Genomic DNA, 40,902 nt, shown 5'->3' on the forward strand with positions numbered 1-40,902 from the left:
CTAACGAAAGAATTAGGGATAGGAGCGAGCTTACTAGGAATTATTATTAATAAGTGAGAGATGGTGCGGCGAACTTTTTCGAGCTAAAACCATGAAAAGCTTATGCTATATGGATTTCAGCCTTCTTGTCCCCCTGTCAGGAATTAGACAATGATCATTAATACCAAATCAATACAAAATAAACTACCATGAAACAACTAATCGTACACATTCGTGACCAAGAAAAAGCAGAAACACTCTCTAAAATTTTAACTGCTTTAGATTTTGTTGACTCCGTAGAAATCATCGAAGATCAAACAACATTATCTGATAACGAGCAAGACTTCTTTGCCCTGGCAGGATTGTGGGAAAACAGAAATATCACCCCTGAATCTATCCGTCAAGCAGCATGGCGAGAAGAAAAACGATGATTTTATTAAAAGTTTAGAACGCTATGAGCCGTCGAATGAATGACCCATCCACATTTCATTGGCGATCGCATTCCTCCCCATCTTTCCACACTCCCTACGCAATCGCAAAAATCCGATAAAATAGTGAATAAGTGACATCCATCAATACAATTTATTACAAAAAATAATTTCTAAGTAATAAAATCATGGATCAATTACAAACCCTAATGCCTATACTACAAGAATTTCGCCAAGAATTAGCAAAGTTTTATGGAAAACGGTTAGTAAAACTGATCCTTTTTGGTTCACAAGCGCGGGGTAACGCTAATGAGGACTCAGATATTGATATTATGGTCGTATTAAAGGGGCCCATTTCCCTTAGAAGCGGCCACCCTATTACCTGAAAAAAATTATTATCTCAAATGGAATGCTCCCACTCTAGCAAACAGGGTAAGCGCATCCTAACAGTCCTTGACAAAATGAACTTTATCTGGGTTGCCTACCCAGAGGGCAATTCAGGCATATTTGAGTAGAATTTGCCATCTCAATTGTTAAGCAACAATCTACCAAATAGGTCGAGTTCGTAACTATTCTGATTGACTGGTATCACTTGAAATGCCCACGCGGATCACAAAATTGGCCAATTGTCAATAGCTTTTGAGATGCCCTTTATAACAGGAGGTTTCCCGACTCATATTCGATCATCAGAACTATAAACAGGTAAAATTATCTGTATATTTAATCACTTAATCAGAAGCATTTACCTTTGAAATAGCAGTTTTTAAATAGGAAACCACCTCATTAATTGCTACTTCTGACGCTTTTTTACTGGCTCTTTCGACTAATTCCACCTTACCCGATTTGAGAGATTTACCCGTGACAATGCGATAGGGAATCCCAATTAAATCCGCATCTTTGAACTTAACACCTGCACGTTCATTCCGGTCATCTAAAAGGGTTTCAATGCCCGCTTGATTTAACTCATTGTATAAACTTTCGGCGGTTTTTACCTGCTCGGCATCGGCTAAATTAGGAATAACCACAATCGCTTGATAGGGGGCAATAGCTACGGGCCAAATAATGCCATCTTTATCGTAGGATTGTTCTACGGCTGCCTGGGCTAAACGCGATACTCCTATACCATAACAACCCATACAAATGGGGGTAGATTCGCCCGCTTCATTAGTATAAAAAGCATTCATAGCTTGAGAATATTTATAGCCCAATTGGAAGATATGACCGACTTCAATTCCTCTGGCACTTTGCAAGGTTTGATTAGGATCATGAATAGCTCGATCGCCTACCCGGGCTTTGCGTAGATCGACGATTAATTCCGGTAAGATAAAATCCTTACCCCAATTGGCCCCCACTACATGAAACCCGGTTTCATTAGCACCAGTGATAAAGTTTTCTAAGTCTGTCACCGTGTTGTCTGCTATGCGTAAAAACTGAGGAGCTATATCGCTGGATTTTTTGAGTAAATTATCTTCTAAGTCGGGAGCAATATAACCTAAAGGTAAAGGTTTAGTGGCCCATTTCTGTTGAGCGGCAGCATCGGGTATTTTTAAAGCCAAAATTGTTTTAGCATTGTAACGGCCTGCCTGTCTAACTAATTCATTTTGTAGTTTAACTTCGTTAACTTCTTGATCGCCGCGAATATGCAGTAAAACTAAAACAGTTATGCCGCTATCATAAACCACTTCGTAGAGAACATTTTTGACGATAGCAGTGGCAGAACAATCAAGAAATTTAGCTAAACTTTCGATAGTGTTGGTGTTAGGAGTCTCTTTTTTAGCCAACTTTTTAAAGGGAGAAGCCACTTTATCTGCTGGCAAAGAAACGGCTTTTTCCACATTAGCCGCATACTTTTCATCGGCGGTAAATAAAACCTCATCTTCTCCGGCATCAGCTAAGACCATAAATTCTTGAGATGCGGAACCGCCAATCGCTCCAGAATCGGCTTCTACTGCCCGAAAAGCTAACCCACAACGGCGGAAAATATTGCGGTAAGCTATATCCATCGCTTGATAGGTTTTCTTTAAACATTCCTCGTCGAGATTGAAAGAATAGGCATCTTTCATAATAAATTCTCGCCCCCGCATTAAACCAAAACGAGGGCGAATTTCATCGCGAAATTTAGTTTGAATCTGATATAAATTAACCGGTAATTGTCGATAGGAACGAATTAAATCACGAGCGACGGCAGTAATTACTTCTTCGTGAGTTGGTCCTAATCCTAACTCCCGGTTTTGCCGGTCCGTCAGGGCAAACATAATCCCTTCTGCTTTTGTGTAGGTGTCCCAACGGCCTGATTCTTGCCAGAGTTCCGCCGGTTGCAGTTGGGGAAGTAAACATTCTTGGGCGCTGGCTTTGTTCATTTCTTCCCGGACTATCTGGGAGACTTTCTGCAAAACCCGCCACATCAGGGGTAAATAGGCGTAAATACCGCTGCCAATGCGACGAATGTAACCGGCACGGACTAAGCATTTATGACTAGGGATTTCCGCCTCGGCCGGGTCTTCCCGGAGGGTGACAAAAAGCTGTTGAGAGAGTCGCATCCTATCGATATCCTTTTGAACAGAAGACTTTCTATTATCTCATCAAAGGAGAGCGACTGCAATTATCAATTACTTGTGTTGACAAACAATAACAGCGATCAGTTTACCGATTCTCAGGTATTTCCCCTCACAACTTGAGACTGGTTGGAGAAGCATTGAACTCTAGTTCCAATTGCCTAACTCCCTTGTTCTCTACTTTAGGAAATATGAGTGTTCAGGTCGATCGCTGTTATCGCCGTTATCGAGACAGAATGTAACTTTAACAGGGTTTACTCCTTTGTGAACTTGACCTTATAACCTTGCCAGTTGATCTGTCAGGGAAGCTTTTTTCTTTAGCTTCAATTATTAATATAACATCGGATCGGAGCTAGAAGTCTTTCTCTTAATCAAAGTTTACATTACTGGGATCAAGGAAAAGCCTAGATGTTTTGACGCTTGACCGATGATAATTAACCTCAGTTCGGTATCAGAAAAGGAGGGGGAGTTAACCTGAAAGAATACAAACGATTCAGCACCCCCGTTCTACTTTAGCCGAGTCCCGCCCTCTCGAACCGGTCATCGAGTTTTTGGCAGTGCCTTCGGCATCGCAATCAACTGATGATGCGGGGTCAGACTGAAGGTGATGTTAGTCCAAAATTATTTATTTTGAATTACCATTGTTGCACAAGTAATTATATTTTCTAGATTGTTATACTCGGCTCTTTGTTTTTCAATATAATGATCAAATAAATATTTTTTGTCTGGATATTGTACCGCTAATTCTTGGCATCTTTGCCTAAGATAATTAAACTGCATTTCATACTCATCATTTTGATTTATTTCAGTTTCTGTATATTCTTTTATTAATTTCATGCCAGCTTTTTCTATCTGGTTTAACAGCATACTTTTTTTGATTATAAAGTCATGCTTATAGGGTTGATCATCTTCAAAATATCCATCGTCTAAAATAATTAGACCATCTTTTGTCAGATTTTTTTTTAAGATAGTCATAGTTTGAAAATAATTTCCAAATACAGAACTGATCGAGCCGAGAATAATCACATTGAATTGGTTTAATGTATTGATTATTTCTCGTGCGTCTCCTGAAATAAATTTACACCTTGAAGTAATTGCTTCTTCTCTAGCTTTTTTATTAGCGATTTCAATAAATTCTGGTATTGCATCGATTCCAAGACAGTAGCAATCCAGTTCAATTGACAATTTTATCGAGACTGCACCTTTGCCGCAGCCTAGATCCAGTACATTTAATTCAGAATAATTATTTGTATGTGCTTTGACAATTTTAAGAATAGAATTTGCAGAAGAGCCTATTTCCCAGAAGTCCTGTAAAATATATGGAAGAAAAGGTAAGATTGACTTATCTTGGCAATCCATAGCCTGTGCAATAGTTTCTTCTAAGGTCTTCATTCTCTCTAAAAATTTCTGGACTAACCATCAATCATATCGCTCCCTGCGGTTCCACACCCTCCTCTATCCCACTTCCATCAGTTAAACACCCCCTCAATTTGGGCATAATTACCGCATTTCTACAGCCAAAAGACTATTGGTCTGTCAATCTTGAAATTGTGGATAGGGGAATCGGGCCAAATTATTCGCCCCCAATCCCTCAAAATCATCTTAACAGACCCATAGAATCGCCCTTAATTTTTGTCAATTGTCGGCCCCTAACTATATTCCTCCCCGACACTGAGATTAAAGAGCATTTGCAGGGATTGTAAACAGCGCTTACGCGCTTCGATATCCTGTTGGGCCCGCAGTTGTACCATGGGTTCGTGAAGGATTTTATTGACGATACCGCGGGTCATTGCTTCGATAACTTCTTGGTGTTTTTCGGCGAATTCCGTCCCCAGACGGGAGAGGGCCTTTTCTAATTCCTGTTCGCGAATATCTTCAATTTTGCTTCTTAAACAGCTAATTGTCGGTACAGTGTCCAAAGAACGCCACCAAAGCTCGAAAGCTTCCACTTCCTGCTCTAGGAGTGCCTCTGCTTCCCTGGCCATCTGACGGCGACTTTCCTGATTGGCGGCAACCACCGCTTTAAGATCATCGACGTTAAAAGCTTGCACTTGTGCCAATTCCTTCACGTCGGTGTGAACGTTGCGGGGAACAGAAATATCGATTAACATCAGCGAGTTAGCAGTAATCGTCACTTCTGTCAATAAATTTTTAGTTAAAATTGGTTCCGTGGCTCCGGTACTGGTAAAGACGATATCCGATGCCGCTACCGTAGTCATCATCTCTTCTAAGCCATATAGTTGGATTGGTACGTTAGGAAATTCACAGGCCAACTCCTGGGCCCGTCTTTGGGAGCGATTGACGATCGCAATTTGCTGAGAACCCTTAGCCAGAAGGTGAGTAACTAATAATCGGGACATTTTCCCTGCCCCGATAATAGCGATTTTCTTGCCGCTGAGGTCTGCCACCTTAGCATGGGCTAACTCCACCGCCGCCGAACTGATCGATACGGCTCCCGTGCCGATGCTGGTTTCCGTGCGGACGCGCTTACCGGCAGTCATCGCTTGTTTAAACAGGCGATCGAGTAATTGGCTAATAGTATTGTACTTTTGAGCTAATTTATGGGTATTTTTAACTTGAGCGAGAATTTGCCCTTCCCCGAGGACAAGACTTTCTAAACCGGCCGACACCCGGAGCAGATGACGCACAGCATCCTGATGCAGTAGGGTAAACAGATAACGACGCAGGACATTAAGGGGAATATGTCCGATTTCAGCGAGAAACTGGGTAATTTCCACCACGCCCTTTTCCGTATCCGTAACCACGGCGTAGATTTCCAAACGGTTACAGGTACTGATAATCGCCACCTCTTGGATGTGGGGATAACCCTTGAGGTGGGTAAGAGCGGACTCGATTTTCGCTTCCGGGATACTCAATTTTTCACGAATTTCCACAGGGGCTGTCTTGTGACTCAAGCCCACTACAGCAATATTCATTTATGTTCTCCTACAAATGTTGCTCAGGCTACAAAAATTATTGATAAAGATCAGTGCGTTATGTCTCTAATTGTTGCAATTTAGTCCCAATCGGGATGCAAATAAAAGATGTTTGAAAAAAAACTTTATATATTTTTACCAATGGGGGCGAGGTGAGCCATACCCACCCCACCGCCTCAGAGAATTATCTCAGTTGAATGTATTTGGGTTGGTCGAACAGGTGAACGGTATCGACAAAGCGAGCGGTTTTCGATTGGGTGGAGATAACCAAGCTTTGGGTACGAGCGCCACCATGGAAGAAGCGTACCCCTTCCATCAGGGTGCCGGGGGTGATACCACAGGCGGCAAAGAGGACGGTTTCGCCACTGGCTAATTCTTCGCAACCGTAAACGCGATCGGGATTAGTGATGCCCATTTCTTGCAGACGAGCGAGATTACCCTCGCGGCTTTCGCCGATTAAACCGGTTTTGACCACTTCGGGATCATAGATTAATTGTCCCTGGAAGTGACCGCCTAGACAACGCATAGCCGCTGCCGAGATTACCCCTTCTGGAGCGGCACCGATACCCATGAGAGCATGAATATTAGTTCCCGAAAAAGCGCAGGAAATAGCGGCCGATACGTCACCATCGCTGATCAGACGAACTCTGGCCCCGGCGTTGCGGATTTCTTGGATTAATTCCTTGTGACGGGGACGATCCATCACCACTACCACCAGTTCTTCGATCGAACGATTGAGACAATCGGAAAGAACTTTCAGGTTTTCCGTCGCCGATTTATTAATATCCACATGACCTTTAGCTGCTGGGGGAGCGGCTAATTTTTTCATATAAAAGTCAGGAGCGGCGAATAATCCACCTTTTTCGGAGATCGCTAACACGGCCATGGAACCATTTTGACCGTAGGCAACCAAGTTAGTGCCTTCGCAGGGATCGACGGCGATATCGATTTCGACTAATTCGTCGGGATTACAATATTGTTTGGCATCAACTTGGGTACAGATACCCACTTCTTCGCCAATATAGAGCATGGGAGCTTCGTCTCTTTCCCCTTCTCCAATAACGATGCGACCACGCATATGGATTTTATTCATCCGTTCGCGCATCGCTTCTACAGCGACGTGATCAGCGATATTTTTTTCGCCTTTACCCATCCACTTGGAGGAGGCAATGGCAGCCTGTTCGACCACTTCGATAATTTCTAACCCTAGCGTACTTTCCACTCGATGATCCTCCCTACAGCTGATCTATGATTTATCTAGTGAGTTTGTTTCCTTAACAGTCAAAAGTCTATCACCAGACGGGGATCATTCTTAAGTTTTTATGTAGATCATCTGGAGGAGAGCGGTATGGCTAGGGAGTTTTTGCCGGCACTGTCGCCTCCATCTCAGTTATGGAGAGCTTGATCGCTGATTGCGGCTGGCGATCGCAGAAAGGTATGTTCTTCCCCCTGTTGTGAATGCTAGACAAGGGCAGCTTTGTCGATACTAAACATCTGGTCAGGTTTTGCCGAGCAAAATTATCCACCCTATTCCGTTAATCCTTCAGTGTGTTTAACCGATGCTAGAATGCAGCAAGAGACTCGGTTATTCTAGACAAGCTAAAACCCACTTTTCTTGGCAATTGAGTTAAAACGTCATCGGGTAAGGTTTTAAACTGTTGCCTGATCTCAACAAGCAATTTAAATGCGCGGGCAGCTTAACTGCCATAAATCGGTTTGTTAACGAAGCCAATAAACTATAGCGGTAATAATACTCAGAATTACCACGGTCTTACGCAGATAACTAGGAGAGATAATTCTAGCTAGTTTTCCCCCCAATAAACCCCCAATTAAAGAGCCAATTGCTACCACTATCGCTGCCGACCAATATACGTGATTAGAAAAGAGAAAAAACCAAGATGCAGCCACATTAACCACCAAAGAAAGCAACTGTTTTAAAGCATTTAATCTCGTGAGATTATCCTTGAGAAATAAGCCCAAAATTGCCAACTTAATCACCCCTAAACCCGCTCCAAAATAACCACCATAAATTGAAGCGAGAGCGATGGGTAAAACCGACAAAATTTCTGGGATATGACCATTTTCGTCCCCCTTTCGCCGCTGCAACCAAGAGCGTAAAGTATCTTGAAAAGCCAATAAAGCCGCCGCTAAAAGAATCAAAAAAGGAATCAGGCGCTCAAATACTTTATCACTACTATTTAACAGCAAAATACCACCGATAATGCCGCCAATAACTGCCGATGGTAGTAATAACCGAATCCGTTTTTGTTGCCCGTGCAGGTCTTTTTTTTGGGCGAGGGTTGCCCCCAGATGACCGGGGCATAAAGCGACGGTATTAGTCACATTTGCCATCACCGGTGGGATACCCACCGCCATCAGCGTCGGAAAAGTAATCAGACTACCGCCACCGGCAAGAGCATTAATTAAGCCGGCAGCCACGGCAGCGATTGCCAAGAAGCCATACTGAATAGGCGTGAGCATTTAGGGGTTAGGGATAGTAATTAGGGCTAAATCAATTTTTTCCTCGTCAACTTGCTTAATTTCGGCTCTAATTCCTGGTCCAAAGTATCTTTCGATTTTTTCTTGTTTTGCCAGCCACTTTTCTAGGGGTAAAAGGGGCGATTCAAATTCTAGGGTGAAACAATAGGCGGAATCAACAGCAGTTTCACGAATTGCCACTAAAGTCGGTCTTTCCTCGTCCGTGGGGCTTAATCCCAGCTTTTCTAGGGCTTCATCCAGATGCACTTCCTGTCCGTAGCGATAGCGGGTGACATCGTTGCGAAGTTTGGTTTGGGTGACAGTAGCCTGTTGTTGGCGCAATTGCAAGATTTCGGGGCTAGTGGGTTGACTGAAGGGTATCGGTTTGATTTCTGAAGCTTTTAGGGCTAAACCTCCCAATAATAACGGTAATCCGTAGAAAAAGCCCGCTAAATTGACCGTGGCGTTACCTTGGGCATAACCGATGATCCCGATAACCGTTAAAATACTGCCTAAAATTAAGCCAAAGTATGATAGTCTAATTTTTCTGAGCATGAAATAATTTTTTTCTTGAGTACGCTAATCCTTTAGAGATTATACAACTCAAGAGAATCTTTTTTGCAGAGGGGCAGTGGGGAGATTTTTGAGCTATCAGTAAACAGTCATCAGTCATCAGTGAAAAGAAAGCGGCAAACTTGACACTTAATAAGTAAGTAATCTGAATTAACTGTTAGATAGTGGCACAGGCTTCTGGTTCTTTGTATTTTATCTTTGATTGTAACCAGCTACTTAGTTGATGATAGGTGGTGCGTCAGGAATTTTTGCCGTCTAACGCACCCTACGTTTTACTATTGCCGATGTACTCGCAATTTTTCAATTAATTGAGATAATTTCTGGTCAGAAGCGGCAGTAATAAAGTCTAATTTAAACTTTTGTCCCTGGCTGAGATATTCTGCATAACTAGACAGAAGAAAAGGACGAAACTTGTCATTATCAGCAATATAAACTTCAAAAAAAGCCACCAATAAAGCCCCCGCATAATCCTCGATTAAATTTTGATTGGGTAAAGTGATATCGACCACAGACTCTAGGGTTTTTTGCATTCCTGCATCCAATTCCGTAAAATTTACATGAGCTTGTCCCTCCACCATGGCCAGATATTTATCCGGCGTTTTTAACCAAGTAAAAGGAATGGCCTGTTCAAAAATCGGATTAGCTGCCGGGTCATAACTTCCAGAACCCAAGAGGACAGGAATCGAGATTTTACTTAAACCTTTTTCCCCAAAAATACTGCGGTTAACGGGATTAGCTGCAAAGACAGCCGCCACTCGTTCATCACGAAAATTATAGACCTGTCTAGGCAATTCCAGGGCGCGACATTCCAGTACAATGGCGATATTAATACCGGAGTAAGGAAGATTACAATCTTGGGCGAGATTATCAAAATCAATTTGTGCGCCGGCAACAGCTAGAGATGTATAACCTCCAAAGGAATGACCCGCTACTCCCACATTAGTGAGGTCAAGTTGACCTTGAAATTGACTAGGATTACGTCTTGCTAATTCATCGATGACAAAGCTAATATCTTTGGGTCGATTAATAAACTCATTGCCATCAAAAATATTGCGATAATACCCCCCTAACATTCCTTGCAGGTACTGGGTATCACTGCCGGGGTGTTGCGGTGCCGCTACTAAAAATCCGTAGGAAGCTAGATGTTCAATTGCTTGGGCATAATCTTCCGGCCGCGAGGCTAATCCGTGGGAAAAAATAATTACAGGTGTTTTGCCTTCTCGGAAAGTTTGCGGGATATAAACATTCACATATAAACTGCGATTGCGACTGCTATCTATTAGGTTCCAAACTTCTTTTTTTACCTGAAAGCTACCGCGCTGACGCAAATCGGGTAAACTGGCATAATTAATCGCTGGTTTAACGGCAGCGGCTTCCTCGGCTGTCCAGAGGCGCATATCTTTAATAAATATTTCCGCCACATAAACTGCATAATCGATGGTTTTAGCTAATCCGAGGATTTCTTCCCCCTGTAACTGTATATTATTGGGGAATTTTTTCAGGACATTTAAAAGGGTTAATCCTCCTGGATCGAAAGCGGCACTAACAATCGCACCCCGCAGGGCATATTTACCATTAATTCCCCCTTCAATGGTGATGCCTTTGCCCAAACGGGAGAGCATATCAGCACCCATCACACTATTAAAAAAACGAGATAGTAAAATAGGATCGATGTCAATCTTTGTTAATAAAGCCTCACGAAACTTCTCTCTTGCTTCGGGAGTTGTTCTGGCAAGAAATCTTTTTAAATTAGCATCAATTTTTCCTTCTTTAGCAAAATTTTCTAGGGATGCTACCGATACAGAAAAGACGAGGGGAGTATAGACAAATTCAATTTCTTCAGCGGCTTTTAGGGGTAAAGCGGTCATACCCACAGCGAAAAGACCTAGGAGGAAAGCTCGCAGCCGACGGGTGGAATTATTTCTGGGAAACCGATTTTGTAAACGCGGGATAATCATGAGATTTTTAGTTAGGGTAGATGACAACAATTAAAAGGTAAAAGTGGGACTACGAGTGATGTCCATAAGGCAAATTTAAGGCTAGGGCAAGCGATAAAGTGCCAAAGATTAATCTGGGAGATTTTGATTCTAGATTATTGAGTATTTCTGAGTATAACATCTAAGGTAGATATTATATTAAAGTTGTTTTTATGTCAAGATATAAGCCATTAATAAAAAACAATAAATACATAAATTTAATAAGTGAAAGTGATATATTTGGCGATGAAAATAATCAGATAGGGTTTTTGACTGGGATAAATTGCTAATTATTACGAATATGAATATCTTGTTGCGGGAAGGGAATCTCGATACCCTGTTGAGTAAACCGATCAAGAATAGCACAATTAATATCACTAATGACTCGCTTTTTCCTGTTAACATCATCCAACCAGAACTTTAATTCAAAGTTTAAACTAGAATGATCAAAATTAAGAAAAAAGGCTACTGGTTGCGGGTTTTTAAGTATGTGAGGATGTTGATCGGCAATGTCTAGCAATAAATTCATCACCTGTTGGGCGTTAGAATTATAACCAACTCCGATAACAATTGAACAATAAATCAAGTTATCACTACCCGTGTAGGTGGTGACATTCTCAGTAAAAAACTTTTGATTGGGAATAATTTTTTCGGAATTGTCTGTAAGAATTTGCACTGTTGTCGCTCGGATACCTAGCTTTTTTACCTGAGAAGTCTGTCCTTCAATATTAATTATATCACCAGGTTTGAGAACTTTTTCAAATAATAGTAAAATACCGCTAATGAAATTACTTACCACTTGCTGCATACCGAAACCAATACCCACCGATAAACCGCCAGTAATTGCCGCTATTGCTGTTGCATTAACTCCCACATAACCCAAGATGATAATAAAACCTAAGACAATGAAAAAATAACGTCCTAACAGTAAAGTTGCTTCAATTTCACCGCGACTCGCTTGCTGATTTAAATTAGTAATGCTCAGAATTATACTCTCTATAAGAATAACAATAATTACCAGAAAATAGGGAGCTATTATCAAAATAAATATGCTTCTCAATGTGATCGGACTATTGAATAAATTGAAGGGAGATACTTGGGCAATTTCTTGAATATTATTGTAAACACCAATAATATTTCTCAGGAGGAATAATACCAATAAAGGTGCTAAAAGCCGACCATGATAATATTTAATTGTATTGACGGAAAACCTAGCATATAATCCAGCTAATAAACAACGATAAATCAAATAAAAAAATATTAATTGTATGGATAAATTAATCATTCCTCTTGTCCAGTTTTGACTGAAAAAAATTAGATACTTTAAGTCAAGTAAAATTAGACTAATAACTGGAAAATTAAGAAACTGTATCAGGATAGCAAAATATTGACGGAGGGTTAAATTTTTATCACTATGGATAAAACTGGTGACGGGAGGAAATCTTTTGTCTAAGTAAGACCATAACCATTTTGATAATAACCAAGCAAGAATTAAAGACAGAAAAATGATCGCTAATTGACTTTGAACATTTCTGCGTCCTAAAAATAATAATTGGTTAGCAATTATTTCCGAAAGAGAGGGGATATTGTTGTTCATATTAATTTATTTTCCCGACTTCCTGATCGAGATCTAATTGAATATAAAGTGTCAGTTTTTGGGCTGCTGCTGAGGAAGATATTTCACCAGCGATTGCTCTTTCATACCAAAATTCTCCTTTTTCTAAAATTTTATTCAACTTTTCCCAATCATCCAGAGGAACTGCCACGGCATTTTGAGATTGTTGTAATAATACCGATTCAATCGGTAGTAAATTTCCTTCGATCTGCACCCGTCGATTAGTGGGAATAAAACTTTCTGTTTGGATGATTGCTTGCAATTGTTGTTCGGGATTAGAGAGAAATTTTCCTAAAGCTAATCCCAAACTATTTTCATTATCACTATTATTACGATTAAATACCATCACCCGTGTATAGAGAATTGGTGCTGCTTTACCTTGAGTGTCTTGGGGAAGTAAAGCAACTCTGAGATCATCTTTTAGGCTGTTTTTTAAATCGGCAATTTCAATAGAATTACACACATAATAGGTTAAGCGGCCTTTAGCAAAGGCATCATGGAGTAATTCCCGTTGACGATTGAGGATAAAATTAGGCTGTGACGAGGCAAATTTTAGCCATTCTAGCCATTTTGCCCAACCATCCAAGCGAGGTTGCAGCCGACCCTGATCATCCCACAAATAGCCGCCAAAAATTGCCATTCCCCAAAAAGTATCTTCAAAAGAGGACACCATCCCCACAGAATAACCTTTGCGCGCACGTTCCACTAATCCCTCTAAACTGGTAGGAGGTTGCTTCAGCACCGGATCGGGACTAACTTGTAATTTTTTTTGATTATAACACAGTACATTAGTACGAGAACCTAAAGGAATGCCATAGATTTTTCCTTGATAGCTAACTTGTTTCAGCGTCGGGGGATAATAAATAGATAAATCTAGATTTTTCTGGTCAATTTCCTTCAGTACTCCTTGGGATACTAATCTGGGTATATTTCTCGAAAAAATTAGAATAACACTCGCACCCAATCCGCTTTGAGATTGTTTAAAAAAACGTTCTGGTATCTCATCGATAGGAATAGCTTGTTCGAGAATTGTCACCTGGGGATTTAATTTTTCAAACTCTTGCAAACCCAAACCTAGTACTTCAGTTAAATTGCCCTCTTCTGGATACCAAACCAAGAGGGTTCCTTGCAGTTGCTCCGATGATTGAGTAGGAAGATCACTAAAACAGGCATAAAGAAAAATTGGCATCAAGATAAAAAGCAATAGGAGCGATATAATTCCCCTTATTTTTTTACTTCTCCAAGCAGTTTTAACTCTGAGCCTTAGAAATTGCATCGCTTGTGATCCTTCAAAAATCTTGCCATATATTCATAGTACATGAAAAGGTGAATAATATTATCGCGCCAATGGTAGGGGCGCACCGTGGTCAGTGAGTTTAGCGAGTTTCATAGTTTATTTTCTAACACTCTAATACCCAGTTTAAATGGGCAACAGCTTCAGGAAACTGTGCTTAGTATGAGTAAAATTCCTGTTATTAATAATTATGTCATGGCGAGGGTGTGACACCCGCCTTAACTTTACTGTATCAACCAAGACCCCACCGAAGCAATTTTTACTGTATGATTAGAGTTTAAAAGGCGAGGTACTTTATGAAACTATTTACAGCAATTATCGAAAGAGATCTAGAGACTAATCTCTATGTTGGTTATGTTCCTGGATTTGTGGGAGCGCATTCCCAAGGAGAAACCTTAGATGAGTTGCGAGAAAATTTACAAGAGGTGATTGAAATGTTATTAGAGGATGAAGATCTTTCTCTGGAAACTGAGTTTATTGGTACACAACAAATTGCCGTTGCTTAGTATGAGTAAAATTCCAGTCCTGAAAGCATCAGAGGTAATTCGCCTGTTGGAAAAGCGGGGATTTGTCCAAGTCCGTCAGCGTGGTTCCCACAAACAATTTCGCCATGAAGATGGTCGCAGTACGACGGTTCCCTTTCATAAAGGACGGGATATTTCACCGACTTTATTAAGGGTCATTGCTAGTGATATTGGGTTAACAGTAGAGCAATTATTACAAGGGATAGAGTAACAATGTAAACGCTTATCGCCTTCCTCTCAGTCAGAAACGATAACCCCGAAATAAATGATGAAAACGTCAGCCAAGAAGCAATTTTTGCTTTATTATAAGAGTAATACCCCAAACCCTTAGATGCGTAAGCCTTACGCCTAAAACTTACTAGCAAGGAGTTGTATCATGTAACTTTTGACGCTATTGGCTACAGGAGTCACGATTATTTTGGGGGGAGCATTGACCCGTGTGGGGGAGATTGTCTTAGATGGTTCGCTTGAAAAACTGAAAAATTTAATCGCAGCTAAGTCTCCTGATACTTTAAAAAAGTTGGAATCGGCTAATCAAAATCCTGCTTTGTTACCTGAAACCATTGAGGTAATGGCGACTTTACTGGAAGATACAGAAATACAAAAGGTTGCAGAACAAGCGGTTAAGGAAAATCAATCTAATCCTTACGTTATTAATCAGTTTCCTGCCTTAGAAAAAATTCTTAATTTTGCTAATCGGGATACTAATATTGGTAAACAAATTAATGATTTTTGACTACAGCCGCCTGTAGGGGAGCAAGTTAAACAAAACCCTGCTAACTTAGATACAACGAGTGAGAGTCCTAAGTCTATTTCGACTTCTCTTTCTAATCTTGATTACGCCATTGGAAGTCTATGTAAATTGAAATCAACTTTCCACCAACTTAGGGGAAAAGCACGTCAACAGGGGGACAAAGTTAATATAACATTTAAAGAATTAGCAGATGTTGAAAATTGGCCTCAACCGCGAGGAATTGATGCCTATCTAGAAGCTTTGCGAGATTCGGAAGAAGAAACATTTTTTCTGACTCATATTCCACTGGAGCAAGTCTTAGTTAAATCTTAGTTTTATCAAGAAACAATGAACGACAAACTTAAGCAAACTGCAATTAGGAGAAAATCACCCTAACACTGAAAAAGTAGGGGCGAAGCATTCGGGCAATAACCTATCGCTGAAACTGTAGATTTTCTATCCGAATGCTTCGCCTCTACAGGACGCGATCGCCGATCAAGATGCAAGGTTTTTGAGACACTAGCTTTAAAATCTTGCACCTGATTCGCCAAACAGGCCCCCAAACCCCTTACCTTGTACATATTTCACATTTATTCAGCAAAACCTAGTTAAATAATCTTTGCAGAAAAGTGCTTCGATCCCGCAGGAAAACCTGAGCGCAATTGCGCCCCGGCATTCCCGAAATTGAGCCGCCGGGGTGAGTTCCTGCCCCAGTTAAATAAAGGTTTTTAATGGGGGTTTTGTAGTTAGCTATTTCCGGCAAAGGACGCAGGAAAATCATCTGATCTAAGGTCATATCAAGATGATAGTAATTACCTTTATAGGAACCCAAACGATTAGCTAATTCGGCCGGACTTTCCACCCGACAGGCAATAATGGCGGATTTGAGATTTGGGGCATAATCGGCCAGTTTATCAAGAACTCGATCGGCCACACGATTTTTTAATTCTTCCGTCCATCCCGTGCCGTTTAATCCCGTTCCCTCGGCCCCGGCAATCTGATAGGGGGCAAAAAATTCGATCCAGAGGGTATGCTTGCCCTGGGGCGCCATGGAGGGATCGAGAATAGTGGGGACATCTAGGTACATCGAGGGATTTTCGTCGGGAATCTGCCCCAAAATCGTTAAAGCGTGGGCTTGTTCAACGTGACGCACGGAATCGGCGATGAGAATCGTTCCCTGTAAATACTCCTCTTTGTGATCGTAAGCCTCGAACCTTGGCGCTTCCGCGAGGGCGCAATCAATTTTAAGAATTGTTTCATTGTTATTGACAATTCGCCGTTCTACCCTTTCTCGCAATTCCGGATCGGCGGCATCCACATCGGCGGGGGCGACTAACTGTAAAAAGACTCGTCTAGCGTCAATATTAGAGATAACACCCGCTTTTGCCAGATATTCTTGTCCAGAGTCCACCCTAACCCCGATCGCTTGTCCTTCCTCGATTAGAATCTGTTTAACTTTCTGCTCGGTTAAAATTACCCCACCGAGACTAACAACACATTTCACCAGAGCCTCCGTTAGTGCGCCCGTACCACCACGAGGGCGAGCCACCCCGGGGGAATGACGCATCGCCATCATCATCATCCCGGAGGTAATGCCTTTTTGAGAGGGAGGAGCGCCAATTTCTGCCGCTAGACGAGCCAGGGGTGCTTTGACAAATTCGCTCTCAAACCACTCATTGAGGACATCTTCGGGGGAAGTAATCATCGTGCGGATGAAGTCGAGCAGTTTCTTTTTCGAGCCGATCGCTTTCCAGACACTAGCTAAGGCACTAGAGTTATAATTGCGGGCGATTCTGAGCAAATCTTGGGGCGGAGCGTTAAACCAAGGCCCGATCGCATTCATCAACTGCGCCCAATAGTCGATAAACTGAAGGTAGCGATCGGCATCTCGCGGAGAAAACTGGGCAATTGCGGCGTGAGTTTTTTCCAGAGAGCGATAGGAAAGAAAATATTGGCCAGAGGGATGGGGACAGAAAACGGTAGGATCGAAGAATAAATACTCTAATCCGTGGCGTTTTAGCTCTAATTCCTCAATTACTGGTCCTAAAAAGATAAATTCGTGATCGATCGCACAGAGATTAAACTTAAAATCGGGGGCCAGATCTGGGATAACCGCTTCTGTGGTAGCCGCTCCTCCTGGTACGCTACGCTGTTCCAGAAGGAGGACGCGATAACCGGCTTTGAGGAGATAGGCGGCACAAACTAAACCATTATGCCCCGCACCGATGAGGATGACATCGTAACTTTCCATGCAGTTTCAAAAATTCCTATTTTTAATTTTGCGCTTTTCTTGACCCTAATATGTTAAAAATAGTTAAAGATTGGCTGATGTCAGCAGATTTCAGCGAGCAGTTATCAGTGAGCAGGTAGAAAACCTTTAATTTTTCCTTTTTTTTATGAGTTCTGCAATTAAAGTTATTCAACCATCCGGTATTTTAGATGCCAACCAAGCCAGCGAATTTCGCCAAGAAATTGCCGAAGCCGTACAGGGAGGTTCAGAGGTTATTATCGTTGATTTCCAGAATGTCACCTTTATGGATAGTTCTGGTTTAGGGGCGCTAGTTTTATCCTTAAAAACCGTGCGTTCTGCGGGGGGTAAACTATTGATATGCTCGATTAATGAGCAGATAAAAATGTTATTTGAATTGACTGATATGGATCGAGTTTTTGAAATTTTTAATAACCGAGAAGAATTAGAACAAAAAATTTTAGGAAGTTAAGTCAGCGAAAATCTACCTGCATAATCGAAAGATCATCCCTAAAATTGCCATCAAATTGTAAAGCTTGAATTTTTTCAATAAAATTATCGAGATTTTTAGCATAATTACCGTGATAATTTCGCAAAGATTGAATAAAGTTCTCCAGTCCCCACATCCTACCATCAACACAATCGATCTCGTAAATTCCATCGCTAAAAAGATAAAGGCTACTGGGGAAATTCAGGCATTTAACCTGATTAATATATTCCGCTTCCGGAAACATTCCGATGGGAAACCCGGGGGCTTTCAGTCTGGTTTCAATCATCTGGCCAAAAGGTTTGTGCGTCAGGAGAACTGCCGGGGGATGACCAGCGCTGGCATAGGTTAACTGTTGTTGTTTCCGATCATAAATTCCGTACCAGATAGTAAAATATTTATCATTCTTAGGACTGATTTGATAAACTTGATTTAACCCATGTAAAACCTGATTAGGTTGATAGTAATTCACCTGACTTAAACCACGGGAACGGAGTAAATTAATCACCGAAAGGGAAGGTAAAGCCGCTCGCAAACCATGGCCAGCCACATCTAAAAGATATAACATTAAATGATCCTTATCTAACCAATAATAATCAAAGCCATCACCCCCCAATCGACGAGAAGGAAGAAAGCGAAAATCGATAGCAAGTTTTCGAGAAATAAAAGGTTCTGGTAACAGCGATCGCACATAGTCCGCCGCCTCCGCCAACTCCATTTCTAGTAATTGTTTTTGCGCTTGCAGATCATGACTTAATTGATGCAAACGCATTCCCGCCCGCACGCGCGCTTTTAACTCATTAATCTCGATCGGTTTGCATAAAAAATCATCTGCCCCCGCATCCAATCCCTTCACCCGATCCTCCACTGATCCCAAAGAAGTTAAGAGGATAAAAAAAGTCGTTGACAGTTGGGGATTGAGCTTAATTTGCCGGCAAACTTCCAACCCATCGATCCCCGGCATCATCCAATCACAAATAATCATCGCTGGTTTTAGTTGCCCCGCTTGCTTTAATCCTTCTTCCCCATCACTGGCAACAAAAACCTCGTATTCCTTCTGCAAAGCTCGTCTTAGGAACGTTTGAATTAGTCCATCATCATCAATTACTAGAATTCGTACCATCTTTTTTATGACTTGACTATCTCAATCTTACTGCTTACCCCCGACCCCCTAACAGATGACTTTGCTTATACCTCAAGAGAAGATTAAATCCAGAATCGAGCTAACACATCAGTCATAGTTTGGGAAAAATGGTATAACTTCTAGCGTAAGGCATTGCAGAGGTAAGCCGGGGGTGAAGATTTCTTTTCAGGTAGATAGCGATCTCAGGTCCTTAGATACCGTTTTAAAATATTTTGAGCAACTTGAACGGGCGGGCATTCCCCAAAAAGCCTGGCTCCAGTGTCAGCTTGCTCTTGCCGAAGGTTTTACCAATGCAGTCCGTCACGCTCACCGACACCTCCCCCCCGAAATTCCGATCGAGATCGAGATTGAGATTACCCCTCACCAGATGGAAATTCGCATCTGGGATCGGGGTTCCGTCTTCGATTTAGAGGACTTTATCGAGAAAAACGCCTATCATGACTATAGTTTCTCTGGTCATGGGCAAGGACTGCCGATCCTCCAAAAAATCGCCGATCAACTCAGTTATACTCGCAGCGAAGATCAGCGCAACTGTCTGTTAATTATTAAACAATTTTCCCGCCATGAATCCGATCGCGCCCCTCGTTTCTCCTAGTTGGTTAGTTAACAATCTCGATCGCCCCGATCTGATGGTTATTGACTGTCGTTTTCAATTAAATGATCCCGATCTCGGTTATCAACAGTATTTAGCCAATCACATGGAAAATGCCTTCTATTTACACCTCGATCGCGATTTATCGGCTCCCGTTGCCCGTCATGGCGGCCGTCATCCTTTGCCGAATCCGCCGACGATCGCCGCTAAATTAAGCTCGTTAGGGGTGATTTCTGGTCAAACCCATGTTATCGCCTACGATGCCTCCCGTTTTGCCTTTGCCAGTCGTCTCTGGTGGTTATTACGTTATCTGGGCCATGAACGAGTCAGCATTCTCGATGGTGGTTGGCAAAATTGGTTAAATGCGGGTTATCCCGTCTCCAATCAGATACCTGTGCCGAAAACCGGCGCTTTTCTCCCCCAAGTTCAAGAGGATTGGGTAGTGACGATCGAGGAGGTAAAAAGGCAAAAAGAGCAAGCGGGAGTGGTGTTAATTGATGCCAGGGAAAGCGATCGCTATCGGGGCGAAAGGGAACCGATCGATCCGATCGCCGGCCACATCGAGGGGGCGCTGAATTATCCCTGGTTAGAAGTCACCGATAGTCAGGGTTTTTCTCAACCCCTGGCCCAGCAAAAACAACGTTGGCAAGAGCGGCAAGGCGATCGAGAAATTATCCTCTACTGTGGTTCAGGAGTGACAGCCTGTGTTAATATCTTTTCCCTGACCCTAGCCGGATACGAGAATGTTAAGCTATATTCTGGAGGTTGGAGTGATTGGTGTTCCTACCTGATCTAACCAGCCTTGTTGATACCCATCTATCGAGAAAGATTATCAAAATGACCTAATTACTGTACAATCCCCCTATTATCACTTTTAATTATTCCGAAACTATTATCTAATTTGTCTCCCAGACAAAAAAGCTAATTTTTATTTTAGTTGCTATCCTTTTGCTCTCAAATCACCGCTATTCCCCAAAGAATAGTCGTTTTCCCCCGTAAAATTACTAAAAAGTAATTTTATAGTTAAACTGTATAAAAAATTAGGTATGTATTTTGTATGACAGAAGCCGGTCTTTGTCATTGTAATGGTGGCACCCGTCCGAAAGATCGCCTTTCGATTTTTGTGGATGGCAATAATATGTTTTATGCTCAACAAAAAAATGGTTGGTTTTTTGACCCGCGCAAGGTGTTAAATTACTTCACCAACGACCCGAATATTATGTTAATTAATGCCTTTTGGTACACGGGTTTAAAAGATTCCCAAGATCAAAGAGGTTTTCGCGATGCTTTAATTAGTTTGGGTTATACGGTGAGAACAAAAATTTTGAAAGAATATTATGATGATAGTTCCGGTCGTTTTTCCCAGAAAGCTAATTTAGACATCGAAATTGTCGTCGATATGTTTAATACCGTCGATCAATACGATCGAGTGATTTTATTTAGCGGTGATGGCGATTTTGAACGAGCGATCGAACTATTGCGCTCTAAAAATACTCATATTACCGTAGTTTCTACGGAAGGAATGATCGCTAGGGAATTACGCAACGCTACCGATCGCTATATTGACCTGAATGATATTCGCAAAGATATCGAAAAAAGTGATTATTAATCGGCTGTTTTGTCTTTAAACTGGCTATTTATCCCATTTTTCTTTATTGGTAGTCCTCACCCCAATCCTTCTCCCAGAAGGGGATAGGTGAGGCAATTAACCATCTCTTGTTTATTTTTCCTTGAGTCGAAATAGTAAAAACTGATTGACCTGATTCGGATTAAAATTATCATCACTGACTAAAATCAAAGAGCGACTGCCATCCGGTAATCTTGGACCGAGAGTCATTGCTTCCAAATTATCTAAATCAATCCCCAAAGTCCCTAAATCTAGTAATAATTTTTTCCGCAAGGGTTGCACCTGTAAAGCTTCTAATTCTCCCGGTATCCGAGCAATTTTCGAGGTATCAGTGGCACTCCCATTAACTACCTGAAAGAGTTTCGCTCCAAAACCTTCTAAACCAAAAGTTCGCTCTAAACTGAGAAAATAACCCTCTTTTTCTAAAGCTAATAATTCCGTTAAACCGTAGTATCTCGCAGCACTGGGTGGCTCATCTAACACATACAATTGTTCTGATACTAACACAGGCGCACCAATCGGATCAATAACATAATGAAGAAGTCGCACTCTGAGATTTTCTGCTCTTTTTCCCGTGGGACTATCTTGAATTAAAGCGTTTTCTGTGGCAGTAAACAAACGAAAAGGATCGTCTTTGAGGGTGCTGGTAATCCCTAAAGTTAAGGATTCAAACCCTAAATTATCCTCTATTCCTTTTTGATTGCTATCATCTGGTAAAAAGCGATTAGGAATTAACAAAGACTCCTTTAATTGTCCCTGCAAATCAAATTCAGCAATAAAAGGAGCAATTCCCTCTTTAACCGCACCTTCACTGGAAATAAACAAAGTTTGTCGGGGCGAAAAAGCGATACCTTCTGGGTCGATCGATCCCTTTTTAAAAGTTTCTCCCTTGCCATCTTTTAGAAACGTGACTGCCTCTAAATTCACTTTTTCGATTTTTTCATCATTTATCTGCAAACTAGCCCGATAAAAGCGGGCCGGAGCTTTTTGAGAACGATCATCACTGAGGAGATAAAAGCGGTTATTGGTGCGATCATAGGTAATTGCCGATAATCCCCCCACCCTTGTCTCTTGATAATCCGCTTGTGGTAATTGATATTCTCCCAAAAACTCGACCGAGAGGGGTAGAAACATTCGTTGTTCTGCCAAAACTTGCGGGGAGACACCACAGGCAGCCAGACTAAAGGTTACAATCAAACTAGCAATTAAACCCAAAATTGGCAAACGGCAATTTTCGGCAGTCAGTCTCTTATAGAATCGATCGATCACAAAATATCACCCTCTATTACGCTCTTATCAATCTATTATGCTACGTTTTTCTCTCGGTTTATGGCTCTGTTTGATCGGTACTTCCCTTCCTCTCCTAGCACAAACAGAAACCCCTGCACCCAATCCCCTCGAAACTCCCCTACAAAGTCCTTTATTACCCGCAATCGATCGCCCTTTAACTCCCTTGGAGCGTAGTCAACTGTTATTATACATCGATCAACGCGATGCTGAAGCTCAAGCTAAATACGATGCGGGATTAAATGAGGAAGCTTTTCCTATTTGGTATGAAGTGATTAAATTAAATCGTTATTTAGGGGCAAAAGAAGAAGTCAAATCTTTGGGAAAAGTGGGGTTAGCAGCTTGGAATCGAGATCGAACAGAGGATGTTAAATTAATTACTGCTCGTTTAAAAACTGTGCAACAAACCGCAGAAACTAACCAGACAATGGACGGGGAACTATTAGCATTATTAGGTACATCCTATCAACAGGTACGAGCTTTTAATGAGGCGATAATCATCTATGATAAAATCCTAGCTAATGCCAGACAATCTGGCGATAATCTGGCAGTAGAAGCAAACTTAAATCAACTTGGTCAAATTCATTTATCCCGTTTTGATTATCAAAAAGCCGCCCCAGTCTATGAGGAATTATTAACTATTTCTAAGGCACAGAATAATTCTTTAACTCAAGGGATATATCTGCAAAGATTAGCAGAAATTTATCGAGAATCTCTGCAACCAGCTAACGCAGTAAAAATTAAAGAAGAAATAGCTGAAACCCAGATCAGAAATCAGCAAATACAGTTAATTCCCGCTCTAAAAATTCAAATTGGTTTAGATTATCAAGCTTTAAAAGACGCAAATAAAGCCAGCCAAAACTTTCAAGAAGCCTATTCTCTCGCTTTTGCTTTACAACAGTACGGCACCGCAGGAGAAGCTTTAAGTAAGTTAGCCGAACTTTATAAAAGTTATCAACAGGTAGATTATGCTTTACAAATCTATCAAGAATTAATTAAAGTCCATGAATTGGGTTATAATTACTACGGTTTAATGAACACCTACGATCAAATCGGCCAAATTTATCTAGAGAGAAAAAATTATCCCCAAGCTTTGCTCGCTTTCCAAAAAGGTGCGGAATTAGCCCAAGCTATCCGTTATCGTGAACAATATTTTCAAACCAAAATCACCCAAGTTAATCAAGCAATAAATAATCCTGAATAGTTTTGTGGTACTTCTAAATATACTGGACTGCCTAATATTTCTGTCTGATTGATTCTGTCCAAGATTTGATGGCAATTCGGCTATTCAATTGTTTCATTTTAAAGAGCGAGCTTTAGGAAAATTATCTGACCAATTTTTTGATAATTGACCACTGTTACATTTGGTAAATCGAGGAGTTGATCAAAATTTATCCCCATAAACTACCTCCTGTTCTGTGTTACCATTATACCATGCTCACACAGAACCTAGAAGAGCCAAAAACTTTTCCAAGAGATTCCCCCTGACCAAAGAAAAACCTTTACTTGTGACAAGGTAAAATAATTTTGTGGACATCAAGAGTTGAGTCAGAAACTAGAAGTAGATTTTTATTTTGCTACTCCTTACCATTCTTGGGAGAGGGGATTAAACGAGCATACCAATGGACTATTGAGACAATTTTTTTCCCAAGGGAACGAATTTGAAAATCCCTAAGCCAGAGGAGGTAGAAAGAGCCGTAAACTTAATTAACAATCGTCCTCGAAAATGTCTTGACTATCGTACCCCGAATGAGGTATTCTATAAAGGTAGATTAGACAGTGATGCAATTCAAGTCTGAATTGGTCAATTTTTTGCCAAATATAATCTTTTCAAGTTAGGAAATTTGAAAAGATTTGATGCCTTTTCACAACTCATTTAGGTTTGCTATATTATGACAAAAAATGCTAGTTTTTCTGATAATTACCAGTAGTTTTTGCTGAAATCATCACAAATTACTGGCAAGTTTAATTATTAAAAGAGGGTGAGCGCCCATGGTCAAATCCGAAACCTAGCTGCTAAGAACCGAAAAAGTTGAGTTAGTATGAGGGGATATTACCCTCTGAGGAGTTGCACTAATTATATGGACATCAAATTAATCTTGTTGGCATTGACGGCTGTATTCACCGTCTCTTGTCTCTTTTTCGGCACCCGCAACGGTTTTTATGATAGCGATAACTACGATGGCAACGGTTCCGCTCACTAACCAGTCATCATGATCAGGGTTGCCATGGTTCAACGCTCTACTGCCGTCTGGGGGTCAAAATCCCTTTTATCCTGTTTACCTTTTGGTGTCGGTCACGCATCAGAAGGGGTTTGTCTCCTACTGAAAATCGGTCCCTATCGCATACTTTTAGACTGCGGTTTGGCCGATCTGCAACCCCTCACCCAAAACAAAAAACCACCCGTAGATCTGGTGTTCTGTAGTCATGCCCACAGCGATCACATCCGTGGGTTAATGACTCTCCATCAGACCTATCCCCAATTGCCAGTTTATGCCAGTGAGGTGACAGTACAACTGCTGCCCCTACAATGGCCGGATTCTGCCGAGGAAATCGGCAGTTTCTGTCAGGGTTGGCCATGGCGATCACCGATTGCACTCTTTGATGATCTCACCGTCGAGATTTTTCCGGCCGGCCACCTACCCGGGGCTGCCGTGGTCCTATTCACCTACAAAACCCCCAAACGCACCTATAAAGTCCTCTATACCGGCGATTTTTCCCTGTCTAATTTTCAACTGGTGGAAGGATTATCGATCGATCTGCTGCGGGGAGTATCCCCCGATGTGCTGATTATTGAAGGCAGTTACGGCACAGAACGCCATCCCCACCGACGACAGCAGGAAAAACAGTTGATGAATCGCATCTATCATGCGATCGCCGAGGGTCAAAATGTCCTACTACCCGTCCCCGCTTTGGGATTGGGTCAAGAAATTTTAAAATTACTGCGATCGCATCATCAATTCACGGGTCGCGATATTGACATCTGGGTTGGGGGTAAGATCGCTAAAGCTTGCGATGCCTACCTGGAAATTTTACCACAATTTCCCGCATCTGTCCAGAATTTTGCCAAACATCAGCCCTTATTTTGGGATGAGCGCATCTGTCCCCGGTTGCGAAGGTTGCCAGAAAAACCGACACCTCTAGAGGGAACCACTCCGATCATTTTACTAATCGATCGCCTAGAGGAGGTGAGTAAATATCTGCAAGGGGATAAACCTTGGTTAATGTTAGTTCCCCAACACCTGCACGATATCAACCTAGAGAATCCCCGATTAAAAGCGGCACAGCGTTCGCGATTAATTAGCCAAGAAACCTATCTACTGGCTGAACATAGCGATAGTCGCAACACCACCCAACTAATCCATAACCTGCGACCGCAGCATATCATGTTCGTCCATGGCTCCCCCCTATATCTAGCGGATTTGACCAGTTTAGAAGAATTACAAAGCCGTTATCAACTCCATTCCCCGGCCGTGGGAACCCTGGTGGAATTGCCTATTGGCGATCGCTTTATGCAACCGACACCCCCGGCCCCCAGTCACTATGAGGGAGAATTAAATGAATCGGATTCGATCGTCACTATCACCTTACCAGAGTCGATCACCCGGGATCCCCGGTGGAGTAATTTCGCCGATACGGGACTGGTAGAAGCACGCTGGCAAGGGGAAGAATTATTATTGCGGGGAGTCTCCCAACGGGAATTATTAAGCGAGAGTCCTAATCGCATCACCAAAGCTTTAGAGGAGATGGATTGCTGTCGTGTCTGTGTCCACTACAAAAGTCAGCGCTGTTGGAATCCCGCTTCTCCCCTCTACGGTTTTAAAGTGGTTGCCGAAGGCTATTGTCCCGTTTTTGAAGCCAATATATAATTAGGGTCTGCTGAAAAAGTTGGTAGCTGGGGTTAGGAGTCGGTTTTTAGGAGTCACTATTCTGGGACTTCCTCCCTACAGAAATACTAAAAAATTAACAAAACCCTTAGATTTTAACTAAGAGGATGTTTAAAAAGGGTCACAGGTAGCCTAGTTGTCTAGGCAAGCCGCCTCAACATGAGTCGAATCATGCCCAGATAAATAAACGCCTCGAACTGTTCAACGTAGCTCAGGGAAAGAGTTTCGTGTCAATCCTCGTAGTCTTTGCTTAATCGTCGCCAATAGACCTCTTGCATAATTTTTTTATGGTAAAACAGACGGTTTGGTTTTTTTATTGATTTTTAGATAGAAGTCAAAAAAAGAATATAGTCATTTCAGATAAGTCTGATACAGTCTAGACCGACAAAATCCTTATGAACTCTCGGATTGATATTCTCAATCTTAATTGAAATGACTAGAACATATCTTCACATTTCTTAAAAGTTGCCAAACATTAATCCAGTGAAGGAGAATTGTAATTAATCAGGAGAATTTATTCTCAATTATAAAAATTAAGATAGTTTGTGCCGCTCAAATAAAGAGGTTTTGATAACCAAATTAAAGCATATCTAAAGAGTTTTGAGTTAAAAGTAAAACTTCAAGTTTTTATTTAAAACAAACGTACTGTTTAACTAATTTTTTGGGGAAAATTAGTTAAACCACCACTATAACATATAATTAATTTACAATAATTCTACTGATAACTGATAACTGATAACTGATTAAAGCCCACCCTAAAATACCATCTAAGCGATTAAAGATTTAACTTTACTAATGATACCAACTGGGTCAATACCTTGGTGGGGGAATTGTTCCCATAAACCGCCACAACCTTCATGGTGAGTACCAATGTAGGCGTATTTAGGAGTTAAACCGCGTTCGAGTAACCAAGAACCATAACGGCTACCTAAACCCGTGCGACGGTTAAATGCTTCTACCACTAAAACAAAGGGAGAATTACCAACTTTAGCGATAATTTCTTCATCCACTACATTGAGAGTAGATTTATTAATTAAACCCACGTCGATCCCTTCTTGTTTTAAGCGTTCCACTGCATCTAAAGCGCGGTATAAACCATCGCCAAAGCTGATGATATAACCGGCAGTGCCTTCCCGAATTACTTCATCTTTTCCGGGGACAAAGGTGTAACCATCGCCAAAGAAATTATGGCCGTTAGTATCAAGAATATTGGGAGTTTTAGAACGAGTCGAGAAGATAAAACGTAAACCGGGTTGATGGAAAGTTGCCTCGACACAAGCGGTCATTTGTGCCGCATCGGCTGGGAAATAAAGACGGGTTTCGTAACCGTCATCTAGTCCATTATCGGCAAAGAAATTATTCAAACCAAAGTGACAGGTATTATCCGCCATGTCATCGATACCGGAATGGGAAAAATGACATAAAAGATTAGAATAATTCAAGCGGGCCATGGTGATTTCAGAAATACACATTTCTAGAAAAGCGGCAAAGGTGGCGAAAATTCCCTGTTTACCTTTTTCCATACCAAAACCAGCGGCTGCCGAAAGATTGCCCCGTTCCATAATACCGGAAGGAATAAACACTTCGGGATGTTTATCGTGGATAATTTTCAGACCGCAGGAACCCTCTAAATCGCTATCTACTACTAATACCTTAGCCTTGCGTTCTTCCTCGCTCATTTTGCCTAAAAGACTGACCACCGCTTCACCGAAAACGTTGCGGTTAGAACCCCATTTATCCCCAGAACCGAGGAATTTATAGTCATTAGAAGGCTTCTTAATACTGTTGAGATATTCCACGGCGGCACTGTGTCCTTTTGCCTCTAAATATTTCAAAGCCAAGGGTACAGAAATCACATCATGACCGTGGTTAGACCCTTCTAAACCTTCAATCCCCGGACACATGGGACGTTTATTAATAATCGCAATCGGGCCAGGAGTATTAATTGCTTCACAGATATTGCGATACAAACTATCGATATCTTCCCCATCTCCCACTAACACTTTTACGCCATGGCCGGCGAGAGTTTTAGCCACATCATAACCGGGTAAATATTTGGAAGGATTACCGGCAATGGTAACATCATTATCATCAATAATCAGCTTAACATTGATGTGTTGAGCCACGGCTAAACGGGCAGCTTCTGCGTCATTGCCTTCCTGTTGAGAACCATCGGAACCTAAACAAAAAACGGTTTTTCCGGGGTTAGCTAAAGCGACACCGTTAACGTAGGGCCACATATGTCCTAAACGGCCAGAACTAAATTTTACGCCGGGGGTTAATCCTAATTCCGGGTGTCCGGGGAGTTTAGAATTAGCCTCGCGGTAGTGCATTAATTGTTCTGGGGGTAAAGAACCTTCTAACGCGGACATGAGATATTGAGTACCGACGCGGTGTCCCGCTTCATCGAAGAAAATTGGTACAAATTGACTAGGTTGACTGCGGAAAAGAGCATCGAGAATCACCACTTCCGGGACGGTATCGTAGGGGCCGCCGGTGTGACCACCCACACCCCGGGCCGCACCCGTGGCAGTAAAAAAGATGATAGCATCGCGACAGAGTTGGATATTGGCTTTTAGGGCGCTTCTTTGCTCGTCGGTGAGGGTGGGTTTACTGGGGTCGAGACTGATGGGTTTATAGGCGCTCAAATCGATGGGAAAGGCTGTCATTGTCTATTTTCCTTAATGTAGAGAAATAACTATAGTCAGGGAAATCATAGCCTAGAATGTCACCCGATCGATTGATTGAATAATTTCTTATCATTGGTGTAGTCCCTAATACAAAAGTTTTACTCTTGCTGGGATAGTGTCCACGGTCCGGGACAGGGGAAATCTTAAAAAAGATACGGGAAAAAAAGCTGTTCTTGAGGGCAATAGTCCAGAATGGCAGGTAAGACCGAGTAAAAAGGGGAAAGGGGAAAGGAAAAAGTAAAAAGGATAACCTTTGACTGGATAGCGTTTCTTAGACGGATGAAGTATGACCTGATTCTCGGTTACTCTTACTGCAATCTCTAGCCCAAAAATCAGCCCATAATTAACAAAAACTAGATTTTTTAAGGTAAAAACTATGTGTTTAGGCATACCGGGACAAATTACGGCAATTATTGATGAAAACCATAATCTCGCTCTCGTCGATGTGGGGGGGGTCAAAAGAGAAGTAAATATTACTTGCATTGTTGATGAAGACCATCCCACTAATACTTGTGTAGGGGATTGGGTATTAGTTCATGTGGGTTTTGCCATGAATCGAATTGATGAAGATGAGGCGCAAGAAACATTAAATTTATTAACACAATTATTGGAATTAGAGTAAGAATTTAATTATAATTAATGTTCTTACAGTATTCACACATAAATTGATTTTGTTGTCTATCTTAGGAAATATAAATCACGGCAATTATTACCGACGACCGACAGCTAAAAATTATAATTAAAGGAGATAAACAATGAAATACGTTGATGAATTTCGTGATCCAGTTAAAGCGGCAGGATTAATTCAACAAATAGAACAATTATCGATAAGAATCTCTGAAAAGCGGGAAAAAGTTACTAAAATTATGGAGGTTTGTGGAGGTCATACCCACTCAATTTTTAGATACGGTATCGAGGCAATACTTCCCGAAACTATCGAATTAATTCATGGTCCCGGATGTCCCGTTTGTGTGATGCCGCGAGGTCGTTTAGATGATGCCATTTTTCTCGCACAACAACCGAACGTAATTCTGACAACTTTTGGCGATACTATGCGTGTCCCCGGTTCCCATTTGAGTCTGCTGCAAGCGCGAGCAAAAGGTGATGATATTCGCATGGTTTATTCTCCTCGCGATGCCTTAAAAATTGCCAGAGAAAATCTCGATAAAGAAGTAATATTTTTAGCCTTAGGTTTTGAAACAACCGTTCCTAGCACAGCTTTAACCGTTTTAGAAGCGCAAAGAGATGGCATCACTAATTTTAGTTTATTTTCTAATCATGTGGTGATTATTCCCGCTCTGAAAGCTTTGTTAGATAACCCAGATTTACAGTTAGACGGTTTTGTTGGGCCCGGTCATGTTAGCATGGTAATTGGCACAGAACCCTATCAAGTTATTGCCCAAGAATATCATAAACCTGTGGTAGTTTCTGGGTTTGAACCTTTGGATATTCTCCAATCAATTTGGATGGTATTAAAACAATTAGATGAGCAGAGATGTGAGATCGAAAATCAGTATGATCGAGTGGTACAAAATCAAGGAAATAGAGTCGCTTTATCGGCAATCAAGCAAGTTTTTGAACTGCGGGATCAGTTTGAATGGCGAGGTTTAGGAGAAATTGCTCAAGGAGGGTTAAAACTGCGAGATGAGTACAGTAATTTTGATGCGGAGAAAAAATTTACCCTACCCAATCAGCGTGTTAAAGATCACAAAGCTTGTCAGTGTGGCGAAATTCTTAAAGGTGTTTTAAAACCCTGGGAATGTAAAGTATTTGGGACTGCTTGTACTCCCGAACATCCCATCGGCACTTGTATGGTTTCTAGTGAAGGTGCTTGTGCCGCTTATTATAAGTATGGTAGAAATCAGTAAATTTTTTTTACTGATTAGGGTAGGTTCCTTTCTGGTGAGAAAACGCTAGAATTCTCACCAGAAAAAATTAACAGTCTCTCGGTGATAAAAAAAAATGAAGATCAAAAATAATCTGGGTTTATTTGGCTTAACTACCTCTCTACTGCTAATTATCGCTTCCGAAATCGTTCTTGCTTCCCAAGAACAAACCCTAGAACTGCAACCAAGTCAACCCCCCAGCTCCGATTTTTTCAAACCCGTCACCAATCTAATTAAAGATTTAAACCATCAGGGAGTAACTATCACCGATCCCAATGATCCCATGGCGGTGCGCTACCGAGTCAATACCCCCTGTCGCGGTTGTTCGGTTTATCTAGGCACGGGAGTTGCCAATCCTCGCACCCAGACTAATAATAATGGCATGGGAATCAATTTTGGTCTTGGTTTCACCATGCCCTTTTCACCCTAAATGCCGATGACATATTTACGCCATTCGTGATTGTGATTCCCCCTAGTGTGCTTTAATAGCTCAAAGTGGAGACTGCTGTAGGGACGACGCGGCTGGGCGTGCAGGGACATATTGGCCTCTTTTGGTGTACGATTGCCCTTATGCACATTACAACGCACACAAGCCGCCACTAAATTCTCCCAGGTATCACCCCCTCCGCGAGAACGGGGAATCACATGATCGATGGTTAATTGTTCACCTCGGTAGAGACAGTATTGACAGGTGTGATGATCTCGTTCGAGAATATTACGACGGGTTAAAGGAATTTCCTTGTAGGGAACACGGACGTATTGCCTCAGACGGATAACAGAAGGTAGGGGTAAGTCACGACAAACCACTTTTCCGTTATGTTCTAGGGATTCAGCTTTTCCTTTCAACAATAAAACGATCGCGCGCCGCCAACTGGTGATATTTAGCGGTTCGTAGGAGGCATTCAACACGAGAACCTTGCTCATAGGTGTCTGGAGATCGCTTGAATTTACCCCGCATGGTAGCACAGATCACTGGGATTGGAACCTATTATTCAGTGTTGGGGAAGTGGGGAGCTTTTTTCAGTGCGATCGCCGATCAGGTAATCTGCTACTGGACTGTTTCAGCTAAAATAGGGCATTAGATTCTGCAAAGCCAGAAAGTTGTTTTCTTGAACAAGATAATAGTCATGGTCGAAAAATATCCAGAAAAATAGAAGTTTTTAAAGTGAGGAAAAATGAAAGACAAGGGTTTGAAAATCTGCGAAGACTTATTAAAGTAGAAAGAAAGGGTAGTCGCGGGGATAAAACTTATGAAGAAACAGCTTACTATATCAGTAGCTTAACCGAATCCGCCCAAGTATTTGCTAAAATTATTCGAGGACATTGGAAAATAGAAAATCAGTTACATTGGGTAAAAGATGTAATTTTTGAGGAAGATAAAAGCCAGATAAGTGATTTTCAAGCGGCAAGCAATTGGTCAATTCTCACAACTATAGGATTGAATCTTTTCAGAAGTTTAGGTTTTCTCTCAATAACAGAGGGACAGAGGTGGTTAGCTGAACGTTGGGAAAAACTGATAGTTTTATCGACGTAAGAAGCAGAAAAATTAGCTAAATTAACAGGATGTACTCTCAGACAATTTCAAGAGAGATAGGCTTTTAGTGCCTTGAGAACAAGCTTTATCAATCTATTTATAATAAATATTGGCAGAAGATTAAAGATTAATTATTGTGACTAACTCTTTTGGTTAGAGAAAGATAAAATTGAGAATCTTAAGTCAAATTTATTGACTCAAAATCAGCTGTACTTAATTTAAATGAATCAACCCTAGGGGTTTGGGGGGTTCTACCCCCCAAAAGCTTGGATTGAGTAATAAAATCAAAAGTAAAGCCCAATTTTAAAAGAGAGTTTCCCCGTAAAAATCCCAACTTGCTAGATTGACAAAATTGTATCGGTAGAATTACTGAATAGCTGATAGCTGGTAGCTGAGGGTTTATAACTTGCGTTCATAACTTAACAACGTATTTTTTAATAACATTGCCACCGTCATCGGACCGACACCACCGGGGACAGGAGTAAGATAACTAGCTACTTCTAAAACCCCAGCATAGTCCACATCTCCCACCAAACGGTCAGCCACACGATTAATCCCCACATCCACCACCACCGCACCAGGTTTGACCATATCTTTAGTGATTAAATTCGCTTTACCGACCGCAGGTACTAAAATATCAGCACTTCTGGTTATTTCTGCGAGATTTTCCGTGCGCGAGTGAGCAATAGTTATCGTAGCGTTTTCCTCCAATAACATTAAAGCTAAAGGTTTCCCCACTAGAATACTGCGACCCACCACCACCGCGTGCTTACCAGCTATGGGAATATTATATTCTTTCAGCAGTGCCATGACCCCCGCAGGAGTACAACTGCGAATACAGTCCTCACCTCGCACTAAACCGCCTAAATTGAGAGGATGTAAACCATCAGCATCTTTTTTCGGGTCAATTTGGTAGAGAAGGGAAACCGCATCTAAATGCTTAGGTAAGGGTAATTGAATTAAAATCCCGTCCACCCGCTCATCTTGATTGAGACGGACAATTTCCGCTAAAATTTCTAGTTCACTTGTATCGGTAGGAAAATGACGACCAAAAGAGGCCATGCCGATTTTAGTACAAGCTTTCTCCTTATTGCGTACATAAACGGCACTAGCAGGATTATCCCCCACCATCAACACCGCTAACCCCGGAGGTCGTCCCATTTGAGATTGTAGCGTCTGGATGCGCTCTCCTAGACCAAGCTGGATTTTTTGAGCTAAGGCTTTCCCGTCGAGAATTTGGCAAGTAGTTACGGACATTCTATGATAATACCGAGAACAAAAATCTTTCGGATCTATTCTATGGTCAAAAAGATTGGCTAATCGCACTCGTTAAGGTTAAAGCAAGAATGTCTATTCAGACTCGTGTAGGGCGCATCGGCAGTTTATTATTATTGCTAGGGTTATTCGGTTGTAGTACCCTTGCTGACCTCGGTATTGCCGTTCCCTACATCGGTGATCCTCCCCTAACAGCGATCGAGCAATTACAGGAAAAACCAAAAGGTGCTTTAGTTTATCTTAGGGGAACTGTCAGCAATTATGCCCCTTTTTTAGCGGGAGGAGCCTATCTTTTGCAGGATGGGTCCGGTAAGATTTGGATTCGCACCAATAGCAATAAATTACCCCGTCAAGGCGAAGAAATCGTCATTAAGGGCAAAATTGACTTTGAGGCTATTCCCCAAGGTTCCCAAACCGTCAACGAAGTGTATGTGGTGGAATTAGAACAGATGGATGCAGTAGCAGTTAATTCGGTTCCTACTCCTTCCCCGTCCCCGGAAATTAAACCTTCCCCCACCTCGGAAGTTAAACCCCCAGAAAATAATTCTCCCCCAGTCTCCACTAAACCCCTCGAAAATCCCCGACAGGTGACAATTCCCAGCGCAGCTGAAACGAAACCCCCAGAAACTCCCGTCCTTACCCCCATTAAACCCAATCCCCCCGCACAACCCGTCGCAGAAGCGATTCCCCCCAAACCCCCCGCAGTGGTTAAACCCGTCCCAGACCTCCTTGATGCTTTCTTTTTACCCCATAAACAAAGCGAGAAATAGCTAGGGTTAGGTGTGGGAATTATGAATTATGAATTATGAAGTGGGAAGTGGGAAGTGGGAAGTGGGGAGAAAATACAAATAATCTCCTGTCTCCCGTCTCCTGACTCCTGATAACTGATAACCGATAACTGATAACTGATGATATTCGTTGCTTTGGCGATTTTGGAACAGGACGGTCGATTTTTAATGCAGTTGCGCGACGACATACCGACGATTCTCTATCCGGGGGTGTGGGGTTTATTTGGTGGTCACTTAGAAGCGGGTGAAAGTCCAGAAATAGGGTTAAAACGAGAGTTAAAAGAAGAAATTAACTACGAAGCCCCTAGTTTACGCTATTTTCGCTCTTATAACGATGATAATCTCTCCCGTTATCTTTATCATGTACCCCTGACCCTGGGATTAGAAAAATTAGTGCAAACAGAAGGGCAAGATTTAGCATTATTACCTCCGGCTGCCATCCGTCAAGGGGAATACTATTCCCAGAAGATTAATCAGACTCGTTCTTTAGGAAAAATTCATCGCCAGATATTGCTCGATTTTATAGAACTAGAACTATAGTGGATACTAGAGCCAGACAAGGAACTCCCTTATCTATACGAAAGTCGTAGTTAACACTGCTCCTCACCTCCCTCGAAGGCAAAATGCTCCCGCTTTTTGAATGGCTTTATTGAAACGTCAATCTTATTTTGGCTTTGTCTTTATGAACCAGTCGCGTCCCTCGTTCCTTTCCGTGCAGAAACTCCTATCCGGAGGTGCGATCGCTACCCTAGCAGTTAGTTCCCTGATGGTCCTTACCCCCGCAGCCAAAGGGGAAAAACCCTTAGAAGATAACCCGAAAGCGGTCATCGACCAGGTTTGGCAAATTGTTAATAATGAATTTGTAGATCGTGGTTTTCATCAAATTGATTGGCAAAAAAAACGTCAAGAATTGTTAAGCAGAAATTATACTAATCCCCAACAAGCTTACACAGCAATTCGCGAAGCTTTAAAGGAATTGGATGATACTTATACCCGTTTTTTAACTCCTAGTGAATTTTCTGTCCTCACCAGTCAAACTTCCGGAGAATTATCGGGAATTGGGGTACGTTTAGCCCTTGATAAACGCACTAGCGATCTGGTCGTTGTCGATACGGTGAAAAAATCCCCCGCCAAGGAAGCAGGAGTAAAAAGCGGCGATCGCCTGATCAGAATTAACGGCAAACCCACCGCTTTAATGACCTTAGAACAGGCAATGGAAGCACTACAGGGAGAAGTGGGTACTAGCGTTAGTTTACAGCTTGCCCGTCCCGATCAAGGCGTATTTGAAGTGACTTTGACCCGGGTAGATATCGAAATCCCCTCCGTTAGCTATACCCTTAAACAGGAAGGTGGGGTGAAAGTTGGTTATATCAAACTGGATGAATTTAGTTCCCACGCAGCCGAACAAATGAAACAGGCGATCGAGGAATTAAGTCAACAACAGGTATCCGGCTATGTTCTCGATCTGCGGGGCAACCCCGGCGGGTTACTATTTGCTAGTGTTGATATCGCTCGTATGTGGATGAAACAGGGCAAAATCGTTAGCACCATCGATCGACGGGGCGGTGATCGTCAATTTATCGCCAATAACACCGCTATTACCGATTTACCCCTAGTAGTCTTGGTTAATAAAGGTTCCGCCAGTGCCAGCGAAATCCTCGCCGGGGCGCTAAAAGAAAATGGCCGGGCGACTTTAGTAGGTACATCGACTTATGGCAAGAGTACCGTCCAATCGGTACACACCCTCTCCGATGGTTCCGGATTAGCGGTGACAATTGCCCGTTACTATCCCCCCAACGGCGAAAATATCTACAAAAAAGGCATTAAACCCGATGTGCAGATCGAGTTAACCCAGGAACAACAGCTGCGCTTCCGCGATGATCCTTCTTTATTGGGAACTAAGGATGATCCCCAGTATCAACAGGCGATCTCGCTGTTACAATCCCATAGTGTTAAACGTCCCGGCACTGGCAATCTCAATAACCCTTTGAGTAGTCGGGCCGAATAATTGTCCTGGGAAATCCGGGGAAACGGTGACTGTTTCGGCGAAATGGCGATTCTAGAACAGCCTTTAAAGCATTTAACAGCGCTCTCTCTCGCTCCCGTGCAGTAGCTGATGATTACCACCCAAAGATTTCTGCAGCTACAAATTCTGCACCTAAGCATAAGAGGCAGTATAAAACTGTATCGCTGGCTACAAATGCTCGATTATTCGCCAAAAAGTCAACTGATCAAAACCTCACACCCTGCTCTATAATTCCCGACGACCTTCTAAAGCTCTCGCTAAAGTTACTTCATCAGCGTATTCCAGATCGCCGCCCATAGGCAACCCAAAAGCGATACGGGTAACTTTAGTGAAGGGTTTTAGTAAACCCCCAATATACAAAGTCGTGGTTTCTCCCTCGACACTGGGACTGATAGCTAAGATAACTTCCTGAATTTTTTTCTGGCTGACTCTGGTGACTAAAGACTGTATATTTAATTGATCTGGACCAATCCCATCCATGGGTGAGATAACACCGCCCAAAACGTGATATTTGCCCGAATATTCCCTTGTTTTCTCCAAAGCAATCACATCTCTGGAGTCAGCTACCACACAGATAGTCCCCGTTTCTCGGTTAGGATTGCGGCAAATTTCGCAGATTGGTTCGGCCGAAAGATGGAAACAAACCTGACATAATCCTACTTGTTTTTTCGCTGCTACGATCGCCTGGGCCAATTCGATCGCATCTTGTTCTGGTCGTTTGAGAATATACAGGGCCAGACGTTGAGCGCTTTTGGGTCCCACCCCGGGTAATTTTTGTAACTGCTCGATCAAACGAGCTAAAGGCGGTGTATAAATAGCAGTTAATCCTCTTATCAGTTATCAGTTATCAGTTATCAGTTATCAGTTATCAGTTATCAGATTTGAGTTTTCAAGTGAGCAGTGTTACATGGAAGTTTCCTACTGTCTTTTCACTGTTTACTGCTCACTGTTTACTAACTAAGACCTTTTTGGTAAACGGACATCGATAACACTGGTGTTGAAATTATAATTATCTCCTTCTAACTCGATTAAAGTGCCAATTTTCACCTTTTGACCGCCAACAACCGCACCGGTATCGGTAACTTCCGCTTGACCACTGAGAGTCATAATCATATCTTGAGAATAGTTTTCTGTGCGGGGATCGGGTAGGACTTTTACACTACCATCGGGCTGCGGAACTAAGACATTTCTCGCTAAAGGTTTAACATTTTTTATATCCACTTGACCAGCCGGTTGATTACGAATAACAATATTAGTTTTCTTCTCGGTATTGAATTGATTAATCAAAGCGTTGGGATTAAGAACACTTAAACCCCGGACAATAACATCCACTTCTATGGGTTCTTTGGTCACTTGAGCGATCGTACTTTTACCACTCGTCCCCGGCACAACAAAAATACCGATAATTGTCAATAAAATTACTAAGGCCGCTCCGATATCAAGCAAGCTAAATTTACCGAATAAACGTCCTTTTGAGTCTAATAACTGCATAGCCTTGAATTTATATAGATGACTATTCCTAGAGATCGAGCCTAGAGAGTAAATTCTATCACGATCGGAATCTTGGTCGCAGACAGGAAGTCTGACTTAAGATAGAAGATCGGAGTCTCACACGGAGCGATCGATAGACAATGGCGGGTAAAACTCAACTTAAGAAACAAGAAAAGCAATTATCTCCACTCGATCTGACCCCTTCTGACGGTAACAACCTCGAAAAAGTTGCCCCCGTTAAACATTGGTCGATCGAAGATAGCGAAAATCTCTATCGTATCCAAGGCTGGGGAGAACCCTATTTCTCGATCAATGCTGCGGGAAATATTACCGTCTCGCCCCAGGGAGAAAGGGGCGGTTCTTTGGACTTATACGAGTTAGTTTCGGCGATTAAGCGGCGGAATATCGGTTTACCGCTGTTAATTCGGTTTAGTGATATTTTGGAAGACCGGATCGAGCGCCTGAATGCCTGTTTTAGCCGAGCGATCGCCCGTTATAATTATCCCAATGTCTATCGCGGTGTCTATCCGATCAAGTGCAATCAACACCGTCACATCGTCGAGTCTTTAGTGCGTTTTGGTAAACCCTATCAATTTGGGTTGGAGGCTGGTTCAAAACCTGAGCTAATGATTGCTTTAGCTACCCTAGAACCTGCCTTAAACGGCAAAAATGACAAAACACAACCACTGCTAATTTGTAACGGCTATAAGGACAAAGAATACATCGAAACCGCTCTTTTGACCACTCGTCTCGGTCATCGGCCTTTGATTGTCATCGAACAATTGGAAGAATTATATTTAACCCTGCGGGTCAGTCGTCAGTTAGGAATTGCCCCTCATTTGGGAGTGCGTGCGAAACTGGGGACAAAAGGGGTGGGCCGTTGGGGATGTTCCACGGGAGACCGGGCAAAATTCGGTTTAACCGTCCCAGAAATCCTAACGGTAGTGACGGAATTAGAACAAGCGGGGATGTTAGATTGTCTGCAACTGCTGCACTATCATATCGGGTCGCAAATCTCCGCTATCAGCGTCATTAAGGATGCCATTCGCGAAGCTAGTCAGATTTATGTGGAATTAGCGAAATTAGGGGCAAATATGACCTATCTCGATGTGGGGGGTGGTTTAGGGGTCGATTACGATGGCTCAAAAACTAACTTCTACGCCTCAAAAAACTACAATATGCAGAATTATGCCAATGATATCGTGGCCGAGGTCAAGGAAGCTTGTGAAGATGCCCAGATTTCACCCCCGATTCTCATCAGTGAAAGTGGCCGGGCGATCGCTTCTCATCAATCGGTGTTAGTCTTTGATATCTTGGGAAGTAGTGAGGTTCCCCAAAATCCCCCCGATCCCTGCAATGGGAAAGAACACCTCATCCTCCGCAATCTCTGGGAAACCTACACGGGTATCGATGAGCGCAATTATCAGGAAGCTTATCACGATGCGGGACAGTTCAAAGAGGAGGCGATTAGTCTGTTTAATTTCGGTTATCTCAGTCTCAAGGAACGAGCTAGAGCCGAACAATTGTACTGGGCTTGTTGTCACAAAATTCTGCAAGTGGCCCGACAACAGGATTATGTTCCCGATGACTTGGAAGACTTAGAGCAAATTATGGCCTCAATTTATTATGCCAATCTCTCGGTTTTTCAGTCAGTTCCCGATAGTTGGGCGATCGATCAACTATTTCCAATTATGCCGATCCATCGTCTCGATCGAGAACCTACTCAAAGAGGTATTCTCGCCGATTTAACCTGTGATAGTGACGGGAAAATTGCCCAGTTTATCGATTTGCGCGGAGACATAAAATCAGTTTTAGAATTGCATCCTTTGGAGTACAAAAACGGTAAACATTCTCCGGAACCCTATTATCTAGGAATGTTTCTGGTGGGTGCTTATCAAGAGATTATGGGCAATTTACATAATCTTTTTGGCGATACTAACGTGGTACATATTCAGATGAGTCCCAAGGGGTACGATATCGAGTATCTAGTCAAAGGAGATACGATCACGGAAGTATTAAGTTATGTGCAGTATTCTGCGGAAGACCTGTTAGAAAGAATTCGTCTTCGTTGTGAACAAGCTTTGCAGGAAAATCGCATGACTGTGGAAGAATCCCAATTACTACTACAGGATTATGAACGCAGTTTGCGACGTTATACCTATCTAGTGGGTGGGGATTAATAGAGGTTACTTGTGGGGGAAATTTAGCTCATTTTCCCTTTTTAAAGCATTGATCGCAGAATTTTGGGCTAATGCTACCTCTGGTAGTACATTTATATATATTTTCTCACTCCTTTCTTGCCGTCCCGCAGGAGGGAAGCGACATCAACATCTATTTCGTAAAAATTTAGTTACAAATACTTTGCGATTTGTGTCAATAACTTGCTACCTGCTACTTTTGCTACAGGAAATAGGTACAATTGCTGGTAGAGAAAGAATCTTTATTGAGGCACCAAAGACCCAGGCAGTGCATACGATTAGATTGCACCCCCAGTATATATCAATCAAAGTTTTTACCTGACCTATATACTATGCGATTGTACTGTCCAAGTCAACATGGTGAAAGGCTATGAATACAGGATCACAGACGAATTTAGTAAGCAGAAACCGCTTCCACCGGCGAGCTTCTCTGAATTTTAACTAGGATTTTTCTATTTCTGCTGAATTACCGCCACTTGATCACGAGTCCATCTATTCCCTGCATCGTGTAGTCTCAAGCGTGAGTGGCAATGATAGTCAAGAGTCGTCCCCGACCTTGGCAGAGATGAATTTTGCCGTGAGCGAGACTAAATCGACGGTAAGGCGGGGGCAGATATCGAAATAACCCCCAACTCCTCAGAAATAAGTATC

General features: G+C 42.1%; 36 protein-coding genes and 4 pseudogenes. 22 read left to right on the forward strand and 18 right to left on the reverse strand.

The features are described 5' to 3' along the window. Positions 1–188 precede the first annotated feature (188 nt). Both ACOCD9_RS13740 and ACOCD9_RS13745 read left to right on the forward strand, forming a co-directional pair. Positions 189–410: a hypothetical protein gene (locus tag ACOCD9_RS13740; RefSeq protein ID WP_012267989.1), complete on the forward strand. Its 222-nt coding sequence runs from the start codon at positions 189–191 to the stop codon at positions 408–410. Positions 411–595: 185 nt separating this feature from the next. Then, a pseudogene (locus ACOCD9_RS13745) lies at positions 596–766 on the forward strand (nucleotidyltransferase domain-containing protein); the annotation flags it as partial. Between the two features lie 369 nt (positions 767–1,135). On the opposite strand, the gene ACOCD9_RS13750 reads toward ACOCD9_RS13745, so the two are convergent. The 9 genes from ACOCD9_RS13750 to ACOCD9_RS13790 all read right to left on the reverse strand — a co-directional run bounded on the left by ACOCD9_RS13750 (position 1,136) and on the right by ACOCD9_RS13790 (position 13,816). Next, positions 1,136–2,947 (reverse strand): proline--tRNA ligase, encoded by a 1,812-nt coding sequence (locus ACOCD9_RS13750; protein WP_419547793.1) that lies wholly within the window; start codon positions 2,945–2,947, stop codon positions 1,136–1,138. 636 nt (positions 2,948–3,583) lie between these two features. Further along, positions 3,584–4,354 carry a class I SAM-dependent methyltransferase gene (locus ACOCD9_RS13755; protein WP_287701285.1) on the reverse strand — a complete coding sequence of 257 codons (771 nt, stop codon included), beginning with the start codon at positions 4,352–4,354 and terminating at the stop codon, positions 3,584–3,586. Positions 4,355–4,611: 257 nt separating this feature from the next. Then, a complete protein-coding gene (locus ACOCD9_RS13760; protein ID WP_287701284.1) occupies positions 4,612–5,898 on the reverse strand; it encodes a glutamyl-tRNA reductase in 1,287 nt (428 codons plus the stop codon). Between the two features lie 184 nt (positions 5,899–6,082). Continuing rightward, positions 6,083–7,120 (reverse strand): class II fructose-bisphosphatase, encoded by a 1,038-nt coding sequence (glpX, locus tag ACOCD9_RS13765; protein WP_002756310.1) that lies wholly within the window; start codon positions 7,118–7,120, stop codon positions 6,083–6,085. Between the two features lie 497 nt (positions 7,121–7,617). Further along, the gene (locus ACOCD9_RS13770; RefSeq protein ID WP_419547794.1) at positions 7,618–8,379 is read right to left on the reverse strand and encodes a sulfite exporter TauE/SafE family protein; all 762 of its coding nucleotides are present in this window, start codon (positions 8,377–8,379) and stop codon (positions 7,618–7,620) included. Continuing rightward, a complete protein-coding gene (locus ACOCD9_RS13775) occupies positions 8,380–8,931 on the reverse strand; it encodes a DUF2854 domain-containing protein (RefSeq protein ID WP_110578123.1) in 552 nt (183 codons plus the stop codon). Between the two features lie 293 nt (positions 8,932–9,224). Next, a complete protein-coding gene (locus tag ACOCD9_RS13780; RefSeq protein WP_287701281.1) occupies positions 9,225–10,907 on the reverse strand; it encodes an alpha/beta hydrolase in 1,683 nt (560 codons plus the stop codon). A 304-nt stretch (positions 10,908–11,211) separates the two neighbouring features. After that, positions 11,212–12,522, reverse strand: a complete 1,311-nt coding sequence (locus tag ACOCD9_RS13785; protein WP_419547795.1) for a mechanosensitive ion channel family protein — start codon at positions 12,520–12,522, stop codon at positions 11,212–11,214. Between the two features lies 1 nt (position 12,523). Continuing rightward, a complete protein-coding gene (locus ACOCD9_RS13790) occupies positions 12,524–13,816 on the reverse strand; it encodes a sugar ABC transporter substrate-binding protein (protein ID WP_419547796.1) in 1,293 nt (430 codons plus the stop codon). A gap of 314 nt (positions 13,817–14,130) precedes the next feature. On the opposite strand from ACOCD9_RS13790, the gene ACOCD9_RS13795 reads away from it, so the two are divergent. From ACOCD9_RS13795 to ACOCD9_RS13810, 4 genes are all read left to right on the forward strand, one after another. Next, entirely contained in the window at positions 14,131–14,340 is a 210-nt protein-coding gene (locus ACOCD9_RS13795; protein WP_287701275.1) for a type II toxin-antitoxin system HicB family antitoxin, read from the forward strand. Position 14,341: 1 nt separating this feature from the next. After that, positions 14,342–14,569, forward strand: coding sequence for a type II toxin-antitoxin system HicA family toxin (locus tag ACOCD9_RS13800; RefSeq protein WP_287701273.1), 228 nt, complete (start codon positions 14,342–14,344; stop codon positions 14,567–14,569). A 174-nt stretch (positions 14,570–14,743) separates the two neighbouring features. Beyond that, positions 14,744–15,094, forward strand: coding sequence for a hypothetical protein (locus ACOCD9_RS13805; RefSeq protein WP_287715389.1), 351 nt, complete (start codon positions 14,744–14,746; stop codon positions 15,092–15,094). A gap of 126 nt (positions 15,095–15,220) precedes the next feature. Further along, a complete protein-coding gene (locus tag ACOCD9_RS13810) occupies positions 15,221–15,424 on the forward strand; it encodes a hypothetical protein (protein WP_287701269.1) in 204 nt (67 codons plus the stop codon). A 271-nt stretch (positions 15,425–15,695) separates the two neighbouring features. On the opposite strand, the gene crtO is transcribed toward ACOCD9_RS13810, so the two are convergent. Beyond that, entirely contained in the window at positions 15,696–17,342 is a 1,647-nt protein-coding gene (gene crtO / locus ACOCD9_RS13815) for a beta-carotene ketolase CrtO (RefSeq protein ID WP_419547797.1), read from the reverse strand. Between the two features lie 145 nt (positions 17,343–17,487). Between crtO and ACOCD9_RS13820 the strand changes: the two genes are divergently transcribed. Then, entirely contained in the window at positions 17,488–17,811 is a 324-nt protein-coding gene (locus tag ACOCD9_RS13820) for an STAS domain-containing protein (protein ID WP_419547798.1), read from the forward strand. Between the two features lies 1 nt (position 17,812). On the opposite strand, the gene ACOCD9_RS13825 is transcribed toward ACOCD9_RS13820, so the two are convergent. Further along, on the reverse strand, positions 17,813–18,949 hold the full coding sequence (locus tag ACOCD9_RS13825) for a SpoIIE family protein phosphatase (RefSeq protein ID WP_419547799.1): 1,137 nt from the start codon (positions 18,947–18,949) through the stop codon (positions 17,813–17,815). A 172-nt stretch (positions 18,950–19,121) separates the two neighbouring features. Here ACOCD9_RS13825 and ACOCD9_RS13830 point away from each other — a divergent pair, with 172 nt between their 5' ends. The 3 genes from ACOCD9_RS13830 (at position 19,122) to ACOCD9_RS13840 (ending at position 21,171) form a co-directional block, all read left to right on the forward strand. Beyond that, entirely contained in the window at positions 19,122–19,565 is a 444-nt protein-coding gene (locus tag ACOCD9_RS13830; protein WP_419547800.1) for an ATP-binding protein, read from the forward strand. Continuing rightward, complete coding sequence (locus tag ACOCD9_RS13835) at positions 19,534–20,358, forward strand: sulfurtransferase (protein WP_419547801.1); 825 nt, start codon at positions 19,534–19,536, stop codon at positions 20,356–20,358. Before ACOCD9_RS13830 ends, ACOCD9_RS13835 begins: the two co-directional genes overlap by 32 nt. A 261-nt stretch (positions 20,359–20,619) precedes the next feature. Further along, positions 20,620–21,171: an NYN domain-containing protein gene (locus ACOCD9_RS13840; protein ID WP_002751943.1), complete on the forward strand. Its 552-nt coding sequence runs from the start codon at positions 20,620–20,622 to the stop codon at positions 21,169–21,171. A 111-nt stretch (positions 21,172–21,282) separates the two neighbouring features. On the opposite strand, the gene ACOCD9_RS13845 is transcribed toward ACOCD9_RS13840, so the two are convergent. Beyond that, positions 21,283–22,458: an esterase-like activity of phytase family protein gene (locus tag ACOCD9_RS13845; protein ID WP_419547802.1), complete on the reverse strand. Its 1,176-nt coding sequence runs from the start codon at positions 22,456–22,458 to the stop codon at positions 21,283–21,285. Positions 22,459–22,495: 37 nt separating this feature from the next. On the opposite strand from ACOCD9_RS13845, the gene ACOCD9_RS13850 reads away from it, so the two are divergent. Next, positions 22,496–23,680, forward strand: coding sequence for a tetratricopeptide repeat protein (locus ACOCD9_RS13850; protein ID WP_419547803.1), 1,185 nt, complete (start codon positions 22,496–22,498; stop codon positions 23,678–23,680). Between the two features lie 2 nt (positions 23,681–23,682). Here ACOCD9_RS13850 and ACOCD9_RS13855 read toward each other — a convergent pair. Then, a pseudogene (locus ACOCD9_RS13855) lies at positions 23,683–23,877 on the reverse strand (ISL3 family transposase); the annotation flags it as partial. Positions 23,878–23,932: 55 nt separating this feature from the next. Here ACOCD9_RS13855 and ACOCD9_RS13860 point away from each other — a divergent pair. The 3 genes and pseudogenes from ACOCD9_RS13860 to ACOCD9_RS13870 form a co-directional block, all read left to right on the forward strand. Then, positions 23,933–24,275: pseudogene (locus ACOCD9_RS13860) on the forward strand (IS30 family transposase); the annotation flags it as partial. A gap of 282 nt (positions 24,276–24,557) precedes the next feature. Continuing rightward, the gene (locus tag ACOCD9_RS13865) at positions 24,558–24,680 is read left to right on the forward strand and encodes a hypothetical protein (RefSeq protein WP_002737208.1); all 123 of its coding nucleotides are present in this window, start codon (positions 24,558–24,560) and stop codon (positions 24,678–24,680) included. 24 nt (positions 24,681–24,704) lie between these two features. After that, complete coding sequence (locus tag ACOCD9_RS13870) at positions 24,705–26,345, forward strand: MBL fold metallo-hydrolase (protein ID WP_419547804.1); 1,641 nt, start codon at positions 24,705–24,707, stop codon at positions 26,343–26,345. A gap of 785 nt (positions 26,346–27,130) precedes the next feature. Here the strand turns inward: ACOCD9_RS13870 and ACOCD9_RS13875 are convergent. Continuing rightward, positions 27,131–29,032, reverse strand: coding sequence for a transketolase C-terminal domain-containing protein (locus ACOCD9_RS13875; protein ID WP_419547805.1), 1,902 nt, complete (start codon positions 29,030–29,032; stop codon positions 27,131–27,133). Between the two features lie 397 nt (positions 29,033–29,429). Between ACOCD9_RS13875 and ACOCD9_RS13880 the strand changes: the two genes are divergently transcribed. From ACOCD9_RS13880 to ACOCD9_RS13890, 3 genes are all read left to right on the forward strand, one after another. Beyond that, positions 29,430–29,675: a HypC/HybG/HupF family hydrogenase formation chaperone gene (locus tag ACOCD9_RS13880; protein ID WP_287701250.1), complete on the forward strand. Its 246-nt coding sequence runs from the start codon at positions 29,430–29,432 to the stop codon at positions 29,673–29,675. A 133-nt stretch (positions 29,676–29,808) separates the two neighbouring features. Next, positions 29,809–30,921 (forward strand): hydrogenase formation protein HypD, encoded by a 1,113-nt coding sequence (hypD, locus tag ACOCD9_RS13885; RefSeq protein ID WP_409945549.1) that lies wholly within the window; start codon positions 29,809–29,811, stop codon positions 30,919–30,921. Positions 30,922–31,015: 94 nt separating this feature from the next. Further along, positions 31,016–31,369: a hypothetical protein gene (locus ACOCD9_RS13890; protein WP_287701247.1), complete on the forward strand. Its 354-nt coding sequence runs from the start codon at positions 31,016–31,018 to the stop codon at positions 31,367–31,369. Here the strand turns inward: ACOCD9_RS13890 and ACOCD9_RS13895 are convergent. Next, positions 31,366–31,863, reverse strand: coding sequence for an HNH endonuclease (locus tag ACOCD9_RS13895; RefSeq protein WP_002759301.1), 498 nt, complete (start codon positions 31,861–31,863; stop codon positions 31,366–31,368). The genes ACOCD9_RS13890 and ACOCD9_RS13895 overlap by 4 nt on opposite strands. Before the next feature lie 157 nt (positions 31,864–32,020). Between ACOCD9_RS13895 and ACOCD9_RS13900 the strand changes: the two are divergent. Then, positions 32,021–32,473 (forward strand): annotated as a pseudogene (locus ACOCD9_RS13900) (ISAs1 family transposase); the annotation flags it as partial. 399 nt (positions 32,474–32,872) lie between these two features. Here the strand turns inward: ACOCD9_RS13900 and folD are convergent. Continuing rightward, positions 32,873–33,730, reverse strand: a complete 858-nt coding sequence (folD, locus tag ACOCD9_RS13905) for a bifunctional methylenetetrahydrofolate dehydrogenase/methenyltetrahydrofolate cyclohydrolase FolD (RefSeq protein ID WP_419547806.1) — start codon at positions 33,728–33,730, stop codon at positions 32,873–32,875. A gap of 89 nt (positions 33,731–33,819) precedes the next feature. Here folD and ACOCD9_RS13910 point away from each other — a divergent pair, with 89 nt between their 5' ends. The 3 genes from ACOCD9_RS13910 to ctpB all read left to right on the forward strand — a co-directional run bounded on the left by ACOCD9_RS13910 (position 33,820) and on the right by ctpB (position 36,544). Further along, positions 33,820–34,518, forward strand: coding sequence for an OB-fold nucleic acid binding domain protein (locus ACOCD9_RS13910; RefSeq protein WP_287701243.1), 699 nt, complete (start codon positions 33,820–33,822; stop codon positions 34,516–34,518). Positions 34,519–34,656: 138 nt separating this feature from the next. Beyond that, a complete protein-coding gene (locus ACOCD9_RS13915) occupies positions 34,657–35,076 on the forward strand; it encodes an NUDIX hydrolase (RefSeq protein WP_287701241.1) in 420 nt (139 codons plus the stop codon). 142 nt (positions 35,077–35,218) lie between these two features. Next, a complete protein-coding gene (gene ctpB / locus ACOCD9_RS13920) occupies positions 35,219–36,544 on the forward strand; it encodes a carboxyl-terminal processing protease CtpB (protein ID WP_419547807.1) in 1,326 nt (441 codons plus the stop codon). A 243-nt stretch (positions 36,545–36,787) separates the two neighbouring features. Here ctpB and recR read toward each other — a convergent pair whose 3' ends face one another. Both recR and ACOCD9_RS13930 read right to left on the reverse strand, forming a co-directional pair. Next, entirely contained in the window at positions 36,788–37,378 is a 591-nt protein-coding gene (recR, locus tag ACOCD9_RS13925) for a recombination mediator RecR (RefSeq protein WP_043999193.1), read from the reverse strand. 141 nt (positions 37,379–37,519) lie between these two features. Continuing rightward, complete coding sequence (locus ACOCD9_RS13930) at positions 37,520–38,053, reverse strand: DUF4330 domain-containing protein (protein ID WP_004162056.1); 534 nt, start codon at positions 38,051–38,053, stop codon at positions 37,520–37,522. Between the two features lie 140 nt (positions 38,054–38,193). On the opposite strand from ACOCD9_RS13930, the gene speA reads away from it, so the two are divergent. After that, complete coding sequence (speA, locus tag ACOCD9_RS13935) at positions 38,194–40,233, forward strand: biosynthetic arginine decarboxylase (protein ID WP_287701239.1); 2,040 nt, start codon at positions 38,194–38,196, stop codon at positions 40,231–40,233. Positions 40,234–40,902 lie beyond the last annotated feature (669 nt).

Source organism: Microcystis sp., assembly GCF_048564745.1.
Taxonomy (GTDB): Bacteria; Cyanobacteriota; Cyanobacteriia; order Cyanobacteriales; family Microcystaceae; genus Microcystis; species Microcystis ichthyoblabe_A.

What these genes read in the sequence shown, in the direction of transcription:
- ACOCD9_RS13740 (WP_012267989.1), top strand. Translation starts at nt 189, where the DNA reads ATGAAACAACTAATCGTACACATTCGTGACCAAGAAAAAGCAGAAACA.
- ACOCD9_RS13750 (WP_419547793.1), bottom strand. Translation starts at nt 2,947, where the DNA reads ATGCGACTCTCTCAACAGCTTTTTGTCACCCTCCGGGAAGACCCGGCC.
- ACOCD9_RS13755 (WP_287701285.1), bottom strand. Translation starts at nt 4,354, where the DNA reads ATGAAGACCTTAGAAGAAACTATTGCACAGGCTATGGATTGCCAAGAT.
- ACOCD9_RS13760 (WP_287701284.1), bottom strand. Translation starts at nt 5,898, where the DNA reads ATGAATATTGCTGTAGTGGGCTTGAGTCACAAGACAGCCCCTGTGGAA.
- ACOCD9_RS13770 (WP_419547794.1), bottom strand. Translation starts at nt 8,379, where the DNA reads ATGCTCACGCCTATTCAGTATGGCTTCTTGGCAATCGCTGCCGTGGCT.
- ACOCD9_RS13775 (WP_110578123.1), bottom strand. Translation starts at nt 8,931, where the DNA reads ATGCTCAGAAAAATTAGACTATCATACTTTGGCTTAATTTTAGGCAGT.
- ACOCD9_RS13780 (WP_287701281.1), bottom strand. Translation starts at nt 10,907, where the DNA reads ATGATTATCCCGCGTTTACAAAATCGGTTTCCCAGAAATAATTCCACC.
- ACOCD9_RS13785 (WP_419547795.1), bottom strand. Translation starts at nt 12,522, where the DNA reads ATGAACAACAATATCCCCTCTCTTTCGGAAATAATTGCTAACCAATTA.
- ACOCD9_RS13790 (WP_419547796.1), bottom strand. Translation starts at nt 13,816, where the DNA reads ATGCAATTTCTAAGGCTCAGAGTTAAAACTGCTTGGAGAAGTAAAAAA.
- ACOCD9_RS13795 (WP_287701275.1), top strand. Translation starts at nt 14,131, where the DNA reads ATGAAACTATTTACAGCAATTATCGAAAGAGATCTAGAGACTAATCTC.
- ACOCD9_RS13800 (WP_287701273.1), top strand. Translation starts at nt 14,342, where the DNA reads ATGAGTAAAATTCCAGTCCTGAAAGCATCAGAGGTAATTCGCCTGTTG.
- crtO (WP_419547797.1), bottom strand. Translation starts at nt 17,342, where the DNA reads ATGGAAAGTTACGATGTCATCCTCATCGGTGCGGGGCATAATGGTTTA.
- ACOCD9_RS13820 (WP_419547798.1), top strand. Translation starts at nt 17,488, where the DNA reads ATGAGTTCTGCAATTAAAGTTATTCAACCATCCGGTATTTTAGATGCC.
- ACOCD9_RS13825 (WP_419547799.1), bottom strand. Translation starts at nt 18,949, where the DNA reads ATGGTACGAATTCTAGTAATTGATGATGATGGACTAATTCAAACGTTC.
- ACOCD9_RS13835 (WP_419547801.1), top strand. Translation starts at nt 19,534, where the DNA reads ATGAATCCGATCGCGCCCCTCGTTTCTCCTAGTTGGTTAGTTAACAAT.
- ACOCD9_RS13840 (WP_002751943.1), top strand. Translation starts at nt 20,620, where the DNA reads ATGACAGAAGCCGGTCTTTGTCATTGTAATGGTGGCACCCGTCCGAAA.
- ACOCD9_RS13850 (WP_419547803.1), top strand. Translation starts at nt 22,496, where the DNA reads ATGCTACGTTTTTCTCTCGGTTTATGGCTCTGTTTGATCGGTACTTCC.
- ACOCD9_RS13865 (WP_002737208.1), top strand. Translation starts at nt 24,558, where the DNA reads ATGGACATCAAATTAATCTTGTTGGCATTGACGGCTGTATTCACCGTC.
- ACOCD9_RS13870 (WP_419547804.1), top strand. Translation starts at nt 24,705, where the DNA reads ATGGTTCAACGCTCTACTGCCGTCTGGGGGTCAAAATCCCTTTTATCC.
- ACOCD9_RS13875 (WP_419547805.1), bottom strand. Translation starts at nt 29,032, where the DNA reads ATGACAGCCTTTCCCATCGATTTGAGCGCCTATAAACCCATCAGTCTC.
- ACOCD9_RS13880 (WP_287701250.1), top strand. Translation starts at nt 29,430, where the DNA reads ATGTGTTTAGGCATACCGGGACAAATTACGGCAATTATTGATGAAAAC.
- hypD (WP_409945549.1), top strand. Translation starts at nt 29,809, where the DNA reads ATGAAATACGTTGATGAATTTCGTGATCCAGTTAAAGCGGCAGGATTA.
- ACOCD9_RS13890 (WP_287701247.1), top strand. Translation starts at nt 31,016, where the DNA reads ATGAAGATCAAAAATAATCTGGGTTTATTTGGCTTAACTACCTCTCTA.
- ACOCD9_RS13895 (WP_002759301.1), bottom strand. Translation starts at nt 31,863, where the DNA reads ATGAGCAAGGTTCTCGTGTTGAATGCCTCCTACGAACCGCTAAATATC.
- folD (WP_419547806.1), bottom strand. Translation starts at nt 33,730, where the DNA reads ATGTCCGTAACTACTTGCCAAATTCTCGACGGGAAAGCCTTAGCTCAA.
- ACOCD9_RS13910 (WP_287701243.1), top strand. Translation starts at nt 33,820, where the DNA reads ATGTCTATTCAGACTCGTGTAGGGCGCATCGGCAGTTTATTATTATTG.
- ACOCD9_RS13915 (WP_287701241.1), top strand. Translation starts at nt 34,657, where the DNA reads ATGATATTCGTTGCTTTGGCGATTTTGGAACAGGACGGTCGATTTTTA.
- ctpB (WP_419547807.1), top strand. Translation starts at nt 35,219, where the DNA reads ATGAACCAGTCGCGTCCCTCGTTCCTTTCCGTGCAGAAACTCCTATCC.
- ACOCD9_RS13930 (WP_004162056.1), bottom strand. Translation starts at nt 38,053, where the DNA reads ATGCAGTTATTAGACTCAAAAGGACGTTTATTCGGTAAATTTAGCTTG.
- speA (WP_287701239.1), top strand. Translation starts at nt 38,194, where the DNA reads ATGGCGGGTAAAACTCAACTTAAGAAACAAGAAAAGCAATTATCTCCA.